Origin of the sequence: Phaeovulum veldkampii DSM 11550 (assembly GCF_003034995.1) — a bacterium.
Classification (GTDB): domain Bacteria; phylum Pseudomonadota; class Alphaproteobacteria; order Rhodobacterales; family Rhodobacteraceae; genus Phaeovulum; species Phaeovulum veldkampii.
In genome coordinates this window covers 1-54,401 of record NZ_PZKF01000003.1, presented here as the reverse complement: position 1 = coordinate 54,401, position 54,401 = coordinate 1, and the positions used below count along the sequence as shown (strand labels likewise).

At 66.1% G+C, this 54,401-nt stretch carries 58 protein-coding genes, 2 tRNA genes and 2 pseudogenes (1 of these 62 running past the window's edge); 27 read left to right on the top strand and 35 right to left on the bottom strand.

The features are described 5' to 3' along the window. A protein-coding gene (locus C5F46_RS16540) for a hypothetical protein (RefSeq protein ID WP_168796766.1) crosses the window boundary here: on the top strand, window positions 1-152 show its 3' portion. The gene continues 25 nt to the left of window position 1, outside the view; the window shows 152 of its 177 coding nt (coding positions 26-177); its start codon lies off the left edge, out of view; it ends in the stop codon at window positions 150-152. A 35-nt stretch (window positions 153-187) separates the two neighbouring features. Here the strand turns inward: C5F46_RS16540 and C5F46_RS01885 are convergent, their stop codons facing one another. From C5F46_RS01885 to C5F46_RS01870, 4 genes are all read right to left on the bottom strand, one after another. Next, window positions 188-952 carry a gamma-glutamyl-gamma-aminobutyrate hydrolase family protein gene (locus tag C5F46_RS01885; protein WP_107323676.1) on the bottom strand — a complete coding sequence of 255 codons (765 nt, stop codon included), beginning with the start codon at window positions 950-952 and terminating at the stop codon, window positions 188-190. A gap of 83 nt (window positions 953-1,035) precedes the next feature. Then, complete coding sequence (locus C5F46_RS01880) at window positions 1,036-1,461, bottom strand: GlcG/HbpS family heme-binding protein (RefSeq protein WP_107323675.1); 426 nt, start codon at window positions 1,459-1,461, stop codon at window positions 1,036-1,038. Beyond that, window positions 1,458-3,611 carry a malate synthase G gene (locus tag C5F46_RS01875; RefSeq protein ID WP_107323674.1) on the bottom strand — a complete coding sequence of 718 codons (2,154 nt, stop codon included), beginning with the start codon at window positions 3,609-3,611 and terminating at the stop codon, window positions 1,458-1,460. The genes C5F46_RS01880 and C5F46_RS01875 overlap by 4 nt, the downstream gene beginning before the upstream one ends. Before the next feature lie 78 nt (window positions 3,612-3,689). Next, on the bottom strand, window positions 3,690-3,887 hold the full coding sequence (locus C5F46_RS01870; RefSeq protein ID WP_107323673.1) for a DUF2256 domain-containing protein: 198 nt from the start codon (window positions 3,885-3,887) through the stop codon (window positions 3,690-3,692). A 96-nt stretch (window positions 3,888-3,983) separates the two neighbouring features. On the opposite strand from C5F46_RS01870, the gene pepN reads away from it, so the two are divergent. From pepN to C5F46_RS01855, 3 genes are all read left to right on the top strand, one after another. Further along, window positions 3,984-6,545 (top strand): aminopeptidase N, encoded by a 2,562-nt coding sequence (pepN, locus tag C5F46_RS01865; protein ID WP_107323672.1) that lies wholly within the window; start codon window positions 3,984-3,986, stop codon window positions 6,543-6,545. A gap of 61 nt (window positions 6,546-6,606) precedes the next feature. Continuing rightward, window positions 6,607-8,127, top strand: a complete 1,521-nt coding sequence (gatB, locus tag C5F46_RS01860; RefSeq protein WP_107323671.1) for an Asp-tRNA(Asn)/Glu-tRNA(Gln) amidotransferase subunit GatB — start codon at window positions 6,607-6,609, stop codon at window positions 8,125-8,127. Continuing rightward, complete coding sequence (locus C5F46_RS01855) at window positions 8,124-8,483, top strand: DUF4177 domain-containing protein (RefSeq protein ID WP_107323670.1); 360 nt, start codon at window positions 8,124-8,126, stop codon at window positions 8,481-8,483. The genes gatB and C5F46_RS01855 overlap by 4 nt, the downstream gene beginning before the upstream one ends. A gap of 67 nt (window positions 8,484-8,550) precedes the next feature. On the opposite strand, the gene C5F46_RS01850 is transcribed toward C5F46_RS01855, so the two are convergent. Continuing rightward, the gene (locus tag C5F46_RS01850; protein ID WP_107323669.1) at window positions 8,551-8,805 is read right to left on the bottom strand and encodes a BolA family protein; all 255 of its coding nucleotides are present in this window, start codon (window positions 8,803-8,805) and stop codon (window positions 8,551-8,553) included. A gap of 82 nt (window positions 8,806-8,887) precedes the next feature. Between C5F46_RS01850 and C5F46_RS01845 the strand changes: the two genes are divergently transcribed. Next, window positions 8,888-9,517, top strand: a complete 630-nt coding sequence (locus C5F46_RS01845) for a J domain-containing protein (RefSeq protein ID WP_107323668.1) — start codon at window positions 8,888-8,890, stop codon at window positions 9,515-9,517. A gap of 42 nt (window positions 9,518-9,559) precedes the next feature. Here the strand turns inward: C5F46_RS01845 and ntrX are convergent, their stop codons facing one another. From ntrX to dusB, 5 genes are all read right to left on the bottom strand, one after another. Next, the gene (gene ntrX / locus C5F46_RS01840) at window positions 9,560-10,981 is read right to left on the bottom strand and encodes a nitrogen assimilation response regulator NtrX (RefSeq protein WP_107323667.1); all 1,422 of its coding nucleotides are present in this window, start codon (window positions 10,979-10,981) and stop codon (window positions 9,560-9,562) included. Window position 10,982: 1 nt separating this feature from the next. Then, entirely contained in the window at window positions 10,983-13,265 is a 2,283-nt protein-coding gene (locus C5F46_RS01835) for a sensor histidine kinase NtrY-like (RefSeq protein ID WP_407947324.1), read from the bottom strand. A gap of 70 nt (window positions 13,266-13,335) precedes the next feature. Then, window positions 13,336-14,703: a response regulator gene (locus C5F46_RS01830; protein WP_107323665.1), complete on the bottom strand. Its 1,368-nt coding sequence runs from the start codon at window positions 14,701-14,703 to the stop codon at window positions 13,336-13,338. A 2-nt stretch (window positions 14,704-14,705) separates the two neighbouring features. Next, complete coding sequence (locus C5F46_RS01825; protein ID WP_107323664.1) at window positions 14,706-15,797, bottom strand: two-component system sensor histidine kinase NtrB; 1,092 nt, start codon at window positions 15,795-15,797, stop codon at window positions 14,706-14,708. Beyond that, window positions 15,794-16,777, bottom strand: a complete 984-nt coding sequence (gene dusB, locus C5F46_RS01820) for a tRNA dihydrouridine synthase DusB (RefSeq protein ID WP_107323663.1) — start codon at window positions 16,775-16,777, stop codon at window positions 15,794-15,796. Before dusB ends, C5F46_RS01825 begins: the two co-directional genes overlap by 4 nt. 184 nt (window positions 16,778-16,961) lie before the next feature. Between dusB and C5F46_RS01815 the strand changes: the two genes are divergently transcribed. The 3 genes from C5F46_RS01815 to C5F46_RS01805 are packed head-to-tail and all read left to right on the top strand — an operon-like array spanning window position 16,962 to window position 19,065. Next, entirely contained in the window at window positions 16,962-18,089 is a 1,128-nt protein-coding gene (locus C5F46_RS01815; RefSeq protein WP_107323662.1) for a bifunctional 2-C-methyl-D-erythritol 4-phosphate cytidylyltransferase/2-C-methyl-D-erythritol 2,4-cyclodiphosphate synthase, read from the top strand. Beyond that, entirely contained in the window at window positions 18,086-18,589 is a 504-nt protein-coding gene (locus tag C5F46_RS01810) for a phosphatidylglycerophosphatase A family protein (protein WP_107323661.1), read from the top strand. Before C5F46_RS01815 ends, C5F46_RS01810 begins: the two co-directional genes overlap by 4 nt. A gap of 2 nt (window positions 18,590-18,591) precedes the next feature. Beyond that, window positions 18,592-19,065 carry a CinA family protein gene (locus C5F46_RS01805; RefSeq protein ID WP_107323660.1) on the top strand — a complete coding sequence of 158 codons (474 nt, stop codon included), beginning with the start codon at window positions 18,592-18,594 and terminating at the stop codon, window positions 19,063-19,065. 272 nt (window positions 19,066-19,337) lie between these two features. On the opposite strand, the gene C5F46_RS01800 is transcribed toward C5F46_RS01805, so the two are convergent. Together C5F46_RS01800 and C5F46_RS01795 are read right to left on the bottom strand one after the other, a co-directional pair. Next, window positions 19,338-19,664 (bottom strand): plasmid pRiA4b ORF-3 family protein, encoded by a 327-nt coding sequence (locus C5F46_RS01800; RefSeq protein WP_268935647.1) that lies wholly within the window; start codon window positions 19,662-19,664, stop codon window positions 19,338-19,340. A 127-nt stretch (window positions 19,665-19,791) separates the two neighbouring features. Beyond that, complete coding sequence (locus tag C5F46_RS01795) at window positions 19,792-19,971, bottom strand: Acb2/Tad1 domain-containing protein (protein WP_107323658.1); 180 nt, start codon at window positions 19,969-19,971, stop codon at window positions 19,792-19,794. 190 nt (window positions 19,972-20,161) lie between these two features. Here C5F46_RS01795 and C5F46_RS16405 point away from each other — a divergent pair, with 190 nt between their 5' ends. Next, window positions 20,162-20,386, top strand: a complete 225-nt coding sequence (locus C5F46_RS16405) for a hypothetical protein (RefSeq protein WP_133618297.1) — start codon at window positions 20,162-20,164, stop codon at window positions 20,384-20,386. A gap of 3 nt (window positions 20,387-20,389) precedes the next feature. Beyond that, window positions 20,390-20,479: transfer RNA gene (locus tag C5F46_RS01790), tRNA-Ser, on the top strand. 211 nt (window positions 20,480-20,690) lie between these two features. On the opposite strand, the gene C5F46_RS01785 is transcribed toward C5F46_RS01790, so the two are convergent. From C5F46_RS01785 to C5F46_RS01745, 11 genes and pseudogenes are all read right to left on the bottom strand, one after another. Next, a complete protein-coding gene (locus C5F46_RS01785) occupies window positions 20,691-21,512 on the bottom strand; it encodes a DNA adenine methylase (RefSeq protein ID WP_235820054.1) in 822 nt (273 codons plus the stop codon). 115 nt (window positions 21,513-21,627) lie between these two features. After that, window positions 21,628-22,035, bottom strand: a complete 408-nt coding sequence (locus C5F46_RS01780) for a hypothetical protein (RefSeq protein WP_107323656.1) — start codon at window positions 22,033-22,035, stop codon at window positions 21,628-21,630. Next, entirely contained in the window at window positions 22,035-23,336 is a 1,302-nt protein-coding gene (locus C5F46_RS16995; protein ID WP_235820053.1) for a hypothetical protein, read from the bottom strand. The genes C5F46_RS01780 and C5F46_RS16995 overlap by 1 nt, the downstream gene beginning before the upstream one ends. Beyond that, the gene (locus C5F46_RS16400) at window positions 23,329-23,712 is read right to left on the bottom strand and encodes a hypothetical protein (protein WP_133618295.1); all 384 of its coding nucleotides are present in this window, start codon (window positions 23,710-23,712) and stop codon (window positions 23,329-23,331) included. Before C5F46_RS16400 ends, C5F46_RS16995 begins: the two co-directional genes overlap by 8 nt. Then, a complete protein-coding gene (locus C5F46_RS16990; RefSeq protein ID WP_235820052.1) occupies window positions 23,709-23,885 on the bottom strand; it encodes a hypothetical protein in 177 nt (58 codons plus the stop codon). Before C5F46_RS16990 ends, C5F46_RS16400 begins: the two co-directional genes overlap by 4 nt. A gap of 19 nt (window positions 23,886-23,904) precedes the next feature. Beyond that, window positions 23,905-24,021: pseudogene (locus tag C5F46_RS17265) on the bottom strand (phage protein Gp36 family protein); the annotation flags it as partial. A gap of 113 nt (window positions 24,022-24,134) precedes the next feature. Further along, window positions 24,135-26,324 carry a polysaccharide biosynthesis tyrosine autokinase gene (locus tag C5F46_RS01765; RefSeq protein ID WP_107323654.1) on the bottom strand — a complete coding sequence of 730 codons (2,190 nt, stop codon included), beginning with the start codon at window positions 26,322-26,324 and terminating at the stop codon, window positions 24,135-24,137. Beyond that, complete coding sequence (locus C5F46_RS01760) at window positions 26,321-26,767, bottom strand: arsenate reductase/protein-tyrosine-phosphatase family protein (RefSeq protein WP_107323653.1); 447 nt, start codon at window positions 26,765-26,767, stop codon at window positions 26,321-26,323. The genes C5F46_RS01765 and C5F46_RS01760 overlap by 4 nt, the downstream gene beginning before the upstream one ends. Window positions 26,768-26,773: 6 nt before the next feature. Next, the gene (locus tag C5F46_RS01755; protein WP_107323652.1) at window positions 26,774-27,844 is read right to left on the bottom strand and encodes a polysaccharide biosynthesis/export family protein; all 1,071 of its coding nucleotides are present in this window, start codon (window positions 27,842-27,844) and stop codon (window positions 26,774-26,776) included. A gap of 129 nt (window positions 27,845-27,973) precedes the next feature. Then, a complete protein-coding gene (locus tag C5F46_RS01750; RefSeq protein WP_107323651.1) occupies window positions 27,974-28,537 on the bottom strand; it encodes a hypothetical protein in 564 nt (187 codons plus the stop codon). A gap of 46 nt (window positions 28,538-28,583) precedes the next feature. Beyond that, entirely contained in the window at window positions 28,584-28,964 is a 381-nt protein-coding gene (locus C5F46_RS01745; RefSeq protein ID WP_235820051.1) for a hypothetical protein, read from the bottom strand. A 215-nt stretch (window positions 28,965-29,179) separates the two neighbouring features. Between C5F46_RS01745 and C5F46_RS01740 the strand changes: the two genes are divergently transcribed. Genes C5F46_RS01740 through C5F46_RS01730 form a run of 3 tightly spaced genes read left to right on the top strand, consistent with a single transcriptional unit; the run spans window position 29,180 to window position 32,923 of the window. Further along, window positions 29,180-30,316 (top strand): MraY family glycosyltransferase, encoded by a 1,137-nt coding sequence (locus C5F46_RS01740; protein WP_107323649.1) that lies wholly within the window; start codon window positions 29,180-29,182, stop codon window positions 30,314-30,316. A gap of 40 nt (window positions 30,317-30,356) precedes the next feature. Further along, window positions 30,357-30,878, top strand: a complete 522-nt coding sequence (gene nusG, locus C5F46_RS01735) for a transcription termination/antitermination protein NusG (protein ID WP_107323648.1) — start codon at window positions 30,357-30,359, stop codon at window positions 30,876-30,878. A gap of 44 nt (window positions 30,879-30,922) precedes the next feature. Continuing rightward, window positions 30,923-32,923 carry a YjbH domain-containing protein gene (locus C5F46_RS01730; protein WP_168796765.1) on the top strand — a complete coding sequence of 667 codons (2,001 nt, stop codon included), beginning with the start codon at window positions 30,923-30,925 and terminating at the stop codon, window positions 32,921-32,923. Between the two features lie 242 nt (window positions 32,924-33,165). Here the strand turns inward: C5F46_RS01730 and C5F46_RS01725 are convergent, their stop codons facing one another. From C5F46_RS01725 to C5F46_RS01705, 6 genes are read right to left on the bottom strand one after another with little or no spacing between them, the layout of a single operon-like run. Continuing rightward, window positions 33,166-34,470, bottom strand: a complete 1,305-nt coding sequence (locus tag C5F46_RS01725; RefSeq protein ID WP_107323646.1) for a UDP-glucose dehydrogenase family protein — start codon at window positions 34,468-34,470, stop codon at window positions 33,166-33,168. A gap of 22 nt (window positions 34,471-34,492) precedes the next feature. Further along, a complete protein-coding gene (locus C5F46_RS01720) occupies window positions 34,493-35,872 on the bottom strand; it encodes a phosphohexomutase domain-containing protein (protein WP_235820050.1) in 1,380 nt (459 codons plus the stop codon). After that, complete coding sequence (locus C5F46_RS01715) at window positions 35,859-37,280, bottom strand: mannose-1-phosphate guanylyltransferase/mannose-6-phosphate isomerase (RefSeq protein WP_107323747.1); 1,422 nt, start codon at window positions 37,278-37,280, stop codon at window positions 35,859-35,861. Before C5F46_RS01715 ends, C5F46_RS01720 begins: the two co-directional genes overlap by 14 nt. A gap of 60 nt (window positions 37,281-37,340) precedes the next feature. Continuing rightward, window positions 37,341-38,297: a GDP-L-fucose synthase gene (gene fcl / locus C5F46_RS01710; protein ID WP_107323645.1), complete on the bottom strand. Its 957-nt coding sequence runs from the start codon at window positions 38,295-38,297 to the stop codon at window positions 37,341-37,343. Next, window positions 38,294-38,506, bottom strand: a complete 213-nt coding sequence (locus tag C5F46_RS16385; protein ID WP_146160208.1) for a hypothetical protein — start codon at window positions 38,504-38,506, stop codon at window positions 38,294-38,296. The genes fcl and C5F46_RS16385 overlap by 4 nt, the downstream gene beginning before the upstream one ends. Beyond that, window positions 38,491-39,249 (bottom strand): hypothetical protein, encoded by a 759-nt coding sequence (locus C5F46_RS01705; protein ID WP_146160207.1) that lies wholly within the window; start codon window positions 39,247-39,249, stop codon window positions 38,491-38,493. The genes C5F46_RS16385 and C5F46_RS01705 overlap by 16 nt, the downstream gene beginning before the upstream one ends. Between C5F46_RS01705 and C5F46_RS01700 the strand changes: the two are divergent. The 3 genes and pseudogenes from C5F46_RS01700 to C5F46_RS01690 all read left to right on the top strand — a co-directional run. Next, window positions 39,242-39,466, top strand: a pseudogene (locus C5F46_RS01700) (glycerol-3-phosphate transporter permease); the annotation flags it as partial. The gene C5F46_RS01705 and the pseudogene C5F46_RS01700 overlap by 8 nt on opposite strands. 2 nt (window positions 39,467-39,468) lie before the next feature. After that, entirely contained in the window at window positions 39,469-40,317 is an 849-nt protein-coding gene (gene ugpE / locus C5F46_RS01695) for a sn-glycerol-3-phosphate ABC transporter permease UgpE (protein WP_107323643.1), read from the top strand. A 1-nt stretch (window position 40,318) separates the two neighbouring features. Beyond that, entirely contained in the window at window positions 40,319-41,368 is a 1,050-nt protein-coding gene (locus C5F46_RS01690; RefSeq protein WP_107323642.1) for a sn-glycerol-3-phosphate import ATP-binding protein UgpC, read from the top strand. 114 nt (window positions 41,369-41,482) lie between these two features. Here the strand turns inward: C5F46_RS01690 and C5F46_RS01685 are convergent, their stop codons facing one another. The 3 genes from C5F46_RS01685 to C5F46_RS01675 all read right to left on the bottom strand — a co-directional run bounded on the left by C5F46_RS01685 (window position 41,483) and on the right by C5F46_RS01675 (window position 43,434). Next, a complete protein-coding gene (locus C5F46_RS01685; protein ID WP_107323641.1) occupies window positions 41,483-42,265 on the bottom strand; it encodes an ATP-binding cassette domain-containing protein in 783 nt (260 codons plus the stop codon). A 243-nt stretch (window positions 42,266-42,508) separates the two neighbouring features. Beyond that, window positions 42,509-43,135 (bottom strand): cytochrome b/b6 domain-containing protein, encoded by a 627-nt coding sequence (locus C5F46_RS01680; protein WP_107323640.1) that lies wholly within the window; start codon window positions 43,133-43,135, stop codon window positions 42,509-42,511. Continuing rightward, complete coding sequence (locus tag C5F46_RS01675; protein ID WP_107323639.1) at window positions 43,135-43,434, bottom strand: PepSY domain-containing protein; 300 nt, start codon at window positions 43,432-43,434, stop codon at window positions 43,135-43,137. The genes C5F46_RS01680 and C5F46_RS01675 overlap by 1 nt, the downstream gene beginning before the upstream one ends. A 129-nt stretch (window positions 43,435-43,563) precedes the next feature. On the opposite strand from C5F46_RS01675, the gene C5F46_RS01670 reads away from it, so the two are divergent. The 8 genes from C5F46_RS01670 (at window position 43,564) to modD (ending at window position 50,465) form a co-directional block, all read left to right on the top strand. After that, window positions 43,564-43,872, top strand: a complete 309-nt coding sequence (locus tag C5F46_RS01670; RefSeq protein ID WP_107323638.1) for a PepSY domain-containing protein — start codon at window positions 43,564-43,566, stop codon at window positions 43,870-43,872. After that, window positions 43,872-44,537 carry a response regulator transcription factor gene (locus tag C5F46_RS01665; RefSeq protein ID WP_107323637.1) on the top strand — a complete coding sequence of 222 codons (666 nt, stop codon included), beginning with the start codon at window positions 43,872-43,874 and terminating at the stop codon, window positions 44,535-44,537. The genes C5F46_RS01670 and C5F46_RS01665 overlap by 1 nt, the downstream gene beginning before the upstream one ends. Continuing rightward, the gene (locus tag C5F46_RS01660) at window positions 44,534-45,886 is read left to right on the top strand and encodes a sensor histidine kinase (protein ID WP_107323636.1); all 1,353 of its coding nucleotides are present in this window, start codon (window positions 44,534-44,536) and stop codon (window positions 45,884-45,886) included. Before C5F46_RS01665 ends, C5F46_RS01660 begins: the two co-directional genes overlap by 4 nt. A gap of 262 nt (window positions 45,887-46,148) precedes the next feature. Further along, entirely contained in the window at window positions 46,149-46,949 is an 801-nt protein-coding gene (locus C5F46_RS01655; protein WP_107323635.1) for a TOBE domain-containing protein, read from the top strand. Window positions 46,950-47,043: 94 nt separating this feature from the next. Further along, entirely contained in the window at window positions 47,044-47,760 is a 717-nt protein-coding gene (gene modA, locus C5F46_RS01650; protein ID WP_235820049.1) for a molybdate ABC transporter substrate-binding protein, read from the top strand. A gap of 3 nt (window positions 47,761-47,763) precedes the next feature. Next, the gene (gene modB, locus C5F46_RS01645) at window positions 47,764-48,450 is read left to right on the top strand and encodes a molybdate ABC transporter permease subunit (RefSeq protein ID WP_107323633.1); all 687 of its coding nucleotides are present in this window, start codon (window positions 47,764-47,766) and stop codon (window positions 48,448-48,450) included. Further along, window positions 48,447-49,559, top strand: a complete 1,113-nt coding sequence (gene modC / locus C5F46_RS01640; RefSeq protein WP_107323632.1) for a molybdenum ABC transporter ATP-binding protein — start codon at window positions 48,447-48,449, stop codon at window positions 49,557-49,559. Before modB ends, modC begins: the two co-directional genes overlap by 4 nt. Window positions 49,560-49,607: 48 nt before the next feature. Next, complete coding sequence (modD, locus tag C5F46_RS01635; protein ID WP_107323631.1) at window positions 49,608-50,465, top strand: ModD protein; 858 nt, start codon at window positions 49,608-49,610, stop codon at window positions 50,463-50,465. Window positions 50,466-50,556: 91 nt separating this feature from the next. Here the strand turns inward: modD and C5F46_RS01630 are convergent. Further along, a tRNA-Leu gene (locus C5F46_RS01630) sits at window positions 50,557-50,640 on the bottom strand. 117 nt (window positions 50,641-50,757) lie between these two features. Here C5F46_RS01630 and C5F46_RS01625 point away from each other — a divergent pair. After that, complete coding sequence (locus C5F46_RS01625; RefSeq protein ID WP_107323746.1) at window positions 50,758-51,339, top strand: YqaA family protein; 582 nt, start codon at window positions 50,758-50,760, stop codon at window positions 51,337-51,339. Next, window positions 51,336-51,809, top strand: coding sequence for a disulfide bond formation protein B (locus C5F46_RS01620; RefSeq protein WP_107323630.1), 474 nt, complete (start codon window positions 51,336-51,338; stop codon window positions 51,807-51,809). Before C5F46_RS01625 ends, C5F46_RS01620 begins: the two co-directional genes overlap by 4 nt. 10 nt (window positions 51,810-51,819) lie before the next feature. Here C5F46_RS01620 and C5F46_RS01615 read toward each other — a convergent pair whose 3' ends face one another. Beyond that, entirely contained in the window at window positions 51,820-52,776 is a 957-nt protein-coding gene (locus C5F46_RS01615; RefSeq protein ID WP_107323745.1) for a magnesium transporter CorA family protein, read from the bottom strand. A 120-nt stretch (window positions 52,777-52,896) separates the two neighbouring features. Here C5F46_RS01615 and C5F46_RS16535 point away from each other — a divergent pair, with 120 nt between their 5' ends. Beyond that, window positions 52,897-53,037 carry a hypothetical protein gene (locus C5F46_RS16535; protein ID WP_168796764.1) on the top strand — a complete coding sequence of 47 codons (141 nt, stop codon included), beginning with the start codon at window positions 52,897-52,899 and terminating at the stop codon, window positions 53,035-53,037. Window positions 53,038-53,043: 6 nt separating this feature from the next. Here C5F46_RS16535 and C5F46_RS01610 read toward each other — a convergent pair whose 3' ends face one another. After that, complete coding sequence (locus C5F46_RS01610; RefSeq protein WP_107323744.1) at window positions 53,044-54,291, bottom strand: glycerate kinase type-2 family protein; 1,248 nt, start codon at window positions 54,289-54,291, stop codon at window positions 53,044-53,046. Window positions 54,292-54,401: the final 110 nt, after the last annotated feature.

The following is a 54,401-nucleotide window of genomic DNA, read 5'->3' as shown; positions in this document are numbered from 1 at the left end:
CAACCGGCGCGCAATGGCCGCAGCAAGGCAGCACCACGACGCAGGACGCCCCGTCCGCACAACCGCAGCAGGGCACGGCGCAGACTGCCCAGCGGCAGCCGCAGATGGGCGAAACCGCACGTCCGCGCTTCAACGACTGGGCCGCGATCTGATCCGCGGCACCCTCGGGGCCTGACGGGCCGGTCGCCTAACGGCTGGCCGCAAAGGCTCGCGCGGCGGCGCCAAAGGCTTCGAACAGCGGGCGCGATACCGGGTCCGAATCGGCGTGCCATTCCGGGTGCCATTGCACCGAGGCGGTGAAGCCCGGCGCATCCTTGACGTGGATCGCCTCGGGCGTGCCGTCGGGCGCCCAGCCCTCGATCACGATCCGCGCGCCGGGCGTCTTGATGCCCTGGCCGTGCAGCGAATTCACCCGAACCTCGGTGGCGCCCAGCAGGTGGTGAAACAGCCCGCCCTCAGTCAGCCGCACCGGATGCCGCAGGGCAAACTTTTCGTCAAGGCTGCCATCGGGCGGCATCCGGTGGTTCATCCGCCCCGGCAAATCGCGGATTTCGGGGTAAAGCGTGCCGCCCATCGCCACGTTCACCTCTTGAAAGCCGCGGCAGATGCCAAAGATCGGCTGCCCCCGCGCCACGCAGGCCCGCACCAGCGGCAGCGTCACCGCATCGCGGCTGCGGTCAAAGGCGCCATGGGCGGGGGTTTCCTCCTCGCCATATTCCGAAGGGTGGACATTGGGGCGCCCGCCGGTCAGCAAAAACCCGTCGCAGACCGCCATCAACTCCTCGATGCGGACATAGCGCGGGTCGGCCGGGATCAGCAGCGGCAGGCAACCCGCGACCTCGGCCACTGCCGCGCTGTTCATCGTGCCGCCGGTATGGGCGGGATAATCGCCGTTCAGCAGGTTCGAATTGCCGATGATGCCGATAACGGGTCTGGGTCTGGCAGGGTGCATGGGCCTTCCTTGAACTGAACTCCAAGACTAGGGCGTGGCCCGGCCGAGGGAAAGCCCTGCCGTTCGCATCCCTGCCCGGCGGCCTATGCCTCGCCGGTCAGACCTGCCGCAGCAATCCCCGCCAGCGCAGCGGCGGCGTCATTGTCGGATGTGTCGCCGGTCACGCCCACCGCGCCGATGATCGCGCCCACGGCATCGCGCACCAGCACGCCGCCCGGCACTGGCAGCACCTTGCCGTCAAACACCCCGTTCAGCGCCGCCATGAAATAGCCTTGCGCCTCGGCCCGCGCCATCTGCGCCCGCCCGCCCATGCCCAGCATCACCGCGCCATAGGCCTTGGCCCGCGCGATGTCGAACCGGCCCGCACTGGCACCGTCTTCGCGTTCAAAGGCGATCACATGCCCGCCCGCATCCAGCACCACCACCGAGAGGGGCTTCATCTGTTGCGCACGGCCCTCCGCACGGGTGGCGGCAAGGATGCGGCGGGCGGCGTCCAGTGTCAGGCTCATGCGATCGCTCCTGTCTGATTGCTTTTGGCTTCGGCGCGGCGGGCGTGCAACACGGGTTCGGTATAGCCCGAAGGCTGGGCGCGGCCATGAAACACCAGATCGCAGGCCGCGCGGAAGGCCGACCCGTCAAACTCCGGCGCCATCGGCCGATAGGCCGGGTCGCCCGCGTTCTGCCGGTCCACCACCGCCGCCATCTTGCGCAGCGCCGCCATGACCTGATCGGCGCTGACCACGCCATGATGCAGCCAGTTGGCCAGCGCCTGCGAGGAGATCCGGCAAGTTGCGCGGTCTTCCATCAGGCCCACGTCGTGAATGTCAGGCACCTTGGAACAGCCCACGCCCTGATCGACCCAGCGCACCACATAGCCCAAAATGCCCTGGGCGTTGTTTTCCAGCTCTTGTGTCACTTCGGCCTCGGACCAGTTGCGCCCAAGGGCAACCGGAATCGTCAGCAGGTCATCCAGACGCGCCGGGCGCCCCTGCGCCGCAATCTCGCGCTGGCGGGCGAACACGTCCACCGTGTGATAATGCGTGGCATGCAGGGTGGCCGCCGTAGGGCTGGGCACCCAGGCGCAATTGGCCCCGGCCATCGGATGGGCGATCTTTTCGGCCAGCATCGCCGCCATCCGGTCGGGCATGGCCCACATGCCCTTGCCGATCTGCGCCCGCCCCGACAGCCCGCAGGCCAGCCCGATATCGACGTTGCGATCCTCATAGGCCGAGAGCCAGGGCTGGCCCCGCATCTCGGCCTTGCGCAGCATCGGGCCTGCCTCCATCGAGGCGTTGATCTCGTCGCCGGTGCGATCGAGGAACCCGGTGTTGACAAAGGCCACGCGGTTGGCCGCGGCGCGGATACATTCCTTGAGGTTCGCGCTGGTGCGGCGTTCCTCGTCCATGATGCCCAGCTTGACCGTATAGCGCGGCAGGCCCAGTGCGGCCTCGACGGCCGTGAAAATGTCATCGGCAAAGGCCACCTCGTCGGGGCCGTGCATCTTGGGCTTGACCACATAGACCGAGCCGGTTGCAGAATTGCGCGGGCCGCGGGACTTGCGCAGATCGTGCAGCGCGCCCAGCGTGGTGACCATCGCATCCAGCAGCCCCTCGGGCGCCTCGCGGCCCTCTCGGTCCAGCACGGCGGGTGTGGTCATCAGATGGCCCACATTGCGCACCAACATCAGCGCGCGCCCTTTCAGCCGCAGCGCCGCCCCATCCGGCGCGGTAAAGGTCAGGTCATCGTTCAGCCGGCGGGTAAAGCTGCGGCCGCCCTTGGTGACCGTTTCCTCCAGATCACCGCGCATCAGGCCCAGCCAGTTGGCATAGACCGCCACCTTGTCGGCGGCATCCACCGCCGCCACGCTGTCTTCGCAATCCATGATCGCCGACAGCGCGGATTCCAGCCGGATATCGGCCAGATGGGCTGGATCGGTGGCCCCGATCGGATGCTGGGGGTCGATCTCAAGAACGATATGCAAGCCGTTGTTTTTCAGGCAGATCGCCTCGGGCGCCTCGGGTGCGCCGCGCCAGCCTGCGAACTGTGCGGGCCGGGCAAGGGCGGGCACCAGCGCCCCGTCTTCCACCCGGTAGCCCGCCACATCGGCATGGCTGCCAACCGCCAGCGGCGCCGCCTGATCCAGAAACGCCCGGCCCCAGGCCACCACGCGCGCGCCCCGCGCCGGGTCATAACCCGACCCACCGGGCAGATCGCCCAGCGCATCGGTGCCGTAAAGCGCATCATACAGGCTGCCCCACCGCGCATTGGCTGCGTTCAGCGCATAGCGCGCGTTGAGGATCGGCACCACCAGTTGCGGGCCAGGAACCGTGGCGATCTCGGGGTCGGTCGGGCCGGTTTGAATGGTGAAATCGGGGCCTTCGGGAACGAGGTATCCGATCTCGGCCAGAAAGGCGCGATAGGCTGCCGGGTCATGCGGCTGCCCCCGCCGCGCGATATGCCAGCCATCCAGTGCCCGCGCAATCTCGGCCCGCCGGTCCAGCAGCGCACGGTTGCGCGGCCCCAGCCCGTGGATCAGCCCCGACAGCCCCGCCCAGAACGCCGCAGCCGTGACGCCGCTTCCCGGCAGGGCCTGCGTTTCAATGAACTCCGCCAGCCGCACATCCACGGCCAGCCCTTCACGTTCGACCCGATCTATCATCGGCGCCCCCCTGTCACTTGCCCGCTGCGGGGCTTGCCGCGTGTTTAAAGCAATTGCCGGGATGCAGCAAGAAACTGGTCAATTTTTTTTACCAGTTTTTGGCGTGGTTGCACCGTCTCCGTTTTGAGCGCGCAGGTAGCGCCCGGTTCGGCAGGCATCCGAACAATGCCGCACCGCCTCCCAGTCGCGCGCCCACTTCTTGCGCCAGCGGAACGGGCGGCCGCAGGTGGCGCAGATCTTTTCCGGCAGGTCGCTGGGGCGGCGGGTTTTCGGCATATTGCAGCAATAGCGGGCGCGCCCTGCGCGCGCAACGCCTTGCCCCGGCGCGGGCGCGGGCCTACCTTCGCCCCGCCACCCGAACCCGGAGCCGCCATGACCGCCCCCCAGCCCAAACGTCTTGCAGACTATACCCCCTACCCGTTCCGGGTCGATCAGGTCGCGCTGACCTTTCGCCTTGCACCCTGCGCCACGCAGGTGCTGGCGCGGCTGGATCTGACGCCACAATCCCCCGGCGCCGATCTGCGACTGGATGGCGAGGGGCTGCGCCTGTTGGCGCTGCGGCTTGATGGCCACGCCCTGCCGCCCGCCGATTACACACTGACCGAGACCGGGCTGACGATCGCGGCCCGCGCCCTGCCCGCCGCCGCCTTCGTGCTGGAATCCGAGGTCGAGATCGACCCCGCCGCCAATACCGCGCTGGAAGGGCTTTACATGTCAGGCGGGATGTTCTGCACCCAATGCGAGGCCGAGGGCTTTCGCCACATCACCTTTTACCCCGACCGACCCGATGTGATGGCGCCGTTCCGGGTGCGGATCGAAAGCGACCTGCCGGTGCTGCTGTCAAACGGCAACCCGGTGGCACAGGGCACGGGCTGGGCCGAATGGCACGACCCCTGGCCCAAACCCGCCTATCTGTTCGCACTTGTGGCGGGCGATCTGGTGGCGCTGCGCGACCGCTTCACCACCGCCTCTGGGCGGTCGGTCGATCTGGCGATCTGGGTGCGCCGCGGCGACGAGGCGCGCTGCGGTTTCGCGATGGAGGCGCTGAAGCGGTCGATGCGCTGGGACGAAGAGGCCTATGGCCGCGAATACGATCTGGACGTGTTCAACATCGTCGCCGTCGATGATTTCAACATGGGCGCGATGGAGAACAAGGGGCTGAACATCTTCAACTCCAAACTCGTGCTGGCCAGCCCCGAAACCGCGACGGATGCCGATTACGAACGCATCGAAAGCGTGATCGCGCATGAATATTTCCACAACTGGACCGGCAACCGCATCACCTGCCGCGACTGGTTCCAGCTTTGCCTGAAAGAAGGGCTGACGGTCTACCGCGACCAGCAATTCACCTCTGACATCCGCAGCGCGGCGGTCAAGCGGATCGAAGATGTGCTGGCCCTGCGCGCGCGCCAGTTCCGCGAGGATCAGGGGCCGCTCGCACACCCGGTGCGCCCTGAAAGCTATATCGAGATCAACAACTTCTACACCGCGACCGTCTATGAAAAGGGCGCCGAGGTGGTGGGGATGCTGCGCCGTCTGGTGGGCGATGACGGCTATCGCCGCGCGCTTGACCTCTACTTTGACCGCCACGACGGGCAGGCGGCGACGATCGAGGATTGGCTGACGGTGTTCGAACATGCCACCGGCCGCGATCTGACCCAGTTCAAACGCTGGTATTCCGAGGCGGGCACGCCGCGGCTGCGGGTGACCGAAGACTGGGACGGCAGCCGCTATACCCTGACCTTCACCCAAGAAACGCCCCCCACGCCGGGCCAGCCGGTCAAGACGCCTCGGGTAATCCCGATCGCCGTGGGCCTTCTGGGCCAAAACGGCGACGAGGTAGTGCCGACGCGCCTGCTGGAAATGACCGAGGCCAGCCAGAGTTTTGCCTTCGAGGGGCTGGCCGCGCGGCCGGTGCCCTCGATCCTGCGGGGCTTTTCCGCCCCCGTGGTGCTGGAGCGGGAAACGACGCAGGCCGAACGCGCGTTTCTGTTCGCCCATGACACCGACCCCTTCAACCGATGGGAAGCGGGGCGCAGCCTTGCCCGCAGCGCGCTGATGGCAATGGTCGGCGGCGCCGCCCCCGACCCCGACCTGATCGCCGCCTATGGCCGCGTTCTGGCCGATGCGCCCGCCGACCCGGCCTTTGGCGCGCTCTGCCTGCGCCTGCCGTCGGAAGACGAGATCGCCACCGCCCTGCACGCGGCCGGCACCCCCCCCGACCCGGCCGAGATCCACGGCGCCCGCGCGCGGCTGACCCATGCCATCGCCACCGCGCATGAGGGCGCGCTGCAAGCCGTCTTTGCGGCAATGGCCGACCCCGGCCCGTTCTCCCCCGACGCCGCCCCCGCCGGGCGGCGAGCGCTGCGCATGGCCTGCCTCGGACTGCTGAACCGGCTCGATAACGGCGCCCGGGCCGAACGCCTGTGCGATGCGGCCACCACCATGACCGAGCGGCTGGCGGCGCTGGCCTGCCTGATCGAGATGAACCGCGCCGCGGGCGCGCTGGCCCGGTTCCGCGACGGCTTTGCCCATGACCGGCTGGTGATGGACAAGTGGTTCATGGTGCAGGTGCTGCACGCCGCCCCCGATCTGGCCGCCGAAACCGCCGCCCATCTGGCCGCCCTGCCCGATTTCGACTGGAAGAACCCCAACCGCTTCCGCGCGCTGATGGGGGGGCTTGCCGCCAATCACGCAGGCTTTCACCATGCCTCGGGCGCGGGTTACCGGTTCTACGCCGACTGGCTGATCCGGCTTGACCCGATCAACCCGCAAACCACCGCGCGGATGTCCACCGCGTTCGAGACCTGGCCGCGCTATGATGCCCACCGGCAGGCACTGATGCGGGCCGAACTTGGCCGGATCAGCGCCCAGCCGGGGCTGAGCCGCGACACCGGCGAAATGGTGGCGCGGCTTCTGGCAGCGGGGGGATGACGGGCCTTGCCGCTGCCCGGCCCCTGCCCTAAAACTCCGGCCATCGCCGAAAGGACACGCCATGCTTGACCACCTCGCCTACCGCACCCCCGAACCCAAAGTGATCGCCGGCGCCAAAGCCGACTGGGAACTGGTGATCGGGCTGGAGGTGCACGCGCAGGTCGCCTCGAACGCCAAGCTGTTCTCCGGCGCCTCCACCACCTTCGGGTCGGAACCCAACGCCAACGTGGCCTTTGTGGATGCGGCAATGCCGGGGATGCTGCCGGTCATCAACGAATTCTGCGTCGCGCAGGCAGTGCGCACCGGGCTGGGGCTGAAGGCGCAGATCAACCTGACCTCGGCCTTCGACCGCAAGAACTATTTTTACCCCGACCTGCCGCAGGGCTATCAGATCAGCCAGCTTTACCACCCGATCGTGGGCGAGGGCGAAATCATCGTCGATATGGGGCCGGGCATCGCGCGGCGCGTGCGCATCGAGCGCATCCACCTCGAACAGGATGCGGGCAAGTCGATCCACGACATGGACCCGAACATGAGCTTTGTGGACCTCAACCGCACCGGCGTGGCGCTGATGGAAATCGTCAGCCGCCCCGACATCCGCGGCCCCGAGGAAGCGGCGGCCTACGTCGGCAAGCTGCGCCAGATCCTGCGCTATCTGGGCACCTGCGACGGCAACATGCAGAACGGCAACCTGCGCTGCGATGTGAACGTCTCGATCTGTCGCCCCGGCGCCTATGAGAAATTCATCGAAACCGGCGATTTCTCGTATCTGGGCATCCGGTGCGAGATCAAGAACATGAACTCGATGCGCTTCATCCAGCAGGCCATCGACTATGAGGCCCGCCGCCAGATCGCCATCGTCGAAGACGGCGGCGCGGTGGTGCAGGAAACCCGCCTCTATGACCCCGACCGTGGCGAAACCCGCTCCATGCGATCCAAGGAAGAGGCGCATGACTACCGCTACTTCCCCTGCCCCGACCTGCTGCCGTTGGAGATCGAACAGGCCTGGGTCGATGACATTGCCGCCACCATGCCCGAACTGCCCGACGCCAAGAAGGCACGCTTCGTGGCGGATTTCGGGCTGACCGAATATGACGCGGGCGTGCTGACCGCCGAGGCCGAAAACGCCGCTTTCTTCGAGGCGGTGGCCGCGGGGCGCGACGGCAAGCAGGCGGCAAACTGGGTGATCAACGAATTGTTCGGGCGGCTGAACAAGCAAGGGCTGGCGATCGCCGACAGCCCGGTCAGCGCGGCGCAACTGGGCGGCGTGCTCGACCTGATCGGCGCGGGCGAGATTTCGGGCAAGATCGCCAAAGACCTGTTCGAAATCCTCTGGACCGAGGGCGGCGATCCGGCGCAGATCGTCGAGGCCCGCGGCATGAAACAGGTCACCGACACCGGCGCGATCGAAACGGCGGTGGACGCGATCATCGCAGCCAACCCGGCGCAGGTCGAAAAGGCCAGGGCCAACCCGAAACTGGCGGGCTGGTTCACCGGTCAGGTGCTGAAAGCCACCGGCGGCAAGGCCAACCCTGCCGTGGTCAACGAAATGGTGGCGCGCAAACTCGGGCTTGGGGAATGACGGCTTACGACTACAAGGTCATCCCCGCCCCGCCCCGCGCCGAAAAGGCACGCGGGCTGAAAACGGCCGAAGATCGCCACGCCCACACCCTGACCCTCGCGCTGAACGAAATGGCGCGCGACGGCTGGGAATATCTGCGCGCCGATGTTCTGCCGATCGAGGAACGCAGCGGGCTGACCTCGCGCAGCACGGTCTATCACACGCTTCTGGTGTTTCGCCGCCCCGCCTGTGCTGCGGTCGCCGACCCGGCCCCCCGCGGCCTGACCGCCGAGGCCCCCGAAGGTCGCGCCCCGCGGCTTGCGGCGCTGACCGAACCGGGCGCCGCACCCCGCCTTGGCCCGGCAACCGGCGACTGACTCCTTTCATCTTGGTGCAAATATCCTCGGGGGGGGCAGACGGCCCCCCGGCCCGCCCGCCACCTGCTCAGGCGTTCAGATCCAGCGCCAGCGCATGGATACGCCCCACCAGATCGGGGCCAAGGGCCGCGTGAACCGCCCGGTGCCGCTCGATCCGGCTCAGCGGCGCCAGCCGTGCAGCGCGCATCCGCACCCGAAAATGCGTCTGCCCCTCGGGGCTTGCCCCCGAATGGCCCGCATGGCGCGCACTGTCATCCTCGACCAGCAGTTCCTCGGCCTCGAAAACCGAAAGTTTTTCAACGATTTCATCCACAACGCGCATTTTTCGGATTGCCCCCTTTCACGTCCCCGGAAAAACCCTAAACTCGATGTCCCGAGTCGGGAAGGCATGTTTCAGAGGCCCCATGAGCAAGAGCGACCCCTTCGGTTTCGATATCTCCGCCGCCTCCGACAAGAAGCGGCGGGCGAAGGGCAAGCGCGGCATGTCCGGCGCCTTCGAAACCTCCACGCGGCAATGCGACCATCAGGGCTGCACCCAGCCCGGCCAGTATCGGGCGCCGAAGTCGCCCAAGGTGCTGGATGATTATTACTGGTTCTGCAAAGACCATGTCCGCGAATACAACCTGAACTGGAACTACTTTCAGGGCCAGTCCGAAGAGGAGTTTCAGGCCTTTCTGGACAATGCCACGGTGTGGGAACGCCCCACCCGGCCCTTTGCCAAAGTGTCCGAGGAAACCCGCGCCTGGGCACGCCACGGCATTGCCGACCCGATGGAGATTTTGGGCGCCAACGCCACGCAAAACCCAGGCCGCGTCACTGCGGGGCGCAAGCTGCCGCCGACCGAACGCCGCGCGCTGGAAATTCTGGATGCCCGCGACACCTGGTCAAAGCCGGAAATCCGCAAGCAATACAAGTCGCTGATCAAGGTTCTTCATCCCGACATGAACGGCGGCGACCGCAGTCAGGAAGAGCAGTTGCAAGAGGTGGTCTGGGCTTGGGACCAGATCAAGGACAGCCGCAGCTTCCGCGACTAAGCTCACGGCCCGGCATCATCGCCGGGCCGGTGCTGGCAGCGATCAGCCCTCGTCGTCCTCGTCCAGATCGTCGCCCTCATCGCCATTGAGGCCCCGCCCCCCCGATTTGGCCGACGAAACAACCCCCAGCGACTTCAGCTTGCGGTGCAGCGCGCTGCGCTCCATCCCAACGAAATTCGCGGTGCGCGAAATGTTGCCGCCAAAGCGGTTGATCTGGGTCAGCAGATATTCGCGCTCGAACAATTCGCGCGCCTCACGCAGGGGCAGCGTGGCCAACTGCCCGCCCAGCACCAGCCGACCCTCGTCGGGGGCGGCATCCTGCCCCGGCAGTTCGCGCGGCTCGATCGGGCCTGCACCGTCCCCCAGAATCAGCACCCTCTCGACCACGTTGCGCAATTGCCGGATGTTGCCGGGCCAGTCCATCGTTTGCAGCATCGCCGCCGCCTCGTCGCCGATGGCGCGCAGCGGCAGGCCCTGCACACGGTTGAACGTCTCGATGAAATGCGACGCCAGCAGCGGGATATCCTCGCGCCGTTCCGACAGCGGCGGCACCGGGATCGGGACCACATTCAGCCGGTCGAACAGCTCTTGTCGAAAACGCCCGGCACCGATTTCAGCGGTGAGGTTGCGCGTGGTCGAAGAAATTACCCGCAGATCGACGCGCACCTTGTCGGCCCCGCCGGCGCGGGTGAACTGCTGTTCAGTCAGCACCCGCAGGATTTTCGACTGTGTGCCCAGCGGCATGTCGGCGACCTCGTCAAAGTAGATCACCCCGCCGTGCGCCTGTTCCAGCAGGCCCTTTTCCACGCCCCGTTCGGGCGTTTCGCGGCCAAACAGCACCTCTTCCATCCGTTCGGGCGCGATCGAGGCCGAACTGACGGTGACAAAGGGGCCGGTGGCGCGGGTCGAATTGGCGTGGATATAGCGCGCCGCCACCTCTTTGCCCGACCCCGGCTCGCCGGTCAGCATCACCCGGCCGTTCGATTTCGTCACCCGGTCCAACTGATCCTTCAGCTTGCGCAGCGCCGCCGAGGCGCCCAGCATCTCGGCCGAAGTGACCTCGCGCCGCCGCAGCGCGGTGTTTTCGCGCCGCAGCCGGGCGGTTTCCATCGCCCGCGTGATCACCACCATCAACTGGTCGATGTTGAACGGCTTTTCGATGAAGTCATAGGCGCCCTGCCGAATCGCGGCCACCGCGATCTCGATATTGCCATGCCCGGAGATGATGATCACCGGCACATCGGGGTTGTCGCGTTTCACCTGTTTGAGAATGTCGATCCCGTCCATCCGGCTGTCTTTCAGCCAGATGTCGAGGATCATCAGCGCCGGCGGCTCGGCGTTCAGTGCCTCCATGCAGTCGTCGGAATTGGCAGCCAGCCGGGTGGCAAACCCCTCGTCCTTGAGGATGTCTGCAATCAGTTCGCGGATGTCGCGTTCGTCGTCAACGATCAGAATGTCACTCATCTCATACCTGCCCGGAGCGCGACTGGCCCCTGTCTGAAGTGGTTTCTCGCACGGCACGGCTGCCTGCGCGGGCGCGCGGCAACCTGATTTCGGCCCGCGCGCCGCGATGCGCGCCAGCCTCGAAGGCGGGCGCATCGGTCAGTGTCAGCGTGCCGCCATGTTCCTCGATGATCTTCTTGACGATCGGCAGGCCAAGCCCGGTGCCCTTGGCCCGCGTCGTCACATAGGGTTCAAACAGCCGCGCCCGGTCGGGCGGCAGGCCGATGCCGTTATCGGTGATGGTGATGCGCACCGCCTCGGGGGTGGCGGTCATCGCCACGCGCACCTCGGGCCGCCAACCTTCTGGAGAGCCTTTTTCCATAAGGCTTTCAATCGCTTCTCCTGCATTCTTGATCAGATTCGTAACCGCCTGCGAAATCATTGTGGCGTCCAGTTCCACCACCACCGGCTCTTCGGGCAGATCGGCCACCAGCCGTGCGCCATGCAGCGCCTCCTCCTGCAACAGCACCGCGTCGCGCATCAGGCGGGTCAGGTCATGGTCGCGGCGGTCGGGTTCTGGCATCCGGGCAAAGCGCGAGAACTCGTCCACGATCCGGCGCAGGTCGCTGGTCTGACGGATGATCACATCGGTATATTGCTCCAGCGCCTCGGCCTCGGCGCCCTCCAGATGGCGGAACTTGCGGCGTATACGCTCGGCCGACAACTGGATCGGGGTCAGCGGATTCTTGATCTCATGCGCGATGCGCCGCGCCACGTCGCCCCAAGCGGCCATGCGCTGCGCGCTGACCAGTTCGGTCACGTCTTCAAAGGCCACCACATAGCCCTCCAGCCCGTCGGCAGTGCGCCGCACGGCCAGACGCACCAGCAGCCGTTCCAGCCGTCCGCCGCGCGATATCTGGATTTCTTCCTGCACCACCTCGGCCAGACCATCGCGCAGCCGGTCCAGCAGGCTGGCAAATTCCGGCACCGCCTCGGCCAGCAGGCGGCCATGGCCGGCGGCCAGATCCATTTCCAGAAGCCGGGCGGCCGAGCGGTTGAGAAAATCGACCCGGCCCTCGGCATCCAGCCCGATCACCCCCGAGGTGACCGATGACAGCACTGAATCAAACACCCGCCGCCGTTCTTCGGTTTCGCGGTGATTTGACATCAGTTCGGCCCGCTGCCCCTTTAACTGGCGCGTCATGCGGTTGAAGGCGCGGCCCATCACCGCGATTTCATCCTCGCCGGGCAGTTCGGGCACCTGCGCATCCAGATCGCCCGCCCCCACCTTTTCGGCGGCCTGCGCCAGCCGCCCGATCGGTCGTGACAGCCCCTCGGCGATCGACAGCCCCAGCCAGATCGCCGCCAGCACAAGGATCAGCGCGAAACCAAGATAGACCAGACCGAATTCAAACAGAACCTTGCCGCGCGTGGCCTCCAGTTGCTGATACAGCCCCACCGTTTCGCGAGTGTCATCCAGCAGTTTCAGGATATCGCCATCGACCACCCGGCTGACATACAGATAGCGGTCAACAAAGGCGTCCAGATGCACCAACGCGCGAAATTCGTTGTTGTCCCAATCTTCGATCAGCACGGTTTCGCCGGCCTGCGCCAGCGCCAGATCGGCACTGGCGGGTTCTTCGAAATCGAACAGATAGCTGCGCTCCCCACGTGAGCGCAGATCACCCGCGCCGTCGATCACAAAAGCCTCGCGCAGGCCGCGCTGCACCAGCCCCTGACCTTGGCTCAGCAACTCGCGCAGATCGCCCTCGGTAAAGATGTTGGTGGCCTGACGGCGCAGGTTCAAAAAGGCCGCCAGCGCCTCGGCATCCTCCGCCAGATCGCGGCGGTGTTCCTCCTGGTAGGCTTCGGCAGCCTCAAGCGAACTGCCCACCACCTGCCGCACCCGCTCGGAAAACCAGCCTTCCAGCCCGATGTTCACCGTCAGCCCGGCAAAGATCGCCACCAGAACCGTGGGCACCAGCGCCACGCCCGCAAAGATGCCGGTCAGCCGCAGATGCAGTTGCGACCCGGCCGAGCGAGCCCGGCGCGCCGCCACCATCCGCATCAGCCGCATCATCACCAGCGTGGCCAACAGCAGGAAATAAACGAAATCAGCCAGCAGGATCAGCCGAAGCGCGGTTGATTCGGCGCCCTGCCCGAACGGGCCCAGCGCAAAGAACGTGGCCACCGCCAGCGCCGGCCCCAGCACCACCAGCCCCAGCGCCGCCAGCCCGCCAAGGGCACTGCCGCGGCGCCTGCGGCCCTGAGGCAGAACGCTTTTATCTTCGACCCCGACCTGCACGCTCTCCCCCAAGGGGTGTGGCGGCAGCATTTCATCTGCGCTGAAAAAGCCACTCTCCCCTGTGGCTGTTTTACATCAGCTTGCGGCGTCGTGTCACCTGAATATCCAGATCGGTGATCTTCTTGCGCAAAGTATTGCGGTTGATGCCCAGAAGATCGGCACATCTGGCCTGATTGCCCGCGGTGGCATCCAGCGCAATTTCGATCAGCGGCGCCTCGACCTCTCGCAGGATGCGGTCGTAAAGACCCGGCGCAGGCAGGCTGCCGCCGTGCAGGTCGAAATACCGCCGCAGATGCCGCGCGACCGACGCCGACAGCTTTTCGCCCTCGCCGCCGCCGCGCGCCGGCTCGATGGCGGGCTGGTTGCCCAGCACCTGTTCCACCTCGGCGCGGGTGATTTCTTCTTCGGCGGCGGTCACGACCAGGCGGCGGATGGTGTTTTCCAGCTGCCGCACGTTGCCGGGCCAGCTATAGACGCGCACCAGCGCCAGCGCATCGGGCGACAGCCGCCGCTGCGCGGCGCCGTCGCGTTCGCCGCGGGCCAGAAAATGCTCGGCCAGCAGCGGAATGTCCTCGACCCGCTCGCGCAGGCTGGGCACTGCCAGCGTGACGCCGGACAGCCGGTAGAACAGATCCTGCCGGAACCGCCCCGCCTCCATCTGCGCCATCAGATCGACCTGAGAGGTCGCCATGATCCGCGGTGCGGGATCGGGCAGCGCATCGCACATGCGCACGATGCGCGCCTGAGCCTCATCGTCGAAATCACCGATCTCGTCGAACACAAGACTGCCGCCCCGCGCCCGCGCCAGCAGTTGCGACGGCCCGTCGGCCCCCATCAGATCGGCGGCCTGCGCTACCACGAAAGGCTGTGTGCGGCGGTCTGAAAAATCGTGGATGGCCTTGGCGATCAACGATTTTCCGGTGCCGGATTCGCCGCCAATCAGCACCGGCAGATCGGCGTTCATCACCCGCGCCACCAGCCGATACAGCGCCTGCATCGCCGGGGTGCGCCCCACCAGCGGCAGATCGCTGCCCACCTCGCGCGGCTCGGCCGGGCGCAGCGGCGCGGCGCGGCGCTTGCGGTCCAGCGCGCGGGCGGCGCGTTTCATCAGGTCGGGCAGGTCAAAGGGCTTGGGCAAGTAATCATAGGCCTCGGCCTCGGCGGCCTGAATCGCGGTCATGATCGTGTTCTGCGCCGAAATCACGATCACCGGCAGGCCGGGGCGCTCCTTGCCGATCCGCGGCAGCGCCTCCAGCCCGTTTCCGTCGGGCATCATCACATCCGAAATCACCAGATCGCCCTTGCCCTCCTCGATCCAGCGCATCAGCGTCATCAGGCTGGAGGTCGCATGCACCTTGCACCCGGCGCGCGTCAGCGCCTGGGTCAGAACGGTGCGGATCGTGCGGTCATCATCGGCGACAAGAACGGTGCCGTCCATCGTCAGGTCTCCAGACTGGGCTGCGCCCGGTTTTTCGGGGCAAGGGGAAGCGAAACACGGAAGACGGTGCGGCCCGGAACGCTGTCAACGCTGACCCAGCCGCCGTGGTCGGAAATGATCTTTGACACCAGCGCAAGGCCCAGCCCGGTGCCATTCTCGCGGCCCGAAACGAAGGGTTCGAAAATCTCGGCGGCGATGGCGGGCGGGATGCCGGGGCCGTCGTCGATGATCTCGACCTGAAGCGGCAGCGGCTGGCCGGGGCCATCCTTGCGCCGCAGCCGCAGCGACAGGTCGTAGAACGTGCGAATGCGGATCGTGCCCGGCGTGCCCTTGGCGGCCTCGGCTGCGTTCTTCAGCAGGTTCAGAAACACCTGCGTCAACTGGTCGGGGTCGGCGTGGGTGGCGGGCAGCGAGGGGTCGTAATCCTCGATCACGCTCATATGCGCGGCAAAGCCCACCAGCGCCGATTTGCGCGCCCGGTCCAGCACGTCGTGGATGTTGACCGCGCGCAATTCGGGCGGGCGGATGTTGCCAAATTGCTCGACCTGTTCCAGCAGCTTCACGATGCGCCGGGTTTCCTCGACGATGAGATCGGTCAGCTCCAGATCCTCGCCCGACAGGTTCATCGACAAAAGCTGCGCCGCGCCCGAAATGCCGGCGAGCGGGTTCTTGATCTCATGCGCCAGCATTTCGGCCATGCCGATGGCCGAGCGCGCGGCCGATTTGACATGCTGCGCCCGGCCCAGCCGGTCGGCGATCTCGCGCGGCTGGATCACCAGCAGCAGGTTTTGCGGATCATCGCCCAAGGGCGCGGCCTGCAAGGTGCAGACCACCGGCGCACGTTCGCCTGTGCTGATATCGACATCGTTGATGAACAGCGCCGAATTGTTGGCGCGGACACGCCCGAACACCTCTTCCAGCGGCGCGTCGATCGCCAGCCGGTCAAACAGCTTTTGCCCCTTCAGGCTGCGCGCCGACATGTTCAGGAACAACTCCGCCGCGGGGTTGATCTCCAGCACCCGGTCTGCGCCGTCGATCAGGATCGCGGGGGTGGGCAGGCTGGCCCAGATGATGCCGGGGGCGGGCAGCGTCATGCGGCGGCCCTCCCGGTATCGGCAAAGGCAGCGCCGATCAGCGCCAGCGTGGCGGCGGGGGTTTCGGCGCGCATCATCTCGGCGCGCAAGGGTGCCGCGGCCGCCTCGGCATACCAGCCCAGATGCTTGCGCGCGAGCCGCAGGCCCACCTCGACGCCGTAAAAGCCCAGCATCGCCTCGTAATGTTCGGCAATGAGGTCCGCCAATGCGGCCCCCTGCGGCACCTCGGGCGCTGGCGTGCCGTGCAGCGCATGGGTGATTTCGGCCAGCGCCCAGGGCTTGCCCTGCGCACCGCGCCCCACCATCACGCCCGCAGCCCCCGACTGGTCCAGCGCCACGCGGGCGCTGGCAGCGCCCACGATATCGCCATTGGCCACCACGGGTATGCGCACCGCCCCCCGCACCGCGGCAATCGCCGCCCAATCCGCCTGCCCGCTGTAAAACTGCATCCGCGTGCGGCCATGCACGACGATCATCCGCACCCCAGCTGCCTCGGCCCGCGCAGCGATCTCGGCGGCGTTTCTCTGGCCGTTGTCCCAGCCCAGACGCAGCTTCAGCGTCACCGGCAGATCGACCGCTCCGGTCACTGCCTCGATCAGGCGCAGCGCATGGTCCGGATCGCGCATCAGCGCCGCCCCCGAAAGCCCGCCAGTGACCTTGCGCGCCGGGCAGCCCATGTTGATGTCGATGATCGCGGCGCCCATGTCGGCCACCAGCCGCGCGGCCTCGGCCATCGGGCGCGCCTCGCGCCCGGCAAGCTGCACCGAGGTCGGCACCCCGCCCGCCTCCCAGTCGGCCCGCGCCTTGGCACGCACCGAAGGCTTGGCCGTCAGCATCTCGCCGCTGGCCACCATTTCCGACACCACCAGCCCCGCGCCAAAGCGCGCGACCATGCGGCGAAACGGCAGGTCCGTGATGCCGGCCATCGGCGCCAGAAAGACCGGCGGGGTCAGGCGAAGGGGGCCAAGGTCGATGCTCATGCCTGTTCCTTGTGCAGTTGCCCCTGAACTAGTCGTGCCGGAGGGGAATCACAATTCCACCCAAGCATGGATAGCAGCAAAAACCCGCACCTGCCCATTTTTTCACCGCTTTGATGCGCAAAAGGGCGCATTGCGCCTGCATCAGGCTTGGCCTAAGCCTTTGGCGGATGCAGATGGAGGCGATATGACGGTCGCAGCGATCATCGTGGCCGCGGGCCGCGGCACCCGCGCGGGCGGGGGTGAACCCAAGCAGTGGCGGTCTCTCGCAGGCCAAAGCGTGCTGGCCCATTCGGTGGCGGCCTTTGCGCATCTGCCGCGTGTGGTGGTGGTGCTGCACCCCGACGACATGGCCCGCGGCGTTGCCGAATTTGGCGGCCGCGTCACGCTGGTTGCGGGCGGCGCGAACCGCTCCGACAGCGTGAGAAACGCGCTCGAGGCCCTTGATGGCGCTGCCATGACCCGCGTTCTGATCCATGACGGCGCGCGCCCGCTGGTAGACCGCGCGCTGATTGATCGCGTGATCGCAGCGCTGAATGACGTGCCCGCTGCCGCCCCCGCCGTGCCGGTCACCGATGCGCTGTGGCGGGGCGCGGCAGACCGGGTCACCGGCACGCAGGACCGCGAGGGCCTGTTTCGCGCGCAGACGCCGCAGGGCTTTCGCTTTGACGCCATTCTCGCCGCCCATCGCGCGCACCCAGAAGGTGCCGCCGATGACGTGGAAATCGCCCGCCGCGCAGGCCTGCCGGTTGCCATCGTGGCGGGCAGCGAGGACAATCTGAAAATCACCTACGCCGCAGATTTCGCGCGCGCCGAACAGATACTGGGGGCCAAGATGGATGTAAGGCTGGGCAATGGCTATGATGTGCATGCCTTTTGCGAGGGCGATCATGTGATCCTGTGCGGGGTGAAGGTACCGCATGACAAGGCGCTGCTGGGCCATTCCGATGCCGATGTGGGGATGCACGCGTTGACCGACGCGATCTATGGCGCGATGGCCGAGGGCGACATCGGCCGCCACTTTCCGCCCAGCGATCCTCAGTGGAAGGGCGCCGCATCCGAGATCTTTCTGGCCCATGCCGCAAACCTTGCGCGCGAAAAGGGCTTTCGTATTGCCAATGCCGATGTCACCCTGATCTGCGAGCGGCCAAAGATCGGGCCGCATGCACAAGCCATGGCCGAGGAACTGGCGCGGATCATGGGGATCGACCCCACGCGCGTCTCGGTCAAGGCCACGACCTCGGAACGGCTGGGCTTCACCGGCCGCGAAGAGGGTATCGCTTCGATCGCAACCGCAACCCTGGTGTCAGAATGAATCCCTCGACGATCCGCTTCATCACCACCTTCGGACAGGTGGGCGAAATCCCCAAGGCGCCCGGCACGTTTGGCGCGCTGGTGGCGCTGCTGTTCGCGCTGGCCATCGATCGCGGCTTTGGCTTTTGGGGGCTTCTGGTCGCTACCATCGGCATTACCCTGCTGGGGTTCTGGTCGGTCAACGAGGCGCTGCGCGAGCGCCCCGGCGAAGACCCGTCGGAAATCGTCATCGACGAGGTGGCGGGCATGTTCGTGGCGCTGCTGTTCCCGGCCTTCGTGTTCTGGCTGACCGGTGTCGGCGACTGGGCCACGCGCGCCTATCCGGCCTGGATCGCGGCCTTTGCACTGTTCCGCCTCTTTGACATCTGGAAGCCCTCGATCATCGGCAAGATTGACGCGCGGCGCGATGCGCAGGCGGTGATGCTGGATGATCTGGTGGCGGGGGCCGCCGCGGGCGTCTGCACGCTGGTCATCGCCACGCTCTGGCATCTGGTGTTCTGACGATGGAGACGGCGGCGCTGCTGGCTGCGGCCCGCGTGGCGGGCCTGCGCATCGCCACCGCCGAAAGCTGCACCGGCGGGATGATCGCGGCGGCGCTGACCGATCCGCCCGGCGCCTCGCATGTGTTTGATCGAGGCTTTGTCACCTATTCCAACGCCGCCAAGGTCGAAATGCTGGGCGTTCTGCCTGCCACGCTGGACGCCTTCGGCGCGGTGTCCGAAGCTGTCGCACGCGAGATGGCGGCGGGGGCGCTGGCACGGTCGGGCGCCACGCTGGCAGTTGCCGTGACCGGCATCGCCGGCCCCGGCGGGTCAGAGTTCAAGCCCGAGGGCCGGGTCTGCTTTGCATTGGCCCGCGGCGGAAGCGTGACAAGCGAAACCTGCGACTTTGGCGCGCTGGGGCGCGATGGCGTGCGCCGGGCCAGCCTGCACCACGCGCTGGCGCTGCTGGCGCAAGCGGTGACCACCGGCGCCTGATATCTGCCTCTGTCGTTTAGTTATCGCTCTCGCAGTCGCCGATACGGACGCGTCTGGGCCTGTGCGCGCGATGACAGCACCCTCGGCGGGAGTGGTCCGCACAGCCAGAACTTGGCGCCCTCGTTGTCAACAATCCAGAGGCCAGGAACCTCACATTGGCCTCATCGGCATCGGATGCCGTGCGATACCCCATCTCGACCGGGCGAGTTGGCCTCGATGCACATGCGGTGGTGGGGTAACCATCCGGCGTAGGCTGTGGCGGGTTTGATTTCTCAGGTTTTGGCTTTGGGTCTGCCGGGTGGTGGAGCCCATTTCTTGGCGAGTTTCTCCAAGCGTTCGATGATCCTGTCGATCTGGGCATCTTCGGGATCGAAGGGTCTGCCTGACCAGCGAACCATGTCTCCATGCTGCTCGTGTTCCGGATCGGCGATGGCTTCGAGGAATTCCTCGTAACCGGGGGCACCGCCTACGTCCTCGGGTGGGCATGCTCCGCTGGCTTTCAGCAGCCTCGGATAGTTTGTGCCCGGGGTGGCCTCGCTGACCCTTTCAATCCGGATGCTGTGGTCCCAGTCATCCCCGAAGTCGTAGACATACTGGATCGTTCTCGCGCCAGTATCCTCGATGACCGGATCAGCCGCGCCCCGGCGTCGTACAGGTCACTTTACGCGCGAAGCGGTTCCAGTGGTCGCCTATGTTCGACAAAATGCCGTCCCATGGCATAGGCCATCAGTCATCCCCCAGGTGCAGGCGCAGCCAGAAAAAACCCTCCTGAAACTTGGTGCGGGCCAGCGACAGTTCGCGCGACCCCCCCAAAGCCGCCAGATATTCGCCGACCTGACGCTCCAGGTCGGCGTTCATATCCCTGATCCTGGCGGCAGCCGCCGATGTGTCGCCGCTCTGGTCCATGTTCCGCTCCCGCTGTGAATGGGTGCCGGTCTCTCCCGGCTGTCAAGTGGCTGGCAGGTCTCGTCGCGGGTGCGAGTTGCACACTCAGGAAGGCCGCGGCGGTCGTTCAGTGGTTCTCTGACCGTTGGCCATCCGACCTTGAATGGCCGCGCGACATTCCCCGCCCCCCCAAGAGCAAGAAGGAGGCTGCATGATGCGTGCGATTGAGCGCCTGCGCCGCAGCGTGGCGTTGATGATCTGCCCGGAACTGGGTTCGGTCGAGGTGGGTTCGCCTGCGACTGCGCGGTCGTCCGCTACTACCGGCTGGAGATCAACGCCGACCCTCGGCTTCGTTCGCCGATCCGTCGCGATGAAACCCCGAAAAAGCGGTTGCAAGCTGCCAAAGGGCAAGCTAAATCGCCCGCACGATCCCTGACGCGGAGAGGTGGCAGAGTGGTCGAATGCGGCGGTCTCGAAAACCGTTGTCGGTGAGAGCCGACCCAGGGTTCGAATCCCTGTCTCTCCGCCATTTCATTCTAAATCAAAGACTTAAGACTTGGACGGGCAAGTGCGACACAAAGTGGAGCACAAGCCCCATGAAACTGTCCGCCTACCTCTCGCCGTCCCGGCATGGCGTCTACTATTTCCGCTGGCCGCTTCCCCGGTCTGAACAACGCCAGCGCTGTAGCGCGCCACGAATTTTTGCAGGGCGTGACACGAATATCTGCATCAGCGCGATTTCATGGTTTCGGACCCGAGATCAGTAGCTCTGGGGCGGTGACAGCGCCCCGGCTCCCCACCGTGTAGGTCGTCGTCACCTCCTCGATGCGCGCCCAGGCGAACAGATCACGGATCTCGGGCACGTCGTTGATCGACAGCATGAAGCGGCCTTCAAGGCCCCTTAAAACCGCCGCCATCCGTTCGAAATCGCCGCGGCTGAACAGGTGCTTGCCGTAGTCGCCCTCGCTGCCCCAATAGGGCGGATCGAGGTAGAACAGCGTGCCGGGGCCGTCGTAGCGGCGGATGAACGCCTCGAAGTCGAGGCATTCGATCACCACGCCGGACAGCCGACTGTGCAGGTCTTCCAGCATCGGTTCCAGCGTGGTCAGGTTGAACCGCGCCGGGCGGTCGGTCGACACCCCGAAGTTGCGCCCCGAAACCTTGCCGCCGAAGGCCGTGCGCTGGAGGTAGAGGAACCGCGCTGCGCGCTCCAGATCGGTCAGGGTGTCGGGGTTGGTGTCGACCAGGCGGTTGAACTCAACCCGCGTGGTCAACTGAAACCGCAGCACGTCGAGGAATTGCGGATAGTGCCGCTGCAGGATGCGGAAGAGGTTGGCCACGTCGCGGCCCGCGTCGTTGATCACCTCGGCGCGCGGGCGCGCCGTGCGCCGCAGGAAGATGCCGCCCATGCCGACGAACGGCTCGGCGTAGGTGGTGCAGGGGGTGGCGTCGAGGATCGCGCAGATCCGCTTGGCGAGGTTGCGCTTGCCGCCCAGCCAGGGGGCGACCGGCTTCACCGGATCGACGGGCGTAAAGGTTTCGTTCATCCGAATCGGCTCCATTGCCGCTGCCCTCGCGAGGGTGGAGCGGCCATGAGCTACATTTGGTCGGCGGGGGCTTTCTGACTGCTTCCCCGTGTCAGAGGGGGCGGCAACCCCCTCTGGCCTCCCTTGAGGCCTACTTGGTCGCGGCGACCATCCAGACGGGCCGCAGCGCGGCCTCGGTCAGCGGCGGCGATCCGGGGGGCAGATGGGGGCGAAACACGTCGATCAGCCGCAGGGCCTCGTCCCAGATGTATGATCCGCGCCGCCGTTGCATTCGCAGCATGGCATACATCTCCGGGTTTCGGCCCTTGGTCGCAGACTCAAGCGCATCCCAGACCGCATCGAGGCCGGTGTAGGCCAGCAGCCACTCAAACTGCGATGGTGACAGTGTCGGCAGGGGCGGTTGGTAGCCGTCAATGATCGCCTGCACAGCCGCATCGTCAGACGACTGCCAGACCCCATCGACCTGCCGCAGCCAATGGCCCGCCGCCTCGATCGCATCGTGCAGGCCGATGCCGTGTTCGGTGTATTTGATCGACATTACCACGCCCTCATGATCACCAGCGGGGGCACCGTATTTGAGGCGCCGATACGGTCTCCAAAATCGAATACCCACGTCTCCGGCATCGGATCTGCAAACGGGATGGACCGCCCGAGCGTGGTCACAAAACTGCTCGCGTTACTGTTCGTGAGACCCAGATTTGCGGCGGATGACAGAGGCACTGCGCTCACCCTCACGGCATCGCTGTATCGGACGCCGACCCAATACGTTCGACCCGCTGACAGCATCAGCCCGCCTGATGCGACGAGGTCCTCATAGGTGCCGCCGGTGCTGGATGCATCCAGCGGCGCGGTTTCGTAAACCAAATGCGCGGACAGGCCGTCCGCCGCCTCGGCCAACACGACAACCTTTATTGCGGCGCCAGCAATCGCCGTGGTGATGCGCGCGCCCAGTTCGCGCAGCAGCATGTCGCGGCCCAGCAGTAGGGGCGAGATTTCGGCCTGATCCGCGGCTCCGATCCTGATCGCCGGGGCCGTGGAGTGAGGCGCATTGGAGTAGTAGTAAAACGAAAACACCGGCCCTGCGTTTGGCGACGCATATCGCCCAACGGCGCGGGTGTAGTCCGTCAGCGCGTCAAACGCGGCCTGCGTCACCTCTCCGCCGCCTGAAGGGTCGGCCCACTCCGCCGCATAATCCGCCGCAGATGATTTGGTCAGAACCTGCCCCGCAGCACCGCCAGCAGGCACGCCTCGCGCCGCCGCCGCGAAATCCTCCACCGCCGCAGCGGCAGCCGTGCCGAGCGCGGGCAGCCCTGACAGATCAGCATAGGCGCCTGTCGTGGCCACTGCGGCCAGATCGCCGGGCTGCACAGCCGTATCGGCCAACGCGCCCTGCGCCGCCGTGGCGTAATCCCCGGAGGGCTGTTTGCCGTCCAGCGCGTCAGCCAGCCCCGCCACGTCGCCGACATCGTGGGTGTGGGCCGCATCCGCCTTGGCCGCCAGCGCAGCCGCAGTCGCGCCAGCCAGCGCGTCGAGATCGGCAGTGGTGGCGTAGTCATCGGCAGGCGCCAGCCCCGCCAGCGCGTCAGCCAGCCCCGCCACATCGGCAATCTCGTGCTGATGCGGCGCGGGCGGGAATGCATCCGGGCGCCCGCTCAGGTCCGACCAGGTGCGCGGCTCGCCCCGCAGCGAGGCCAGCCATTCGGCCTCGGTGCCCTCGAACCCGGCGTCGAGGGCGACCTCATAGGCCGACAGACCCTCGTCGCCGGGCAAACCGCGGGCGCCGAGATTGACCTCGACAACTTCATGGACGGCCACGATCACTTCGACGAAGTCAGTCATCGTTCACCCCCGGCAGAATAGTGACAACCCCCGCCAGCACGGTGCGCTGGCCGCCGCCCGCGGGGCGGCGTTCGACCTCGTATCGCATCGCCACGATCTTGTCGGGCGACCCCAGGGCGCGGGTTTCGGCCGCGCTGAACGGGATCAGGATGCGCCCCTGATCGGCGACCACGATGATCTGCCCGGTGCTGCGGGCCTTGCGCAGCGCCGGGGGGTGGCGCGGGCTGGGGCGCGCGACGAACACGATCTCGTCGTCTTGCAGGTCGAGCGGCACCCGGTCACCCGAGACCGTGGTTTTCAGGGCCAGTTCCAGCCCGGCCTCGTTGCTGATCGTGCCGCTGTTCCCGGCCAGCAGTTCGAAATCATAGCTGGTCATTTCACCTGCCCCTTGCGCGCCTCGAATGTCGTGGTCAGCCCCTGACCCAGCCGGTGGCGCGCGCTGGTCACATGCCACGCCCCGTTCAGTTCGGGGCGCAGCCCCGTCAGCGTCACCGATCCGCCGGCCAGCAGCGCGGGTGCAAATCCCGCGATCTCGGCGCTGATGGTCACGGCGGCACCCCGGCACCTCGGCCAACGGCAGCGTGTAGCGGGTGCCCAGATAGGTGTCGATCTCATCCGAGGCCGAGGTCAGGGCGCGGTCGACGGCGGCGGTGTTAACGATGCCTGTGCCGTCGTGATCGGCCACATAAAGCGCCCGGTCGCCGTAGATAGGCGCCCGCCAGCCGGGCACAACCCTCGAACGGAGAATGCCGCGGGAGAGGCCGCCGACCCAGTCAGCTTACGACCCGATCATGGGGTCTAATCCTCGGCCGTTGCCCGATAGTCGTAGCGATAGGCGTAACCGTAGCCATGGCGCCCGCGAGCACTAAGCGGATCGAAACCGTTCAGCACCGCCCCTGCCAGTTTCACGCCCAAGCCGCTTAGCTGGCGGATCAGCGCCTCAACCTCGCCCGCCGGGGTCACGTCATAGCGCACCACCGCGATCGAGGCGCCCACCGCGCGGCCGATCACCACCGGGTCGGTCACCGCCAACACCGGCGGTGTATCGACGATGATCAGGTCGAACTCCTGATCAAGCGCGATGATCAGGTCAGCAAAATCAGGGCGCATCAGCAATTCAGACGGGTTTGGAGGGAACCGTCCGGTCGGCAGGAAAAACAGGCCGGGAACCGGACCCGCCACCAGAACATCGGCAAGCTTGGCCCCCTGCGACAGCATGTCGGCAAGGCCAGGAGTGGATTTTGGCAATCCGAAGTAGCGACGCAAATAGCCCCGCCGCAGATCGGCGTCGATCAGGCAGACTTTCTGCCCCGCCTGCGCCGCAACCACCGCAAGGTTGACCGCGGTGAAAGATTTTCCCACCTCGGGCGCGGCCGAGATGAAGGCGACAGATCGGGTCTTGGCATCGAGCATGCCGAAATGCAGGCTTGTGCGCAGCGAGCGGATGCCCTCGGCGGTCAGCCCGTTGGGGTCGCTCAGCGACAGGATAGGCAGTTTGCCGCGCTGGCGGCGGTTGCGCATTGCAGCAGGGGCCAGGTTCACCGTGGCAAAGACCGGCAGGCCCATGCGCTCCAGTTCGTCGGTTCCGCGGATGCCCTTGTGCAACCAACTGCGCAGCATAACGATACCAACCCCGCCGATGGCCCCCAGAACCAGCGCCAGCGCCAACATGCGTGCCTTGCGTGGCGCGATGGGCTGTGGCGCGGTGCGGGCGCCATCAACGATACGGACATTGCCGATGGTGCTGGCCTTCAGCACGCGCAATTCCTGCGCGCGATTCAGAAGCTGCAGGTAAACCTCCTGCGCGACCTCCAGATCGCGGGTCAGATTGAACACCTCGCGCTGGGTTTCGGGCAGCGCCCCGACCTCCTCGCGCAGCGCGGCAAGCAGCTCTTCCAGCCGCGCGCGGTTCGCGAGAAGTTGCTTATAAACGGGGTGGTTCGGCGTATAACGTTCCGCGATCTCGTCTTCCTGACCGGCAAGCTGGCGTAGTTCTGTCTCGATCGTGCCGATCTGGGTCAAAAGGCTCTGACCCTCAAAGCCCAGATCAATCGCTTGCTGCTTTTGCTGATAGGCATTCAGCGCCTGTTCGGCCACCGAGACTGCACGTCCAGCCTCGGGCATCTGTGCGTCGATGAATTCAAGGCTGCTCTGCGCTTCGGCGGCGCTGCGGGCCACGTTCTGGCGCAGATAGGCCTCGGTGATCGCAGCCAGAGTGTGCTGGGTTTCCCTTGGGTCACCGCCAGTCAGGCTTGCTTCGAGAATTGATGACTGGCGCCCGCGCTCGCTTACCGAGAGGCGGCCGCGCAGATCGTTGATCGCCGCGGTCTCGTCCAGTTGGCGCAGAACGAATTCGCGCCCGGATGGCGCGGCTAGTTCGCCGACCCGCAGCCCGAAGCCAAGCGACGGGTCGGACAGCGATACACCCTCAGCCCCCTCCTTGACGCTGCCATCGGGCAGCACGACGCGAAAGCGCCCCTCGCTCATTGCGGTAAGTCGTATCTCGGCATTGATCCAGTACGGCGGCACCTCCAGCAGATCGAGCCGGATTGTCGTATCGCCGCGGGAATACTTCGTCAAAGCTGCGATATCGGGCAGCGGCAACACTCCGGTTTCAACCGCATGGGCCACAAACGGCAACCGCACCGGCGCCGCCTGCCAATCCAGATGCAGATCGGCAACCGCTTGCCCCAGCACAAGACGCGAATGCAGAAGCTCGATTTCGGTCACGCTGCGCGGATCGCTTTCCGCAAGATCGCTGAGAGATTGCGGCAGTACCAGCGAGCCGCCCTTCTCTTCCAGCTGCAGCAGCGCATCGGCCCGGTAAATGGGCGGCGTGTTGAGCGCCACCGCAAGACCGATCGCACCGGAAAGCGCCGTGAATCCGCTGATCCACAACTTGCCAGCCCAAAGCTGTGCAAGAAGCTTGCCCAGATCAATTTCATCGTCTTCAGCCGGGCTGGATGTCTTCGTCTGGTCTGGGGTCATCGGTTGTCCTTTGAACCAAGTCTTTGAGCCCAGGCATCGGCCGCTGCGGCCAACCGGTCAAAAACAGCTTCGTGAAATTCTTTCGGTCGTTGGTAGGGGTCAGCAATGCCGCTTGCCCCGGTCCACTGATCATAAAGCAGGGTTCGCCCCGCCAGATGCGGTGCGATCCGGGCAATCTCGTGTTTGTGCCCCGGCTCCATCGCCAGAATGACCTCAGCGGCCATCCCCAGATCGGGGGTAAACTGGCGGGCGACGTGCCCCGCCATGGCGACACCATGCGCCTCTGCCACAGCGGTGCTGATTGCATCAGCCGGATGCCCCTCCAGAGCTGCGAGGCCGGCCGAGCCGACAGACAGCTCTGGCATCCGCGCACGCAACAACCGCTCTCCAACCGGCGAGCGGCAGATGTTGCCGACGCAGACGACCAGCACCGACCGGAACATGGGCCGTCAGTTCGTGGCGACGTCGTCGAGGTTCTCGACGACGTTGATCGAGGGCAGGATGTCGCTGATCGTATCATTCCAGCGGCTGAGCGGCGCGCGCGTGACATAGACCACGTCATTGGGTTGCAGCACGAACCGCGTGCCCAGCAACAGCGCGGTGGGCGAACTGGCATCCAGTTGAAATACCTTCATCCCCGGCACGCCGTTGGCGCGAAAAACGAACACCCCGCGGGCATCGGCGCGCCGTTCCAAAAGCCCGCCCTGCCGCGTCAACGCCTGGGTCAGGGTGACCGTTTCGACCGACAGATCAATGGTGGCGGGCTTTACAATCTGGCCCAGCAGATAGGCCTCGCTCGCGCGGCGGCGCGGCACTGTAACCACATCGCCGGGCAGCAGGATCGGGTTGTTGCTGTTAATGCCCCCGGCCAGAAACCCTTCCAGATCAACGCGATAAGAGACACCATTACGCTTGACGGTAACCTGGCGACCATCGGCCATCTCGGTCAGGCCGCCAGCGGCGTTTACCGCGTCCAGCAGACGCAGCGGCACAGTCGTCAGCGGCTGGCGGTTGGGGCTGCCCACCGCGCCGGTGACAGTGACCGCCTGCGAATTGAACGTTGCGACGCGCACTTCAAGCTGTGGGTCGGGGATGAAATCGGCCAGACGGGTGCGCAGATCCTCGCGCACATCTTCGGGCGCTTTGCCCTTGGCCGGAACCTGCCCGACGAATGGATAGTTGATGGTGCCGTCGGCCTGCACCCGAAACCCGGTTTCCTCGGCGCTGCGACCGGGGCCCGCGGGCAGCGTCAGTTCCGGATGGTCAAAGACGATGATGCTGAGAACGTCGCCAACGCCGATGCGGTAATCCCAGTTGCGCAGTTGCGGAAGCGCTGTTGCCGCGGGCTGTTCGACGGCCTTGGTAAAGCTTTGAATGTTGCCCGCATCCAGCCTGATCACCTGAACATCAGGCGGCAAGTTCTGCTGCGCCGACCGCGTCACCGGAAATTGCACATGCCCGCTTGAACACGAAGCAAGAAGGGCCGAGGCGACCAGCACGAGGCCAAGGCGCGTGTTCATGTGATGCTCCAGATCAAAGTTTATAGCCTGTATTAGTCCCATCAATACGATTGCAAAATCACCCAGTCCACCCCCCGGTTGAATTCTGCAAAGAATGTGCGGCCCGCCTGCATCAGGTGGACAAAACTGTCAAAGCCCTTTCTGTCGTCCCCAGCGGAAAACCAGCATCAGACCAACCATCAGCACGACAGTCCCCAGCAGGTCGCCGAGCAGATAAGCGAAGACACTGGCACCGGCCACACCGTTTGCCCAACATGTACCGACAGAATTCAGAACAGACGAGGTGGCACCGGCGGCCAGCACCACCTTCCAGTCAAGACGGCGTGGCGCACCGGGGCGGGCATCAAGACGGACCAGCCGCAGCAGGGCAAAGGCAGCCGCGCCGCAACTGGCCCCGACCAGCGGTGACATCACCTCGGGAAACGACAGGCCGTCTGATCCAAACAACAAAAAATGCACCGTCGCAGCCCCCGGCAACAACAGCAACAGCGACTTCCAGCCATAAAGCCAGGCAGCCAGAACCTTCACGCCATGCGGCAGGAACACCAGCATCGCATGACCCTGAAACGCGGGAAGAAGGGCGTCTTGAACCGGATAGAAGACATTGAACGACAGCTTGAAGGCGACGATATAGGCCGCGAAAACGACCATCAGCAGGGCAAAGCCGTCTCGAACCGCCGTAACGATGATCATAACCTAACAATCGAAATGCCGCCAACACGAAGCGGGAAGAACCATATCAAGAAAGAATATAGGCGCCCCGCTTATACCCCGGGGCTTTCCTAAGATACCCCTTTTCCACCAGGCTGCGCAAGGCGCGCTGGAATGTTGGGTCGGTCAGGTGTTCGGCCAAGGCGTTGCCGCGAATCTCGTCCGATCGCACAAATCCGTCACGGGAAAGGTGCGCTGACATAGCGGCATAAAGAACGTCGCGTTCCGGTGCGCTCAGCTTTTGAAGACCAGCCTCCACCTCCACCCCAAAAAGCAGGGCGCGAAGCTGAGACATGCTCGACAGAAGGGTGTGCGGAGTTTTCATCATGCCCGGAAAATATGCGCTATGGCGCTGTCGATCAAGCAATATGACGCGAGCGTGACGATCGCAACAGGAAAATTCAACCAATGCGTGTGCTTGACTTGAGCGGATCAAGATTGGTTAATTTCTATTAACGAATCCAGTTGAGTCGACACAAGTTCTGCGCTACCAAACAATCATAACGATTGCTGTGTTTCCTGGCGGTCGTGTGTTGGTGCGGCTTGCCGCGTTTCTGATCGCTTGGCTGGCCCGGGCTCCAGCGTTTTTTGCGCGGCAGTCCGGGCATGCCCCGGGAGTTGAAAATGATCGATTTGCCGCTGATTATCGACGCGCTGGCTGTTTTCTCTATCTCATTTCTGGTCTGCGCCACGGTTTTGGCAACGCGCGGCCTGCATCTGCCGTTCGCACATCGCCGGGCAGATACGCGGGCGGTGCAGGCGGCGCATCGGGTGCCCACCCCACGCCTTGGAGGGCTTGCTCTTTTTGCAGGTCTGCTGTGTGTTGCCGTTCTGGCGCCGCCAAGCCTGTCGGACAGCTTCATGACTTTTGCCATCGCGATGCTTCCTGTGTTCCTGGCGGGGCTTCTTGAAGATCTGGGGCGCCGCATCAGCCCGCTGGGGCGCCTTCTGGCGGCAGCCGCCTCCAGCGGTCTGGTGATCTGGTTTCTTGGGGTCTGGCTGACCCGGCTTGATGTGCCCGGAATTGACTTTCTTATGGCCTTTGCCCCCTTCGCAATCCTCTTCACGGTCTTTGCCGTTGTCGGTGTGTGCCATGCCTTCAACCTGATTGATGGGCTGAACGGCCTTGCCTCGGGCGCCGGTGTCCTGACGGCGCTTGGCCTTGCAGCGGTTGCACTGCGCGCGGGCGATCCGGCGCTGGCCGAAGTCGGGCTGATGATCGTGGCTGCGCTGATCGGTTTTCTGGTGTTCAATTTCCCCGCCGGCCGCATCTTTCTGGGTGATGCGGGTGCCTATTCTTTGGGTCATATTCTGGCCTGGCTGTCGATAGGGCTGATGGTGCACCACACCGACGTGTCGCCTTGGGCGATGCTCCTGATTTTTTTCTGGCCGGTGGCAGACACATTCTTTGCGATCTGGCGGAGGCAGCGCGCCGGCAGGCCCACGGGCCAGCCTGACCGCCTGCATTTTCACCAGCTAGTCATGCGCGCGATTGAAATTCTGGTGCTGGGCCGCAACGTGCGGCATGTGGCCAACCCGCTTTCGACAGCCGTAATGCTGCCGATGATCGCAGCGCCCGTCATCGCCGGGGTTCTGTTATGGAACGCGCCGCTTCTGGCCTGCCTCGCGATGATCGCATTCGGCGCGCTTTTCGTGGGCAGCTATATGTTGGGAATGGAGCTTGCCGCGCGCCGCGTCCGGGTGCCGGTCATGCACAGACGCGCCCCTGCCCCGACGATGCGGATCGAGGTAGCGGAATGATCTGGGTTGCGGCCCAGTCCCGCCCCTTCGGGGGCAGGGCATGAGCTATATCGACCCCAAGGAGCTGCGCCAGCCTTGGTATCTGGCGCAACTGCGCCCGAACAGCCTGCGCATCGCCGAACGCAACCTGCATCGCCAAGGCTTTGACCTGTTCTGCCCTGTCCAGACCGAAACACGAAAGGTAGGCGCACAGTTCCGAACAACGGAAAGCCCGATGTTCCCCGGTTATCTGTTCATCCGCTTCGACCCGGCGCTGCCCGGCTGGCGCGCGATCAACAGCACCTATGGGGTATCCCGGCTTGTCGGCTTTGGCGGCTATCCTGCGCCGGTGCCTGCGTCTCTGGTGGCCGCGCTCCGTCTGCGATGCGATGAAATCGGCCGAATCCGCCCCCCAGCCGATTTGCAGCCTGGCGATGCGATCCGGGTCGTGGCCGGACCCTTTGCCGATTTCGTGACCACTATCGAAAGCATTGCGCCGGACCGCCGTATCTGGATACTCCTCGACATCATGGGGCGCACGACGCGGGTCGCGATCCCGATGGAGGGAGTGCAGCGGGCATGAGCAGGGCGGGATGTTGGCGGCGGGCACTACCGCTGAGTGCGGTCGTGGCAGCGTTTGCTGGTGGCGTGGGGGCAGAGATGCCTCATGCCTACAACCTGCACGGCATGCCCGGACTGATCGACATGCCCTCGGCCGACATGGCACCCGACGGCGAGGTATCGCTCAGCTTTGCCTCTCTGCCGCAGGGCGAGCGGTATTCGGCCAGTTTCCAGGCCCTGCCCTGGCTGGCCACCACCTTCCGCTATTCCGGCATCGGCGAGGGCGATCTTGCCTCAGACCGCGCATTGTGGGACCGCAGCTTGGATGTGGCCGTGCGGCTGGCAGAGGAAGACCGCTACATGCCCGCCATTGCGCTGGGTGTGCGCGACATTCTGGGCACCGGGGTGCTTGCCGGCGAATATGTTGTGGCGACCAAGCATCTGACGCCGACGCTGGCCGTCACCGGAGGGCTTGGCTGGGGGCGTCTGGCGACGGGCAACCGGATCGGCAGCATCGGCACCCGGCCCGATGACGAAGGCTCTGCCACCGGGGGCGAACTGCGGCTGGACAGCCTGTTTCGCGGCGATGTCGGCCTGTTCGGCGGTCTGCGCTGGCAAAGCCCCGTCGCGGGGCTTTCGTTCGTTGGGGAATATTCGTCCGACGATTACAGCGCCGAGTCATCCTTCGGCGTGGACCGCGCGCGGTCTGCCTGGAATGCGGGCGTAGAGTATCGGCTGACCGACTACGCCCAAGTCGGCCTTTACGCGCTGAATGGCGAGGGGGTCGCGTTCCGGCTGACCGCCTTCGCCAACCCCGCCGGCCCCGATATCGTGCCAAAGCGGCCCGATGGCTGGACCCCGCCCACCGCCCCGCGCAACCTGACAGCCGCCTTCGAAGGCTCCGGCCTGCGCCCGGTGCGGTTCCGCCAAAACGGCGATTTCTGCGAAGTCAGCGTCGAAAACCAGCGCTTTCGAAAATCAGCCGAGGCCTTGGCGCGCGCCGAACAGGTGATGCGCGCGACCTATGGCGACGGCTGCGGGCGTATCCGGGTGATGCTCTCGACCCATGGGCTTGATGCGTCGGGCACCGATTTCGTGGCCCGCTCCGAGGATGGCACGCCCTTGTTCACGGGGGCTGGCCCTGTCGATCCGCAATGGCAGCCAAACGACGAACTTGGCTTTGGCTCGCTCGACTGGTCGGTCGGGCCACTCGTGCGGCTGTCGTTCTTCGACCCTGATCAGCCGGTCTATCATGACCTGAGCCTTGCTGCGTCAGCCGAGGTTCAGCTTTGGCCCGGCCTGTCGCTAAGCGGACAAGTGTCGCAGACCGTCTTTGGTGACTATGACGAGATGACCCGCGGGCCAAAGGGCAGCCTGCCACGGGTTCGCACCGACGCCGCGCGCTATAACAACGAGGACGGCCGACGGATCGACTATCTGACCGTCGATCATTACGCCCAGCACTCGGCCGAACTCTTCAGCCATCTGTCGTTCGGCTATCTGGAACAGATGTATGCCGGGCTTGTGTCAGAGATCTACTGGCGCCCGATCGGGTCAAGCCTCGCCTACGGCGCCGAACTGAACTATGTCAAAGCCCGCGATTTCGACCAGCAGTTTGGCCTGCGCGATCTGCCCGGGCTGGAAAAGCTGCATGGTCATGCCTCGGTCTACTGGCGCACGGGCTATCACGACCTTGATGTGCAGGTCGATGTCGGGCGCTATCTGGCAGGCGACGATGGCGCCACGCTGACCGTCAGCCGCAGCTTCCACAACGGCTGGGAAATCGGTGCGTTCGTCACAAAAACGACGGCCTCGGCAGATGAATTTGGCGAGGGCAGCTTTGACAAAGGCATTGTGCTGCGCGTGCCGCTGGGGATCGGCTGGACCGGCGAAACCCGCGCACAAAGCGTGCAGAGAATCAGTTCGCTTACCGGCGACGGCGGTCAGCGCCTGTCGATCCGCAACCGGCTGAATGACATGCTGAAACCCGAATCCTCCCCCGGCATCTTCGGGTCAACGGTCTACTGCCGCCCCGGCAACGCCTGCGCCAAACAAGCAACGCCTTGATTTTCCTTGTCACTGTTCAAATCGGAGACTGCCATGAAAACTACCTCGACCCTTTTGATCCTGACCCTCGGCCTCGTGCTTTCGGCCTGCGGCGGCGGCGGCTCCAGCACTTCGACGACCCGTGCCGCGACCGATATGGTCCGCAACTTCTGACAGGACCGGCCCGGAGCCTGAAGGCTGGCTCCGGGTTACACCCCGCGTTTCCCCGACAATCTGGCGGCAGGGTGCAGGCGGTGCCGGTGTCACCGCCCGACCGCCTCATACCCCGTGAAGCCCGCAGCCTGTGCGGTGTCGCGGTTGTAGACGTTGCGCAGGTCGGCCATGCGGGGGTTGGCCATCAGCGTGGCGATGCGACCCAGGTCCAGCGCGCGGAACTCGTTCCACTCGGTCAGGATCACCAGGCAATCGGCGCCGGTGGCCGCGGTGTAGGGGTCTTCGGCCCAGGTCACGCCCGGCAACAGCGCCGCGCCCTCGCGCAGGCCCTGCGGGTCCACCACGCGCACCGTGGCGCCTGCCCCCACCAGCGCGGGCACGATGGTCAGGCTGGGGGCCTCGCGCATGTCGTCGGTGTTGGGCTTGAAGGTCACGCCCAGCACCGCCACCACCCGGCCGTTGACCGAACCGCCACACAGATCGCTGATCTTGTCGATCATCCGCCGTTTGACCGCCTCGTTCACCTGGATCACGGTCTCCACGATCTGCATCGGCACGGCATGGTCCTGCCCGATCCGCGCCAGCGCGCGGGTATCTTTGGGAAAACACGACCCGCCATAGCCGGGGCCGGCGTGCAGGAACTTGGCCCCGATCCGGCCATCCAGCCCGATGCCGCGCGCCACTGATTTCACATCGGCGCCGACCCGTTCGCACAGCGCCGCGATTTCGTTGATGAAGGTGATCTTGGTCGCCAGAAAGGCGTTGGCCGCGTATTTGATCATCTCGGCCGATTCCAGATCGGTGTAGACGATCGGGAAATCGCGCAGAAACAGCGGCCGGTAGATGCCCGCCATCACCTCGCGCGCGCGATCGGATTCCACGCCGACCACAACGCGGTCGGGGCGCATGAAATCGTCGATCGCGGCGCCCTCACGCAGGAATTCCGGGTTCGAGGCCACATCGAACGCCGCTGCCGGGTTCGCCGCGCGGATGGTTTCGGCCACCGCCCGGTTGGTGCCCACCGGCACGGTCGATTTCGTCACCACCACGGCATAGCCCGTCAGCGCGCGGGCGATGTCCTGGGCGGCGGTCATCACATAGGTCAGGTCGGCATGCCCGTCGCCGCGCCGGGTGGGCGTGCCCACGGCGATGAACACCGCCTCGGCGCCCTCCACCGCAGCCGCCAGATCGCCGGTGAACGACAGCCGCCCCGCGGCCACATTGCGCGCCATCAGCGCCTCCAGCCCCGGCTCGTAGATCGGCACCTCGCCCGCGCGCAGCCGCGCGATCTTGCCGGGGTCGCGGTCCACGCAGATCACCTCATGCCCGAAATCCGACAGGCAGACACCCGAGACAAGCCCCACATAGCCGGTGCCGATCATTGCGATCTTCATGCAGAAACCCCTTGATTGAAACTCATCCGATCAGCGCCGTGATCCGCTCTACACCGTCCCGCACCAGATCGGCGCGGCCCCGCGCCTCGACGTTCAGCCGCAACAGCGGTTCGGTGTTCGAGGCGCGCAGGTTGAAGCGCCAGAGGGCAAAGGCAAGGCTCAGCCCGTCGGTCGTATCGCGCGCCACAGCGCCCGGTGCAAGGGCTGCCTCCACCCGCGCCACGGCGGCGGCCGGGTCGGCCACGCGGAAATTGATCTCGCCCGAGGACGGGAAGGCGGCGCGCCGTTCCGCCAGCAGATCGGCCAGCGCCACGCCGCGGCGGCCCAGCAGTTCAGCCACCAGCAACCACGGGATCATGCCGCTGTCGCAGCACATGAAATCGCGGAAATAGTGATGCGCCGACATCTCGCCGCCATAGACGGCGCCGGTGTCGCGCAGCGCGCGTTTCACAAAGGCATGCCCGGTGCGCGCCATCACCGCCCGGCCCCCGGCGCGGGCGATGCGGTCTTCGGTGGCCCAGATCACGCGCGGGTCATAGACGATGGCGGCCCCCGGCTGATGCGCCAGAAACGCCTCGGCCAGAAGCCCCACCACATATTCGCCCGGCACGAACTGGCCGCGATGATCGAACAGGAAACAGCGGTCGAAATCGCCATCCCAGGCCACGCCCATATCGGCGCCCGCGGCCACCACCGCGCGGGCGGTGACAGGCTGGTTTTCCGGCAAGAGCGGGTTCGGGATACCGTTCGGAAAGGTGCCATCCGGGTCGTGGTGCAGACGCACAAAGTCGAGCGGCGCACCTTGGGCGGCCAGCGCCGCAGCGATGGCGTCAAACGTCGGCCCGGCCGCGCCGTTTCCGGCATTCACAACGATCTTCAGGGGGCGCAGCGCCGCCAGATCGACGAAGGACAGCACCCGCGCCACATAGGCCGCGCGCGTTTCCCCGGCCGGCGTGACCTGCCCGCCGGGCCGGACGGGCGCGAAGGCGCCGGTTTCGGCCAGGTGCCGGATCGCCGCCATATCGGTCGCCGGGTCCAGCGGGGCCGAGCCACGGCCCACCATCTTCAGGCCGTTGTAATCCATCGGGTTGTGCGAGGCCGTCACCGTGATCCCGCCATCGGCGCCCAGATGGGTCACGGCAAAATACATCTCTTCGGTGCCCGACAGACCCAGATCCAGCGCCTCTGCGCCCGCCGCAATCAGCCCCCGCGCCACAGCCTCGCTCAGCGCAGCCGAAGACGGCCGGCAGTCGCGCCCCAGCACAACACGGGTGGCGCCCAGCACTTCGGCAAAGGCCCGACCGATCCGGTTGGCGATCGCCGCGTCAAGATCCACCCCCAGACGGCCGCGCACGTCATAAGCCTTGAAGCAGGTCATCGGCAGTGTCTCAGGGGCGCGCATAGATATCCTCATGGCGGATGATGTCGTCTTCACCAAGGTAGCTGCCGGTCTGCACCTCGATCAGCACCACAGGCAGCCTGCCAGGGTTTTCCAGCCGGTGAACGGTGCCCAGGGGCACATAGACCGACTGGTTTTCAGTCACAAGGCTGACCTGATCGCCGATGGTCACACGGGCGGTGCCCTGCACCACGATCCAGTGTTCGGCGCGGTGCACATGCGATTGCAGGCTCAACACCCCGCCGGGGGTCACCACGATCCGCTTGACCTGAAACCGCTCGCCAATGGCCAGGCTTTCAAACCAGCCCCAGGGTCTGTGATCGCGCGCAAAGGCCGTGGCCTGTTTCGCGGCACGGCCCTTCAGCGCGGCGACGGCCTCTTTCACGCGCTGGCTTTCGGCGCGCGGCGCAACCAGCACGGCATCGGGCATGGCCACCGCGATCATGTCGGTCAGGCCGATCCCCACCAGTTCCACCCCGTCCGAATCCGACCGCAGCAGGCTGCCCGCGCAGTCGATCGCGGTAGCATGCGCCGAACAGACATTGCCCGCCGCATCGGGGCCGGTTTCCTGCCACACCGCCTCCCAGCCGCCAAGGTCAGACCAGCGCCCGGCATAGGGCATCACCGCCAGATTGCGGGCCTTTTCCATGATCGCATAGTCAATGGAAATGTCGGACAGGGCCCGCCAGGGGTCGGAGGCCAACCGGGTAAAGCCCAGATCGCAGACCGCATCCGCCACCGCCTTGTCCACGGCATGCAGCAGGTCGGGCGCATGGGCACGAAACGCCGCCACCAGCGCCTTGGCGGTGAACAGAAAAATCCCCGCGTTCCACAGGTAATTGCCCGCGGCGATCATCTGTGCGGCCTGTGCGGCGCCGGGCTTTTCGACAAAGCGGGCAAGCGGCTGCGGCGCCCCGGCGGCGGGGTCAGCCCCGGCGGCCAGTTCCAGATAGCCATAGCCGGTCTCGGCCCGCGTGGGCGTGATGCCAAAGGTCACCAGATCGCCCGCCAGCGCCCGCGGCACCGCTGCCCGAACGGCGGCGCGAAAGGCCGCATCCTCGGGGATGACATGATCAGACGGCGCCACCAGCATCACCGCCGCCGGATCGCGCGCCGCCAGCCACAGCGCCGCCGCCACAACCGCGGGCGCCGTGTTGCGCCCCTCGGGCTCGATCAGAACCCCAGCAGCGGCGGTCTGCACCGCGGCCAGTTGCTCGGACACGATAAAGCGGAACGGATCGCCCGTCACCACCACCGGCGCCGCAAACCCCGGCCCCGACACCCGCCGCACCGCCCCCTGAAACAGGCTTTCCGCCCCCATCAAGGCCGAAAACTGCTTGGGGAAGCTCTGCCGAGACACCGGCCAAAGCCGTGTGCCGGACCCGCCACACAAAAGAACCGGGTGAACAATGGGATGTGTCATGGAAATCTCTTTCGAATTCTGCCGAACAGCATCGGTCAGTTTGACATATCAGGCTTGCCGCAGCGCCGCGATATTGGACGTGAACCAGTCATAGGTGCTGGCGATGCCTTCGCGCAGCGGCGTGCGTGCGCGCCAGCCCATCGCGGCCAGCCGCCCCACATCCATCAGCTTGCGCGGGGTGCCATCCGGTTTTGTCGGATCGAACACGATCCGGCCCCGGAACCCTGTCACGTCGGCGATCAGATGGGCCAGGCCGGAAATGCTGATTTCCTGACCTGAACCGAGGTTGATATGGCTCAGCATCGGCCGGGTCTTGGCCCGGTAGGTTTCGGCATCGAGGTTCAGCACAAAAAGCGCCCCTTCGGCCATGTCGTCCACATGCAGGAATTCGCGCAGCGGCTGGCCCGAGCCCCAGATCACCACCTCGTCGCGCCCCTCTGCCACGGCCTCGTGGAACCGGCGCATCAGCGCGGGCAGGACATGGCTGTTTTCAGGGTGAAAGTTGTCGCCCGGCCCGTAAAGGTTGGTGGGCATGACCGATCGGTAATCGGTGCCATGCTGCCGGTTATAGCTTTCACACAGCTTGATCCCGGCGATCTTGGCAATGGCATAGGGTTCGTTCGTGGGCTCCAGCACGCCGGTCAGCAGCGCCTCCTCGGTCATCGGCTGGGCCGCCGCGCGCGGATAGATGCACGATGACCCCAGAAACAGCAGCCGCCCTACCCCCGCCTCGAATGCCTGATGGATGACATTGGCCTCGATCATCAGGTTTTCATAGATGAACGGCGCGGGGTAGGTGTTGTTGGCATGAATCCCGCCCACCTTCGCCGCCGCAAGGATAACCGCATCGGGGCGCTCGGCCTGCATGAAGGCGCGCACCGCGGCCTGATCGGTCAGGTCCAGTTCGGCATGGGTGCGCGTCAGGGTGTCGATGCCCCGATCCTGAAGCCGGCGCAGGATTGCGCCGCCGACCATGCCACGGTGGCCTGCGAGGTAGATTTTCATGGCCGCTGTCCTGCCTGTGTGGGTCGGCGCGCGATGTCGGCACAGTTTTGCAGCGACCGCGCCAGCAACGCCTGACCTCTTTCGTTGAGGTGAATATCATCTCTGAAAGGCATCTCGCCACGCTCGATTGCCGCGTGTATATCGGCGCCGAAGTCGATTATCGGCACGCCGCGCGCCTGGAATAGATCACGAATCAAGTTATAGGCCACCTTGTCTGCGGCGCTGCCAAGTCCCTGCAACTCCGAACGGGTCTGGTGCTGCACCAAGCACAGGCGCAACTCCCCCCCCCCCCGACACGGTCGATTAGCGCACGGATCTCCGCCTCGCCTTGCACAGATGTCGATGCGGTCGTGGCGTCGGGCTCGGGGGCTTTCTCCGGCGCAGAGTTTGTGGCGGTCAGTGACGCAGGAAGATACCGGGGCAGATAACGCTCGACGCCCTCAACCAAGGCGGAAACCGGCATCCGGGTGGGATGGGTGAGTGGATCAAGAGCCGCAAACGTCGGAATATCCCGCAGATCATGCGAGCTTAGGACAACAACCAATGTGTCAGCCCCCAGAAATCCGTAGCGGTCTATCCACGCCCCCATGTTCGCAGGCCCCCAGCTACCTGCGCTGACATTTCCGAAGAAGATTTTATCGTCGGTCGAAAGCGTGGTCGCCAAATCGGCATGGTCGGTCTGATTGCCGCCATTCAGAACAGAATCCCCCAGAACAAGCACCCGGCGTGGTTGGAACACCTCCTCCATGCCGACGCTTCGCATGCCGAATTCGTTGTAAAGTTGACGGTTTCCAAAGCGCTGCACATCCTGGTTCGGCGCGAACATGTATTCGATGGTCGGGTGCGTCACGCTGAGGGGCGGAGTGCCGAGGCCGAGGACATATCGCGCGCCCAGCTCTGCCCCTCCAAGCCCAAGCAAAAGCGCTGCCATGGCGACGGTGAATTTGCGCATCGCCTATGCGATGTTCGACACCCTGCCGGTGATCGACGCCACTACCGAAGGCGGCCCGGCGCAGGCCACCAACATTCTGGTCTACAAGGTTTATGTCGATGGATTCCTCGGCCTGAACCTCGGGTCATCGGCGGCGCAATCGGTGCTGCTGATGGCGGTGGTCGTCCTGCTGACGGTCGTGCAGTTCCGCTACATCGAGCGGCGGGTGGAGTACTGAATATGGTCGAACGCCGCCCCCTCCTGGACCTGCTGGCCCATGCCGTGCTGATCCTTGGTGTCGTGATCGTGGCCTTTCCCGTCTGGGTCGCCATCGTCGCCTCCACCCACCCCGCCGAGGCATTCCAGACCGGGCGCATCCCCCTGTGGTTCGGGGATGCAGCGGTTGCGAATTACAGCCTGATGCTGGGCGGCGGGCTGTCAAACATGGGTGCCCCACCGCTGGCCGGGATGATGTGGAACAGCCTCGCGATGGCGATGATCATCGCCCTTGGCAAGATCGCCATTTCCATCACCTCCGCCTTTGCCATCGTCTATTTCCGCTTTCCGTTCCGCATGTTCGCCTTCTGGTGCATCTTCATCACTCTGATGCTGCCGGTGGAGGTGCGCATCCTGCCGACCTTCAAGGTGGTGGCAGACCTTGGCATGCTCAACAGCTATGCGGGCCTGACCATCCCCCTGATCGCATCGGCCACCGCCACCTTCCTGTTCCGGCAGGTGTTCCTGACCATCCCGGACGAATTGCTGGAGGCCGCGCGGATAGACGGCGCAGGCCCCTTTCGGTTCTTTCGCGACATGCTGATCCCGCTCAGCCGCACCAACATCGCGGCCTTGTTCGTGATCCTGTTCATCTATGGCTGGAACCAGTACCTCTGGCCGCTGCTGATCACCACGGACGAGGGGTATTACACCATCGTCGCGGGCATCAAGCGCATGGCCGAGGCGGTCGATGCCAACCCGATCTGGAACTACGTCATGGCCGCCGCGGTGCTCGCCATGCTGCCGCCCGTGGTGGTGGTGATCCTCATGCAGCGGGTCTTTGTCAAAGGCCTGATCGAGACGGAGAAGTAACATGGCATCCATCACCCTGGACCGGCTGGGCAAGACCTATGCCGGGGGCACGCAGGCGGTTGCGGGCGTCAGCCTAGACATTGCCGATGGCGAATTCGTCGTGCTGGTGGGGCCTTCGGGCTGCGGCAAGTCCACCCTGCTGCGGATGATCGCGGGGCTGGAAACCGTGACCGATGGCACCGTGCGCATCGGCGCGCGGGTGGTGAACGATCTGGAACCGGCAGAACGCGACATCGCGATGGTGTTCCAGACCTACGCGCTTTACCCTCACATGTCGGTGCGGCAGAATCTGGCCTACGGGTTGCAGAACCGCCGGATGGACAAGGCAGAAATCGCGCGCCGGGTGGATCAGGCCGCCGCCATGCTGGAAATCGGTGCCTATCTTGACCGCAAGCCGCGCCAGCTTTCGGGCGGCCAGCGCCAGCGGGTGGCCATGGGCCGTGCCATTGTCCGCGAACCTGCGGCCTTCCTGTTCGACGAGCCCTTGTCGAACCTTGATGCCAAGCTGCGCATCACCATGCGCGGCGAGATCCGCACCTTGCAACGGCGGCTGGGCACAACCAGCGTTTACGTCACCCATGATCAGGTGGAGGCGATGACCCTGGCCGACCGGCTGGTGGTGCTGAACAAAGGCTGCGTGGAACAGATCGGCGCGCCGCTGGATATCTATCGCCGCCCGGCCTCGGTCTTTGTGGCGGGCTTCATCGGGGCGCCTGCAATGAACCTGCTGGACGTATCCAGCGCAGGCGGGGTCCTACATCTGGATGGGCGGCCGCTGGCCTTGCCGGGGCCAAAGGATGGCCCGGTGACGCTGGGTTTGCGCCCCGAGGATCTGGAACCCGTGGCCCCCGGCACCGCAGGCGCGCTGGACCTGAGCGTGTCTCATATCGAGGAGCTCGGCCCCCAGCGACTGGTGCATGGCACCGTGGCAGGTCAGCCGGTCATTGCCGCCTTGCCCGCTGATGCCCCTCGGGCCGACCGGCTGTCGCTGGGCTTTCGCGCCGACCGCGCGCATCAGTTCGATGCCGCGACCGGCCTGCGTCTGGGCTGAGGGCGCGCGTACCGCGTGGTTTCCGGTCTGGGCGTGCCCATCCGCCGGGCGTGCGCGCTGTCCGGCGCCACGGGCGCCGCCAGCGTCGCGGCAAAGCGGAAGGCGGGCTCGCTGTCAGCCAGAACCCGGTGGCACGGCGCCACCTCGGCCATGCGGCCGCGGGGCGGGTGCCGGCCGCAGAAGCGCGGGCGGTTCGGGCAAGAGCGGCAAGGTCGCGCGTGGGCAGTGGCGGCGCGCGGGGTCGGGCACCGGCACGGCGGCCAGCAGGCGCCGCGCATAGGGATGCGCCGGATTGGCAAGCACCTGCGCGGTCGGCCCGGTTTCCACGATCCGCCCAGCCTGCATCACCGCGATCCGGTGGCTGACCCGTTCCACCACCGCCATGTCATGGCTGATGAACAGCAAGGCCATGCCTTCACGCGCCAGCACATCGGCCATCAAGTCGGTCACCTGCCGTGCGACCGATACATCCAGCGCCGACACCGGCTCATCCGCCACGATCAGCGCAGGCTGCACACTGAGCGCGCGGGCAATGCACAGCCGTTGCCGCTGGCCGCCGGAAAACTGATGCGGGTAGCGGTCGGCGACGCCGGGTTCCAGCCCGACCTTGCCCAGCAGATCCACCACCAGATCGCGCGCCTCCTGCGGGCGGATGCGGCCTGCGATGCGCGCGGGTTCGGTGATCAGATCGCGCACGGACATGCGCGGGTTCAGGCTGGCGAACGGGTCCTGGAACACCATCTGCGCCTCGGCCCGCAAACTGCGCAGCGCGGCCGGTGACAGGCCAATGATTGGCTTGCCTTGCAACAGAACCTCGCCCTCGGTCGGTTCGATCAGCCGCAGTACGGCGCGCGCCAGCGTGGACTTGCCGCAGCCGGATTCGCCTACAAGGCCCAAAGTCTCGCCGCGCGCCGCGGGTCAACCCGGCCAGACCTGCGCCCGCCAGTCCGAAATGCGGCCTCCGACCGCAAGTTTAGGATCGACAGGCTGATCGCACAACTGCGCGCATCGCCGGGGCCGAGGGCGCCCCCTGCCCCGGCCCGCCGCGCCCCAACTGCGGTTCGCCGCCAACATCTGATCCTTGCGACCGGATCAAAGGCTGTTGACCGGGGCCCGCGTCGGGGCCTCCGGTCCTTGGCGTCAGGGGCGCTTTTTGCCGGTTGCCATGGCGCGCACAAGGTTTTCACGATGCGCAAGGCTGGCAAGGGCAACGCCGCCAAGATGCAACACGATTAGCAACAGCGTCAGGTTGGCGGCTGTTTCGTGGATTTCCTCCCAGGCATTGCCGCCCTTCGCGCCGCGGTGGCCACCCTCGGCGTCATCGTCTTGCAGGATCGCGCGGTCTTGGGGCTGGGCGGCGACGATCCCGGCCAGCGGCCCGCGGCCCTCTTCGACGGCCAGCAGACCCATGCCCGATACCGCCGTGACCCCCAGCATCACCAATAGCGCCACCGTCATCGCGCCGCCCGCCGGGCTGTGCCCGATGTGCCGGTCTGCCCGCCCGGTGACGAGATCCCGAAGATAGCCAAACACCCGGCCCGGAGAGGTGACAAAATCTGAAAACCTGGCCCGGCGCGGGCCGATAAAGCCCCAGATCACCCGCAGGGCCACGGTTGCGGCGATCAGATACCCGGCATAGCTGTGCAACCATTCCGGCTCGCCCTCGGACAGGTAGGCGGTGGCAAAAGCCACCACCAGCACCCAGTGACCGATCCTGATCACCGGATCCCAGACCCGGATCAGGCCGCTTTCGGCTTGCGCGCCCATCAGTCGTTCTTCCGCGCGGGCAGAAGCGGCTCTCCGGTCACCGGGTGAAAGATGCCCTCGACACGCAGGCCCTTGGTATCGGTCATCTCGACCTCATAGGCGCCGCGTTCGGTTTCGATCTCGCGAATGATATAGCCCTGCGCCTCAAGCTTTTTGGCCAGTTCCGACGCGCTCATCCACTGCGTGCCTGCGGGCAACTGGACCATTGTGCGATAATCGTCATCATCGGCCTGCGCCGCGACGGCGGAAAGACCGGTCATGGCGGCCAGAGCCACGGTGAAAAGAAGCGAGCGTTTCATGGAATGTCTCCTTGGGTTTGTCCGGCAGGATTGCCGCTTGACCCGCCCCTTGTGCCCCGACTCGTCTGACCGCAGCCTGACGGGGGCTGTCAGCTTGCTGTCAGTGTTACAAAGCTAGACACTGGCCTCATGAAAGCTGCGCTTGCCCTGCTGCTCTTGGCTCTTGCCCTGCCCGCCTTGGCGGACGGGAACGACCGTGATCATGATCGTGCCCGCCTGGCGCTGGAACGCGGTGAGGTTTTGCCGCTGGGCGATATCCTGGACATTGCAGTTGCCGACAGCGATGGCCGCGTGATCGAGGTGGAACTTGAGCGCGATGATGGGCGCTGGATTTACGAACTGACCCTGATCACCTCCGAGGGGCGGCTGATGGAACTGGAGATCGACGGGGCCACGGGCCGCATTCTTGATCGCGATTTCAAACACAAGGATCACTGATGCGTGCCCTTGCCGTCGAAGACGACCCCCGGATTGCAGCCGATGTCGCGGTGGCGTTGCAGGATGCGGGCTTTCGCGCCGAACTTTGCCACGACGGGGAAGAGGCGTGGTTTCTTGGCGATACCGAAGACTATGACCTGATCGTTCTCGATCTTGGGCTGCCGGGGATGGACGGGCTGTCGGTGCTGAAACGCTGGCGGGCGGCGGGGCGCGCCATGCCGGTTCTGGTTCTGACCGCGCGCGGCACATGGCAAGAGCGCGTCGAGGGGATCGAGGCGGGCGCCGATGACTATCTGCCCAAACCTTTTCGCATGGAAGAACTGGTCGCCCGCGCCCGTGCGCTGGTGCGCCGCGCCGCCGGTCGCGCCGCAGCGGTGCAGGAGGTGGGGGCGCTTTCACTGGATACCAACCGGATGACGGTTTCGGTGCGGGGCGTGCCGGTCGCCGCCACCGCCCTGGAATATCGGCTGCTGGCCTACCTGGCGCTGCATTGCAACCGCGTCATCCCGCCTTCGGAACTGCTGGAGCATCTTTACGGCGATGACGATGCGCGCGAGGCGAATGCGCTGGAGGCGGTCATCGCCCGCCTGCGGCGCAAGCTTGGGCCAGATGTGATCGGCACGCGGCGCGGATTTGGCTATTTTCTGGACGGGGGCGAAACGTGACCGCGCTGTCGCTGCGCGCCCGCCTCGGCCTGGCAGGTGCGGTCGCGGTCGTGATCGCGCTGGCCGTGGCTGCCGTGGGGCTGGCGCAGGTGTTCGGCACCCATGTGGAACGGCGCGCGCTGGCCGAGATGCAGGTGCAACTCGATCAGGTTCTGGCTGGGCTTGCGCGGCAGGATGGCGATCTGGCGCTGGCCGCCACGCCTGCCGATCCGCGCTTTGCCCTGCCCTATGGCGGTCTTTACTGGCAGATCGAGGTGGGCGGCGTGCTGCTGCGGTCGCGCTCGCTGTGGGATGTCGAACTGGCGCTGCCGCCTGACCTGTTGCGCGACGGCGAAGAACACCGCCACCACCTGACCGGCCCCGAAGGCGCCGACCTGCTGGTGCTGGAACGTACCGTCACCCTGCCCGCGGGTCTTGGCGGCGGAACTGCAAGGGCCGCGGTGGCAATGGAAACTGCCGAACTCGTCGCCGCAAAGCGCGCCTTTGTCACCGATATCGTCCCCTATCTGGCCTTGCTGGGCCTTGCGCTGATCGCCGCGCAATGGATGCAGGGCGCCGTCGGGCTGTCCCCGCTGCGGCGGATCGGGTCGCGGGTGGCGGCGCTGCGGCAGGCTCGCGCCACCCGGATGGGCGACGACTGGCCGCGCGAGGTTCAGCCGCTGGCAGCAGAGCTTGATGCGCTGCTGGCGATGCGCGAGGCCCATGTCGAAAAGGCGCGCACCCGCGCCGGCGATCTGGCCCATGGCCTCAAGACGCCACTACAGGCGTTGATGGGCGAGGCCGCCCGGTTACGCGCCAAGGGGGAACAGGCCGCGGCCGAAGGGATCGAAGAGATTGCCCGCACCATGCGCGCCCATGTCGACCGCGAACTGGCCCGCACCCGTACCGCGGCCCGCGCCCGCAGCGCGCGCGCCGATGCCGCGACGGTCGCGCGGCGCGTGGTCTCGGTGCTGGAGCGGACGCCCGAAGGCCAACGGCTAAGCTGGCGGATCGACATTCCGCCGGGGCTGGCGCTGGCGATCGACGCGGCAGATCTGGCCGAAGCGCTGGGTGCGCTGGCCGAAAACGCCGCCCGCTACGCCCGCGCGAGGGTGACCCTGTCGGCGGCAGTCGAAACCAGCCGCGCGACCCTCTCGATCACCGATGACGGCCCCGGCCTGCCCGAAGGGCAACGGGCAACGATGCGGGCGCGCGGCGCGCGAGCAGATGAAAGCGGCCCCGGCGCGGGTCTGGGCCTTGCCATCGCAACCGAGATTGCCGAAGCCGCCGGCGGCGCCTTGTGGCTGGACAATACCGATGGGGGCCGCGGCCCCGGTCTTGTCGCACGCCTTGCCTTGCACAAAGCCTGAGGCACGTTCAGGCCCTGCGGGGTAGCAGTTTTGGCTGGCCGATACCGATTCTGTCGAATTTTCAGTCAGATTGCCGATTTTTGCCCGTTTGTTGGGATCGCCCGCTTTGCCTGTCGGCAGAACAGGTGCGGGCAATTCGGTTTTCACCCGGAAACCTCGTTATGTGGCTGTAGGTGAGAGCGGTTGCGCTTGCGACCGGCGTTTTCCAATCGTTATGTGGTTTGGAAACATAACGCATACCCCCATCAATAGCAGGTCACCCATGCCCGACAGCACATTAAAGGCCGCGTTGACCCTGAAGCGGGAAGGGGCGTCGCGCATTGGCGGTGACCGTATCACCTTGCTGCGTGCCATCGCGGCGCAAGGGTCCATCGCGGGTGCCGCGCGCGAGGTGGGGCTGTCTTACAAGGCGGCCTGGGATGCTGTCGGCGCGCTGAACAACCTGTTTGCACAGCCCTTGGTCGAGGCCGCGCCGGGCGGCCGGACGGGCGGCGGCGCCACAGTCACCCCGGCGGGCCACGCCCTGATCGACTGCTTTTCCCTGCTCGAATCCGCGCTGGGAAAGGCGCTCGCTGCTATCGACACCAGTTTTTCTTCTGCCCCGAACGGGGCCATCAACACATTGTGGAGCCTTATGATGCAGACAAGCACCCGCAACACCTTTCGCTGCACCGTCACCCGCGTCACCCAGGGCGCGGTCAGCACCGAGGTCGATCTGGCCCTGACCGATGGCCACACGCTGACCTCGGTCATCACCGAGCGCAGCGCCACCGACATGGGCCTGCGCGAAGGATCAGAGGTTTTCGCCCTGATCAAGGCGACCTTCGTGATGCTGGCCGCAGGTGACACGGTCGGCCAGATCTCGGCCTGCAACCGACTGACGGGGCAGGTTTCGGACCGTGAAGATGGCGCGGTCAACAGCGAGATCACGCTCGATCTTGGCGGCGGCAAGACGATCACCGCGATCGTGACCAAGCGCAGCGCCGAAAGCCTCGGCCTGACGCCGGGCAGCACCGCCACCGCCTTCTTCAAGGCCAGCCACGTCATCATCGCCATGCCGTGACGCGGCCCCGCTGATCCTGCTATCCCCACACATGAAAGGAAATCTTATGACGTTGCGCCCTTTCGTTCTGCGTGCCGGTTGTGCGGCTTTATTGATGTCGCTCGCGCTGTCGGCCCCGGCCCGCGCGGGTCAAACCTTCGCAGCCGTCGCCGCCAATTTCACCGAAGCCGCCAATGAGATTGCCACGGCCTTCACCGCAGCCACCGGCCACACCGTCACCATGAGCTTTGGCCCCGCGGGCCAGTTCTACACCCAGATCACGCAGGGCGCGCCTTTCGAGGTGTTTTTGTCGGCCGATCAGGCGCGCCCGGAAAAGGCCGAGACCGAAGGCTTTGCGGTTCCCGGCACCCGGTTTACCTATGCCGTCGGCAAGCTGGTACTGTGGAGCGCCGATCCCGCCCGGATCGACGGCACCGAGGCCGTGCTGAACGACCCCACGCTGGAGCATGTGGCCATCGCAGACCCCGCCGCCGCACCCTACGGCGCGGCCGCCATCGAGACGATGAAGGCGCTGGGTGTCTATGACAGACTGGAACCAAAGCTGGTGACGGGCAAATCCATCGCGCAGGCGCATCAGTTCGTGGCAACCGGTAACGCGCCCGTGGGCTTTGTCGCGCTGGGGCAGCTTCTGTCCGAACAGAGCGGGTCGCGCTGGATGGTCCCGCAGGACCTATATGCCCCGATCAAGCAAGACGCCATTCTGCTGAAGACAGGCGAGGACAACGAGGCCGCCAAAGCCTATCTCGACTTTCTCAAGACCCCCGAGGCGGTCGCGATCATCACCAAATACGGCTACGGCGTGGAAGGCTGAGACATGAGCGCGGGCGCCCCCCTGTTTGATGCGGCGATGATCCAGACGATCCTGCTGACGCTGAAGTTGGCAGGCATCACCACGGTCGTTCTGCTCTTGGTGGGCACCCCTTTGGCCTGGGTGCTGGCGCGCGGCCGCGGGTTCTGGAACGATGTTCTGGGCTCGCTGGTTTCGCTGCCCATCGTGCTGCCGCCCACGGTTCTGGGCTTTTATCTGCTGATCGCCATGGGGCCGCAAAGCCCGCTGACGGCGATTCTGGGGCACAAGCTGTCGTTTACCTTCACGGGGCTGGTGGTGGGCTCGGTGGTCTATTCGCTGCCCTTCGTGGTGAACCCGATCCGCAATTCGTTTCAGGCGATGGGCAACCGCCCCTGGGAGGTGGCCGCGACCCTGCGCGCCTCGCCGCTGGATGCCTTTTTCACCGTCGCGCTGCCGCTGGCGCGGCCCGGCATCCTGACCGGTGCGATCATGGGCTTTGCCCATACGGTGGGCGAATTCGGGGTGGTCCTGATGATCGGCGGCGGCATACCGGGCCAGACCAAGGTTCTGTCGGTGACGATCTTCGATTACGTCGAGACGCTTCAATGGGGCAAGGCGCATATCCTTGCCGGGGGGATGCTGGCAATGTCGTTCGCGGTGATCCTGGTGATGCTGCTGATCGAGCGGCGGCTTGACGGGGGGCGGCGATGATCGCAGCAGCCTTCCGGGGGCGGCAGGGCAGCTTTGCGCTGGATGCCACCTTTGAGGCGCCGGGCAGCGGCGTGACCGCGCTGTTCGGCCCGTCGGGCTGCGGCAAGACCACGGTGCTGCGCTGCATCGCAGGGCTGGCGCGGCTGCCTGAGGGGCGGCTGACGGTCAATGGCGAAACCTGGCAAGAGGGGCGCCACTTTGTGCCGCCGCACCGCCGCGCGGTGGGCTATGTCTTTCAGGAGGCGAGCCTTTTCCCGCATCTGTCGGTGCGCAGCAACCTGACCTTCGGGCTGCGCCGCGCCAAGGGTGACAGACGCATCCGCGAGGAAGAGGTGGTGGCGCTGCTGGGCATCGCGCCGCTGTTCGAGCGGCCCACCACGATGCTGTCGGGGGGCGAGCGGCAGCGCGTGGCGATTGGCCGGGCGCTGCTGTCGCAGCCGCAACTGCTGCTGATGGACGAGCCGCTTTCGGCGCTCGACCGGTTTTCAAAGGACGATATCCTGCCCTATCTGGAACGGCTGCACGCCGCGCTTTCGATCCCGGTGCTGTATGTCAGCCACGACATTGCCGAGGTGGAGCGTCTGGCCGACACCCTCGTGCTGATGGAGGCAGGGCGCGTCCGCGCGGCGGGGCCGATTGCCGCGATGGTGTCAGACCCGGCGCTGCCGCTGATCCACATGCCCCAGCCCGCCGCGGTGATCGACGGCCATGTGGTATCAACCGATGCGCGCTATGGCCTGTCAGAGGTGGCGGTTGCGGGCGGGCGGCTGATCGTGCCCGGCGATCTGGGGCCACCGGGCGCGCGGCAACGGCTGCGGATTCCGGCCAACGATGTCAGCCTCGGGCGCAACCCGCCGCAGGACACCACGATCCTGAACGCCCTGCCCGCCCGTATCGTCGGCGTCGAACCAGCGGCGGGCCACCAGATGACGGTGCGGTTGGCGCTGGGGCCGGACGGCACCGGCGCAGCGCTTTTGGCCCGCATCTCGCGGCTGTCCTGGGACCGGCTCGCGCTGGAGCCAGGGCAGATTGTCGTGGCGCGGCTCAAGGCCGTGGCCCTGGCCGAGCCGCCAGCTGTCGCCGATGCCGGCGGGCTGCGCCAGCCGTGAAAACGCCTGTTGCCACCCCCGCGCCCCGTTCCGAAAGGACGCCTTGTCATGTTCCTGATTGACGATCAAAGCCTTGCCACCTTGCTCAAGGAAGATGCGCCTTACGGCGATCTGACCACCCGCAGTCTGGGGGTCGGCGCCGAGGTCGCAGAAATCACCCTGCGCGCACGCGGCGCGATGACGGTGTGCGGCACCGAAGAGGCGGCACGGATCTTTGCCCTGCTGGGCGTCCCGGCCACGATCACGCACCCCACCGGCACACAGGCGGCGGCGGGCGATCTGCTGTTGGCGGCGCGGGGCCGGGCTGATGCGGTGTTCGTCGGCTGGAAGGTCGCGCAGACCTTGGTGGAATGGGCCTCAGGCGTGGCCACCTCGGCCGGGGGCATCGTGGCAGCGGCGCGCACCGTCCGGCCCGACATCGTGGTGGCCTGCACCCGCAAGCCGGTGCCCTTTACCCGCGCCTTGTCGCTCAAGGCCATTGTCGCGGGCGGCGCCACGATCCACCGCACGGGCCTGTCGGATACGGTGCTGCTGTTCCCCCAACACCGCGCCTTTGGCGGCCCCGAATCGCTGGGCCAACAGATCGCGCACCTGCGCGCGGCCTGCCCCGAACGTCGGGTAGTGGTCGAGGTCGAAACCCGCACCGCGGCGCTGGCAGCCGTTGCCGCCGGCTGCGACGTGCTGCAACTGGAAAAGTTCGCACCCGCAGCGGTTGAGGCCCTGGCCGTCGAACTCGGCCCGCACTGGACCGGCTGTCTGGCGGTTGCGGGCGGCGTCAACCAGACCAACGCCGCGGCTTATGCGGCGGCCGGGGCGCAGGTTCTGGTCACATCATCGCCCTATTACGCAAAACCCGCCGATGTGGCCGTGACCATCTCCCCCTCAGCAGAATTCGGACAGAGCTGACCCGCCAGAAACGGCACAGCGGCGCCAGATCGCAACACTGTCGCCATGGCGCGGCGCGCCAGCCTGTTTCGGTCATTTGCTGTTGTCAGGCTGGTACCCGAGGTCGGACTCGAACCGACATACCTTGCGGTGGGGGATTTTGAATCCCCTGCGTCTACCATTCCGCCACTCGGGCCTGCGGCAGCGATCTAACCTTCCCGCGCGGGTCTGACAAGATAAATCCGCAGGTACCGCAACGCTTGACCTTGGCCCGCAGCCGGGCCAAGGAACGGTGGGCAACCTTGGGGCGATCATGATCCGGCGGCTTTATGACTGGACGATGGGACTGGCAGGGCATCGTCACGCCTTCTGGGCACTGGCGGTAGTGGCCTTCATCGAAAGTTCGGTGTTTCCGATCCCGCCCGATGTGCTGATGATCCCGATGATCCTGGCCCGGCCGCATCTGGCCTTCCGCATCGCGGGCATTGCCACGCTTGCCTCGGTGCTGGGGGGATGTCTGGGCTATGCGATCGGCTGGGGGCTGATGGACAGCATCGGCCGCCCGCTGCTGGATTTTTACGGCGCCAGCGGCGATTTCGAGGCGCTGGCGGCGCGATTCAACGAACAGGGCGCCTGGGCGGTGCTGATCGCCGGGGTGACGCCCTTCCCCTACAAGGTGATCACCATCTTTTCGGGGGCCACGGGGCTTGATCTGGTGACATTCACCGCCGTTTCAGTTGTGGCACGCGCGCTGCGATTCTTCTTCGTGGCCTGGCTCTTGTGGAAATACGGCGCCCCGGTGCGCCGCTTTATCGAGCGCTGGCTGGGCTGGCTGTTCACGCTGTTTATCGCCCTGGTGATCGCGGGCTTCTATCTGGTGAGGTATCTGGCATGACCGGACACGATAGCCTTGGCACGCGGCTGATCCTTCTGGCGACCGGCGGGTCGGCGGCGCTTTTGGCGGGGGCATTCGGGTTTCAGGCGCTGGGCCATGCCCCGTGCGATCTGTGCCTGTGGCAACGCTGGCCCCATGCGGCAGCGGTTGCGCTGGGGCTGATCGGCCTTGTGCTGGTATCGCGCACGGTGCCGGTGGCGCTGGCCGCGCTGGCGATGGCGGGCTCGGTCGGGCTGGGGATTTATCACACCGGGGTCGAACGGCACTGGTGGCCGGGGCCCGCCTCCTGCACCTCGGGTGCGATCGGCGGCCTGTCACCCGAAGACCTGATGAGCCGCATCCTCGCCGCCCCTATGGTGCGCTGCGACGAGGTCAGCTGGAGCCTTCTGGGCCTGTCGATGGCAAGTTGGAACGCCATCGCCTCGGCGGTGCTGGCGGCGATCTGGCTGCGTGCGCTGACCCGCGGCTGAGCGGGCGGCGCTATAGCCAGTTCTTCCATTTGAAGACCAGATAGGTCACCAGCGCCGACACCACCATCACCACCAGGGCCGCCGGATAGCCCAGCGGGTGATCGAGTTCCGGCATCACCCGAAAGTTCATCCCGTAGATCGAGCCGATGACCGTGGGCGGCAGAAACAGCACCGCCGCCACCGACAAAATCCGCACGGTTTCGTTTTGCGCCAGATTGATCATCCCCAGCGTGGCATCGACCGACAGGCCGATCCGCGCCGACAGATAATCGGCATGGACCACCAGCGCCTGAATATCGGCGGTCTGGCCACTGACGATGCGGCGCAATTCCTTGCCTTGACTGCGCGCGCCCAGCGTCTGGTCAAAGAACGACAGCGCGCGTTCCAGCGTCAGCAGCGCCAGCCGGATATGGCCCAGCAACTCCCCCTGCCCCGCCGCCTCGGCCAGTGCCACGCGCAATTGTGCAGGCGACCGCCCCTCGCGCACCAGAACGGTGCCTGAAACCCGGTCCAGCACGCGGCCCACGCCCTCCAGCAGGTCGGCCTGACGGGCAACGATTTCCTCGACCAGCCCCAGAAACAGCCGCTCGGCCCCGCCGCAGCCCGCCGCCGACCGGTCGGCCCGCTCAGGAAAGGTTTCAAACGGGCGCGGGCGGTGATGGCGCACCGTCACCAGCCGGGCATCGGTCAGAATAAAGCTGACCGGGCTGGCAACCCGACCGACTTCGTCCGCATCGCCGGGCAGCACCACGGTCATCACATCGGCCCCCGCCTCGCGATACAGGCGGTTGGAAATCTCGATCTCTTCCATATCCTCCAGCGTCGGCACCTCGATGCCAAGCGCGGTCAACGCCGCCACCTCATCGGGTTCGGGGCGATACAGATCGACCCACAGCGCCTCGCTCAGCGGCCCACCCGGACCCAGAGCAACCAGACCGCGCGGGGCGGGGCGATAGGCGATCAGCATCGGCGGCTCCTTCCGGGCTGGCTTCATGAGACCCGCTGTAACAGGAAAGCCCCGACCTCGCCAACATCCCGCCGCAATCAGAGCAGAAGCTGGTTCAAACGCAATGAACGGGGGCTCCCGATGGATTTCTTTCTCACGCCGAGCTTCGATCTGCTGGCCGTCAGCTTTGTATTTCTCGTGGTCCTGCGCGCCGTGATGGTGACCTCGGGCCAGTTGATCCGGGCATTCTTTGCCAAGACCGGAAGCAATTCGCAGAACTGACGCGCCTCAGCCGCGCAACGCCACCGCCAGATCGGCCACATTGGTGCCGGTCGGCCCGGTGACCAGCGCAGCCCCCGCCGCCGCCAGCGCCGGACCCGAATCGTTGCGCGCCAAGGCCGCCATCGGGTCCACCCCAGCCCGCCGCATCGCCGCCAACGTGCAGGGCCCGACCAGCCCCCCCGTCGCCTCGGTCGTCCCATCGCGCCCGTCGCTGCCGCCCGCCAGAAACGCCCAAGGCCCGGCCAGCCCCGATTCCTCGGCCAGCACGGCCACCCGCAGCGCCAGTTCCTGATTACGCCCGCCAGCGCCATCCCCCGTCAGACGCACCGTCGTCTCGCCCCCCAGAACCAGCGCCGCACCCCGTGACAGCCCAGCCAGCGCCGCAACAATCCGCGCCGCCGCCTGCGCCACATCGCCCGCCAGCGCAAAAGGCGCAGCCTGCGCCCCCGCCGCCACCATCGCCCGCAGCGACAGCGCATTCGACCCCACAAGGATATTGCGCGCCGGGGGCAAAGCCCTCGCCACCACAGGTTCGGACGCCCGCAGATACGCCCGGACAGGCTCAGGCAACGCGGCCCAGACCCCCAGCCGCTGGCACAGCGCAGCCGCCTCGGCCCGGCTGCCCACCGGCGCCACCGTCGGACCCGAGGCGATCACCCGCAAGTCATCGCCTGGCACATCCGACAGGATCAGCGCCACGACCGGCGCCCGGCAAGCGCGCAGCCAGCCCCCGCCCTTCAGTCGCGACAGGGCCTGACGCACCAGATTGATCTGCCCGATATCGGCGCCCGACCCCAGCAACAGCCGGTTCACCGCGGCCTTGTCGGCAAGGCTGATCCCGGCAACCGGCGCAGGCAACAACGCCGATCCCCCGCCCGAGATCAGCGCCAGCAGCCGGTCCTGCGGCCCCAGCGCGCGCAACGCCTGCTCCACCCGGCCCGCCGCCACCGCTCCTGCCGCATCGGGCACCGGATGGCCCGCGCCCAGCACCTCGGCCCCCGCCAGGGGGGCCGCATTCTCATGATTGGTCACCACCAAAGCGTCGGTTCCGGGCGGCAGCGCCGACAGCGCCGCCCCCGTCATCGCGCGGGCCGCCTTGCCCAAGGCGATCACCTGCCAGCGCCCGCCGGGCCCCGGCGGATCGGCCGACAGTTCGGTCAACCCACGCCGCACCGCCGCCGCCGGATCAGCCGCCGCCACCCCGCAGTCAAACAGCGCCCGCGCCCGTTCGGCCAATGTCTCGAACCCGTCCATGGCCACAGACTGCCCGCGCGCGGCGCACAGGTCCAGCCCCCTCGCCACCACCTTCATCTTGGCGCAAATATCCTCGGGGGGTGCGGGGGGCGAGACGGCCCCCCGCCCGC

Excerpts from the sequence above, each read along its gene's own strand:
- C5F46_RS01885 (WP_107323676.1), bottom strand. The coding sequence starts at position 952 with ATGCACCCTGCCAGACCCAGACCCGTTATCGGCATCATCGGCAATTCG.
- C5F46_RS01880 (WP_107323675.1), bottom strand. The coding sequence starts at position 1,461 with ATGAGCCTGACACTGGACGCCGCCCGCCGCATCCTTGCCGCCACCCGT.
- C5F46_RS01875 (WP_107323674.1), bottom strand. The coding sequence starts at position 3,611 with ATGATAGATCGGGTCGAACGTGAAGGGCTGGCCGTGGATGTGCGGCTG.
- C5F46_RS01870 (WP_107323673.1), bottom strand. The coding sequence starts at position 3,887 with ATGCCGAAAACCCGCCGCCCCAGCGACCTGCCGGAAAAGATCTGCGCC.
- pepN (WP_107323672.1), top strand. The coding sequence starts at position 3,984 with ATGACCGCCCCCCAGCCCAAACGTCTTGCAGACTATACCCCCTACCCG.
- gatB (WP_107323671.1), top strand. The coding sequence starts at position 6,607 with ATGCTTGACCACCTCGCCTACCGCACCCCCGAACCCAAAGTGATCGCC.
- C5F46_RS01855 (WP_107323670.1), top strand. The coding sequence starts at position 8,124 with ATGACGGCTTACGACTACAAGGTCATCCCCGCCCCGCCCCGCGCCGAA.
- C5F46_RS01850 (WP_107323669.1), bottom strand. The coding sequence starts at position 8,805 with ATGCGCGTTGTGGATGAAATCGTTGAAAAACTTTCGGTTTTCGAGGCC.
- C5F46_RS01845 (WP_107323668.1), top strand. The coding sequence starts at position 8,888 with ATGAGCAAGAGCGACCCCTTCGGTTTCGATATCTCCGCCGCCTCCGAC.
- ntrX (WP_107323667.1), bottom strand. The coding sequence starts at position 10,981 with ATGAGTGACATTCTGATCGTTGACGACGAACGCGACATCCGCGAACTG.
- C5F46_RS01830 (WP_107323665.1), bottom strand. The coding sequence starts at position 14,703 with ATGGACGGCACCGTTCTTGTCGCCGATGATGACCGCACGATCCGCACC.
- C5F46_RS01825 (WP_107323664.1), bottom strand. The coding sequence starts at position 15,797 with ATGACGCTGCCCGCCCCCGGCATCATCTGGGCCAGCCTGCCCACCCCC.
- dusB (WP_107323663.1), bottom strand. The coding sequence starts at position 16,777 with ATGAGCATCGACCTTGGCCCCCTTCGCCTGACCCCGCCGGTCTTTCTG.
- C5F46_RS01815 (WP_107323662.1), top strand. The coding sequence starts at position 16,962 with ATGACGGTCGCAGCGATCATCGTGGCCGCGGGCCGCGGCACCCGCGCG.
- C5F46_RS01810 (WP_107323661.1), top strand. The coding sequence starts at position 18,086 with ATGAATCCCTCGACGATCCGCTTCATCACCACCTTCGGACAGGTGGGC.
- C5F46_RS01805 (WP_107323660.1), top strand. The coding sequence starts at position 18,592 with ATGGAGACGGCGGCGCTGCTGGCTGCGGCCCGCGTGGCGGGCCTGCGC.
- C5F46_RS01795 (WP_107323658.1), bottom strand. The coding sequence starts at position 19,971 with ATGGACCAGAGCGGCGACACATCGGCGGCTGCCGCCAGGATCAGGGAT.
- C5F46_RS16405 (WP_133618297.1), top strand. The coding sequence starts at position 20,162 with ATGATGCGTGCGATTGAGCGCCTGCGCCGCAGCGTGGCGTTGATGATC.
- C5F46_RS01785 (WP_235820054.1), bottom strand. The coding sequence starts at position 21,512 with ATGGAGCCGATTCGGATGAACGAAACCTTTACGCCCGTCGATCCGGTG.
- C5F46_RS01780 (WP_107323656.1), bottom strand. The coding sequence starts at position 22,035 with ATGTCGATCAAATACACCGAACACGGCATCGGCCTGCACGATGCGATC.
- C5F46_RS16995 (WP_235820053.1), bottom strand. The coding sequence starts at position 23,336 with ATGACTGACTTCGTCGAAGTGATCGTGGCCGTCCATGAAGTTGTCGAG.
- C5F46_RS16400 (WP_133618295.1), bottom strand. The coding sequence starts at position 23,712 with ATGACCAGCTATGATTTCGAACTGCTGGCCGGGAACAGCGGCACGATC.
- C5F46_RS01765 (WP_107323654.1), bottom strand. The coding sequence starts at position 26,324 with ATGACCCCAGACCAGACGAAGACATCCAGCCCGGCTGAAGACGATGAA.
- C5F46_RS01760 (WP_107323653.1), bottom strand. The coding sequence starts at position 26,767 with ATGTTCCGGTCGGTGCTGGTCGTCTGCGTCGGCAACATCTGCCGCTCG.
- C5F46_RS01755 (WP_107323652.1), bottom strand. The coding sequence starts at position 27,844 with ATGAACACGCGCCTTGGCCTCGTGCTGGTCGCCTCGGCCCTTCTTGCT.
- C5F46_RS01750 (WP_107323651.1), bottom strand. The coding sequence starts at position 28,537 with ATGATCATCGTTACGGCGGTTCGAGACGGCTTTGCCCTGCTGATGGTC.
- C5F46_RS01740 (WP_107323649.1), top strand. The coding sequence starts at position 29,180 with ATGATCGATTTGCCGCTGATTATCGACGCGCTGGCTGTTTTCTCTATC.
- nusG (WP_107323648.1), top strand. The coding sequence starts at position 30,357 with ATGAGCTATATCGACCCCAAGGAGCTGCGCCAGCCTTGGTATCTGGCG.
- C5F46_RS01725 (WP_107323646.1), bottom strand. The coding sequence starts at position 34,470 with ATGAAGATCGCAATGATCGGCACCGGCTATGTGGGGCTTGTCTCGGGT.
- C5F46_RS01720 (WP_235820050.1), bottom strand. The coding sequence starts at position 35,872 with ATGCGCGCCCCTGAGACACTGCCGATGACCTGCTTCAAGGCTTATGAC.
- fcl (WP_107323645.1), bottom strand. The coding sequence starts at position 38,297 with ATGAAAATCTACCTCGCAGGCCACCGTGGCATGGTCGGCGGCGCAATC.
- C5F46_RS01705 (WP_146160207.1), bottom strand. The coding sequence starts at position 39,249 with ATGCGCAAATTCACCGTCGCCATGGCAGCGCTTTTGCTTGGGCTTGGA.
- ugpE (WP_107323643.1), top strand. The coding sequence starts at position 39,469 with ATGGTCGAACGCCGCCCCCTCCTGGACCTGCTGGCCCATGCCGTGCTG.
- C5F46_RS01690 (WP_107323642.1), top strand. The coding sequence starts at position 40,319 with ATGGCATCCATCACCCTGGACCGGCTGGGCAAGACCTATGCCGGGGGC.
- C5F46_RS01680 (WP_107323640.1), bottom strand. The coding sequence starts at position 43,135 with ATGGGCGCGCAAGCCGAAAGCGGCCTGATCCGGGTCTGGGATCCGGTG.
- C5F46_RS01675 (WP_107323639.1), bottom strand. The coding sequence starts at position 43,434 with ATGAAACGCTCGCTTCTTTTCACCGTGGCTCTGGCCGCCATGACCGGT.
- C5F46_RS01670 (WP_107323638.1), top strand. The coding sequence starts at position 43,564 with ATGAAAGCTGCGCTTGCCCTGCTGCTCTTGGCTCTTGCCCTGCCCGCC.
- C5F46_RS01665 (WP_107323637.1), top strand. The coding sequence starts at position 43,872 with ATGCGTGCCCTTGCCGTCGAAGACGACCCCCGGATTGCAGCCGATGTC.
- C5F46_RS01655 (WP_107323635.1), top strand. The coding sequence starts at position 46,149 with ATGCCCGACAGCACATTAAAGGCCGCGTTGACCCTGAAGCGGGAAGGG.
- modA (WP_235820049.1), top strand. The coding sequence starts at position 47,044 with ATGTCGCTCGCGCTGTCGGCCCCGGCCCGCGCGGGTCAAACCTTCGCA.
- modB (WP_107323633.1), top strand. The coding sequence starts at position 47,764 with ATGAGCGCGGGCGCCCCCCTGTTTGATGCGGCGATGATCCAGACGATC.
- modC (WP_107323632.1), top strand. The coding sequence starts at position 48,447 with ATGATCGCAGCAGCCTTCCGGGGGCGGCAGGGCAGCTTTGCGCTGGAT.
- modD (WP_107323631.1), top strand. The coding sequence starts at position 49,608 with ATGTTCCTGATTGACGATCAAAGCCTTGCCACCTTGCTCAAGGAAGAT.
- C5F46_RS01625 (WP_107323746.1), top strand. The coding sequence starts at position 50,758 with ATGATCCGGCGGCTTTATGACTGGACGATGGGACTGGCAGGGCATCGT.
- C5F46_RS01620 (WP_107323630.1), top strand. The coding sequence starts at position 51,336 with ATGACCGGACACGATAGCCTTGGCACGCGGCTGATCCTTCTGGCGACC.
- C5F46_RS01615 (WP_107323745.1), bottom strand. The coding sequence starts at position 52,776 with ATGCTGATCGCCTATCGCCCCGCCCCGCGCGGTCTGGTTGCTCTGGGT.
- C5F46_RS16535 (WP_168796764.1), top strand. The coding sequence starts at position 52,897 with ATGGATTTCTTTCTCACGCCGAGCTTCGATCTGCTGGCCGTCAGCTTT.
- C5F46_RS01610 (WP_107323744.1), bottom strand. The coding sequence starts at position 54,291 with ATGGACGGGTTCGAGACATTGGCCGAACGGGCGCGGGCGCTGTTTGAC.